Annotated in this window: 40 protein-coding genes and 1 other RNA gene; 19 read left to right on the top strand and 22 right to left on the bottom strand. The window is 68.6% G+C overall.

Annotation, left to right across the window (positions count from 1 at the left end):
• Nucleotides 1–138 precede the first annotated feature (138 nt).
• The 5 genes from QZ294_RS08465 to zapB form a co-directional block, all read right to left on the bottom strand.
• Nucleotides 139–822, bottom strand: coding sequence for a TRIC cation channel family protein (locus tag QZ294_RS08465; protein ID WP_297048949.1), 684 nt, complete (start codon nucleotides 820–822; stop codon nucleotides 139–141).
• Entirely contained in the window at nucleotides 819–2,378 is a 1,560-nt protein-coding gene (gene rny, locus QZ294_RS08460) for a ribonuclease Y (protein ID WP_297048947.1), read from the bottom strand. Before rny ends, QZ294_RS08465 begins: the two co-directional genes overlap by 4 nt.
• Nucleotides 2,379–2,699: 321 nt before the next feature.
• A non-coding RNA gene (ssrS, locus tag QZ294_RS08455) (6S RNA) lies at nucleotides 2,700–2,884 on the bottom strand.
• 55 nt (nucleotides 2,885–2,939) lie between these two features.
• Nucleotides 2,940–3,212 (bottom strand): cell division protein ZapA, encoded by a 273-nt coding sequence (gene zapA, locus QZ294_RS08450; protein WP_297048945.1) that lies wholly within the window; start codon nucleotides 3,210–3,212, stop codon nucleotides 2,940–2,942.
• A 7-nt stretch (nucleotides 3,213–3,219) separates the two neighbouring features.
• A complete protein-coding gene (zapB, locus tag QZ294_RS08445; RefSeq protein ID WP_297048943.1) occupies nucleotides 3,220–3,465 on the bottom strand; it encodes a cell division protein ZapB in 246 nt (81 codons plus the stop codon).
• Nucleotides 3,466–3,715: 250 nt separating this feature from the next.
• Between zapB and QZ294_RS08440 the strand changes: the two genes are divergently transcribed.
• The 6 genes from QZ294_RS08440 (at nucleotide 3,716) to QZ294_RS08415 (ending at nucleotide 12,303) form a co-directional block, all read left to right on the top strand.
• A complete protein-coding gene (locus QZ294_RS08440; protein WP_297048942.1) occupies nucleotides 3,716–4,423 on the top strand; it encodes a Bax inhibitor-1/YccA family protein in 708 nt (235 codons plus the stop codon).
• A 76-nt stretch (nucleotides 4,424–4,499) separates the two neighbouring features.
• Nucleotides 4,500–6,983, top strand: a complete 2,484-nt coding sequence (locus QZ294_RS08435) for a ribonuclease R family protein (protein ID WP_297048940.1) — start codon at nucleotides 4,500–4,502, stop codon at nucleotides 6,981–6,983.
• Nucleotides 6,983–8,596 carry a lipid II flippase MurJ gene (locus tag QZ294_RS08430; RefSeq protein WP_297048938.1) on the top strand — a complete coding sequence of 538 codons (1,614 nt, stop codon included), beginning with the start codon at nucleotides 6,983–6,985 and terminating at the stop codon, nucleotides 8,594–8,596. The genes QZ294_RS08435 and QZ294_RS08430 overlap by 1 nt, the downstream gene beginning before the upstream one ends.
• Nucleotides 8,597–9,156: 560 nt before the next feature.
• Entirely contained in the window at nucleotides 9,157–10,119 is a 963-nt protein-coding gene (locus QZ294_RS08425) for a tripartite tricarboxylate transporter substrate binding protein (RefSeq protein WP_297048935.1), read from the top strand.
• 135 nt (nucleotides 10,120–10,254) lie between these two features.
• Nucleotides 10,255–10,752, top strand: a complete 498-nt coding sequence (locus tag QZ294_RS08420; RefSeq protein ID WP_297048933.1) for a tripartite tricarboxylate transporter TctB family protein — start codon at nucleotides 10,255–10,257, stop codon at nucleotides 10,750–10,752.
• Nucleotides 10,753–10,797: 45 nt separating this feature from the next.
• Entirely contained in the window at nucleotides 10,798–12,303 is a 1,506-nt protein-coding gene (locus QZ294_RS08415) for a tripartite tricarboxylate transporter permease (RefSeq protein ID WP_297048931.1), read from the top strand.
• Between the two features lie 130 nt (nucleotides 12,304–12,433).
• Here the strand turns inward: QZ294_RS08415 and QZ294_RS08410 are convergent, their stop codons facing one another.
• The 12 genes from QZ294_RS08410 to QZ294_RS08355 all read right to left on the bottom strand — a co-directional run bounded on the left by QZ294_RS08410 (nucleotide 12,434) and on the right by QZ294_RS08355 (nucleotide 26,673).
• Nucleotides 12,434–12,943, bottom strand: a complete 510-nt coding sequence (locus tag QZ294_RS08410; protein WP_297048928.1) for a ferritin — start codon at nucleotides 12,941–12,943, stop codon at nucleotides 12,434–12,436.
• Between the two features lie 134 nt (nucleotides 12,944–13,077).
• Nucleotides 13,078–13,719, bottom strand: a complete 642-nt coding sequence (locus QZ294_RS08405) for a flavodoxin family protein (protein WP_297048926.1) — start codon at nucleotides 13,717–13,719, stop codon at nucleotides 13,078–13,080.
• A gap of 23 nt (nucleotides 13,720–13,742) precedes the next feature.
• Nucleotides 13,743–15,026 (bottom strand): aldo/keto reductase, encoded by a 1,284-nt coding sequence (locus QZ294_RS08400; RefSeq protein ID WP_297048924.1) that lies wholly within the window; start codon nucleotides 15,024–15,026, stop codon nucleotides 13,743–13,745.
• A gap of 67 nt (nucleotides 15,027–15,093) precedes the next feature.
• Entirely contained in the window at nucleotides 15,094–15,939 is an 846-nt protein-coding gene (locus QZ294_RS08395; protein ID WP_297048922.1) for a carboxymuconolactone decarboxylase family protein, read from the bottom strand.
• 32 nt (nucleotides 15,940–15,971) lie between these two features.
• The gene (locus QZ294_RS08390; RefSeq protein ID WP_297048920.1) at nucleotides 15,972–16,469 is read right to left on the bottom strand and encodes a flavodoxin; all 498 of its coding nucleotides are present in this window, start codon (nucleotides 16,467–16,469) and stop codon (nucleotides 15,972–15,974) included.
• A 133-nt stretch (nucleotides 16,470–16,602) separates the two neighbouring features.
• Nucleotides 16,603–17,616, bottom strand: coding sequence for an SMP-30/gluconolactonase/LRE family protein (locus QZ294_RS08385; protein WP_297048918.1), 1,014 nt, complete (start codon nucleotides 17,614–17,616; stop codon nucleotides 16,603–16,605).
• 137 nt (nucleotides 17,617–17,753) lie between these two features.
• A complete protein-coding gene (locus tag QZ294_RS08380; RefSeq protein ID WP_297048916.1) occupies nucleotides 17,754–18,248 on the bottom strand; it encodes a FeS-binding protein in 495 nt (164 codons plus the stop codon).
• On the bottom strand, nucleotides 18,245–19,222 hold the full coding sequence (locus QZ294_RS08375; protein WP_297048914.1) for a 4Fe-4S dicluster domain-containing protein: 978 nt from the start codon (nucleotides 19,220–19,222) through the stop codon (nucleotides 18,245–18,247). The genes QZ294_RS08380 and QZ294_RS08375 overlap by 4 nt, the downstream gene beginning before the upstream one ends.
• A 9-nt stretch (nucleotides 19,223–19,231) precedes the next feature.
• Nucleotides 19,232–20,668, bottom strand: coding sequence for an oligosaccharide flippase family protein (locus tag QZ294_RS08370; RefSeq protein ID WP_297048911.1), 1,437 nt, complete (start codon nucleotides 20,666–20,668; stop codon nucleotides 19,232–19,234).
• Entirely contained in the window at nucleotides 20,665–21,606 is a 942-nt protein-coding gene (locus tag QZ294_RS08365; RefSeq protein ID WP_297048910.1) for an efflux RND transporter periplasmic adaptor subunit, read from the bottom strand. Before QZ294_RS08365 ends, QZ294_RS08370 begins: the two co-directional genes overlap by 4 nt.
• Nucleotides 21,606–23,126 carry a TolC family protein gene (locus QZ294_RS08360; protein WP_297048907.1) on the bottom strand — a complete coding sequence of 507 codons (1,521 nt, stop codon included), beginning with the start codon at nucleotides 23,124–23,126 and terminating at the stop codon, nucleotides 21,606–21,608. Before QZ294_RS08360 ends, QZ294_RS08365 begins: the two co-directional genes overlap by 1 nt.
• Before the next feature lie 13 nt (nucleotides 23,127–23,139).
• Complete coding sequence (locus tag QZ294_RS08355) at nucleotides 23,140–26,673, bottom strand: acyltransferase domain-containing protein (RefSeq protein WP_297048905.1); 3,534 nt, start codon at nucleotides 26,671–26,673, stop codon at nucleotides 23,140–23,142.
• A 245-nt stretch (nucleotides 26,674–26,918) separates the two neighbouring features.
• On the opposite strand from QZ294_RS08355, the gene QZ294_RS08350 reads away from it, so the two are divergent.
• The 8 genes from QZ294_RS08350 (at nucleotide 26,919) to QZ294_RS08315 (ending at nucleotide 36,789) form a co-directional block, all read left to right on the top strand.
• Nucleotides 26,919–28,211, top strand: coding sequence for an aminotransferase class I/II-fold pyridoxal phosphate-dependent enzyme (locus QZ294_RS08350; RefSeq protein WP_297048904.1), 1,293 nt, complete (start codon nucleotides 26,919–26,921; stop codon nucleotides 28,209–28,211).
• Nucleotides 28,212–28,453: 242 nt separating this feature from the next.
• Nucleotides 28,454–29,683, top strand: a complete 1,230-nt coding sequence (locus tag QZ294_RS08345) for a glycosyltransferase (RefSeq protein WP_297048951.1) — start codon at nucleotides 28,454–28,456, stop codon at nucleotides 29,681–29,683.
• Nucleotides 29,680–30,843, top strand: coding sequence for a glycosyl transferase family 1 (locus tag QZ294_RS08340; protein WP_297048901.1), 1,164 nt, complete (start codon nucleotides 29,680–29,682; stop codon nucleotides 30,841–30,843). The genes QZ294_RS08345 and QZ294_RS08340 overlap by 4 nt, the downstream gene beginning before the upstream one ends.
• The gene (locus QZ294_RS08335) at nucleotides 30,840–32,219 is read left to right on the top strand and encodes a glycosyltransferase family 4 protein (RefSeq protein WP_297048898.1); all 1,380 of its coding nucleotides are present in this window, start codon (nucleotides 30,840–30,842) and stop codon (nucleotides 32,217–32,219) included. Before QZ294_RS08340 ends, QZ294_RS08335 begins: the two co-directional genes overlap by 4 nt.
• Nucleotides 32,207–34,204, top strand: a complete 1,998-nt coding sequence (gene asnB, locus QZ294_RS08330) for an asparagine synthase (glutamine-hydrolyzing) (protein ID WP_297048896.1) — start codon at nucleotides 32,207–32,209, stop codon at nucleotides 34,202–34,204. The genes QZ294_RS08335 and asnB overlap by 13 nt, the downstream gene beginning before the upstream one ends.
• A gap of 112 nt (nucleotides 34,205–34,316) precedes the next feature.
• On the top strand, nucleotides 34,317–35,174 hold the full coding sequence (locus QZ294_RS08325; protein ID WP_297048894.1) for a M48 family metalloprotease: 858 nt from the start codon (nucleotides 34,317–34,319) through the stop codon (nucleotides 35,172–35,174).
• Nucleotides 35,175–35,179: 5 nt separating this feature from the next.
• Nucleotides 35,180–35,647 carry a DVU_2496 family lipoprotein gene (locus QZ294_RS08320; protein ID WP_297048890.1) on the top strand — a complete coding sequence of 156 codons (468 nt, stop codon included), beginning with the start codon at nucleotides 35,180–35,182 and terminating at the stop codon, nucleotides 35,645–35,647.
• Entirely contained in the window at nucleotides 35,644–36,789 is a 1,146-nt protein-coding gene (locus QZ294_RS08315; RefSeq protein ID WP_297048888.1) for an FkbM family methyltransferase, read from the top strand. Before QZ294_RS08320 ends, QZ294_RS08315 begins: the two co-directional genes overlap by 4 nt.
• 24 nt (nucleotides 36,790–36,813) lie before the next feature.
• Here QZ294_RS08315 and QZ294_RS08310 read toward each other — a convergent pair whose 3' ends face one another.
• On the bottom strand, nucleotides 36,814–37,998 hold the full coding sequence (locus QZ294_RS08310; protein ID WP_297048886.1) for a pyridoxal phosphate-dependent aminotransferase: 1,185 nt from the start codon (nucleotides 37,996–37,998) through the stop codon (nucleotides 36,814–36,816).
• A 108-nt stretch (nucleotides 37,999–38,106) separates the two neighbouring features.
• Between QZ294_RS08310 and sfsA the strand changes: the two genes are divergently transcribed.
• Together sfsA and QZ294_RS08300 are read left to right on the top strand one after the other, a co-directional pair.
• Complete coding sequence (gene sfsA / locus QZ294_RS08305) at nucleotides 38,107–38,904, top strand: DNA/RNA nuclease SfsA (protein ID WP_297048884.1); 798 nt, start codon at nucleotides 38,107–38,109, stop codon at nucleotides 38,902–38,904.
• Nucleotides 38,905–38,996: 92 nt separating this feature from the next.
• Nucleotides 38,997–40,310: a phenylacetate--CoA ligase family protein gene (locus QZ294_RS08300; protein ID WP_297048882.1), complete on the top strand. Its 1,314-nt coding sequence runs from the start codon at nucleotides 38,997–38,999 to the stop codon at nucleotides 40,308–40,310.
• Nucleotides 40,311–40,384: 74 nt separating this feature from the next.
• Here the strand turns inward: QZ294_RS08300 and QZ294_RS08295 are convergent, their stop codons facing one another.
• The 4 genes from QZ294_RS08295 to QZ294_RS08280 form a co-directional block, all read right to left on the bottom strand.
• Nucleotides 40,385–41,464 carry a chemotaxis protein gene (locus QZ294_RS08295; RefSeq protein ID WP_297048879.1) on the bottom strand — a complete coding sequence of 360 codons (1,080 nt, stop codon included), beginning with the start codon at nucleotides 41,462–41,464 and terminating at the stop codon, nucleotides 40,385–40,387.
• A gap of 200 nt (nucleotides 41,465–41,664) precedes the next feature.
• Nucleotides 41,665–42,531: a 4-hydroxy-3-methylbut-2-enyl diphosphate reductase gene (ispH, locus tag QZ294_RS08290; RefSeq protein ID WP_297048876.1), complete on the bottom strand. Its 867-nt coding sequence runs from the start codon at nucleotides 42,529–42,531 to the stop codon at nucleotides 41,665–41,667.
• Between the two features lie 34 nt (nucleotides 42,532–42,565).
• Nucleotides 42,566–43,576 carry a tRNA-dihydrouridine synthase family protein gene (locus tag QZ294_RS08285; protein WP_297048874.1) on the bottom strand — a complete coding sequence of 337 codons (1,011 nt, stop codon included), beginning with the start codon at nucleotides 43,574–43,576 and terminating at the stop codon, nucleotides 42,566–42,568.
• Nucleotides 43,569–44,081, bottom strand: coding sequence for a GNAT family N-acetyltransferase (locus QZ294_RS08280; RefSeq protein WP_297048871.1), 513 nt, complete (start codon nucleotides 44,079–44,081; stop codon nucleotides 43,569–43,571). The genes QZ294_RS08285 and QZ294_RS08280 overlap by 8 nt, the downstream gene beginning before the upstream one ends.
• Nucleotides 44,082–44,429: 348 nt before the next feature.
• Between QZ294_RS08280 and QZ294_RS08275 the strand changes: the two genes are divergently transcribed.
• The 3 genes from QZ294_RS08275 to nifJ all read left to right on the top strand — a co-directional run bounded on the left by QZ294_RS08275 (nucleotide 44,430) and on the right by nifJ (nucleotide 50,940).
• Nucleotides 44,430–45,674: a transglycosylase SLT domain-containing protein gene (locus tag QZ294_RS08275; protein ID WP_297048869.1), complete on the top strand. Its 1,245-nt coding sequence runs from the start codon at nucleotides 44,430–44,432 to the stop codon at nucleotides 45,672–45,674.
• Between the two features lie 59 nt (nucleotides 45,675–45,733).
• Nucleotides 45,734–46,900: an MFS transporter gene (locus QZ294_RS08270; protein ID WP_297048866.1), complete on the top strand. Its 1,167-nt coding sequence runs from the start codon at nucleotides 45,734–45,736 to the stop codon at nucleotides 46,898–46,900.
• Between the two features lie 488 nt (nucleotides 46,901–47,388).
• Nucleotides 47,389–50,940 (top strand): pyruvate:ferredoxin (flavodoxin) oxidoreductase, encoded by a 3,552-nt coding sequence (gene nifJ / locus QZ294_RS08265; protein ID WP_297048864.1) that lies wholly within the window; start codon nucleotides 47,389–47,391, stop codon nucleotides 50,938–50,940.
• Nucleotides 50,941–51,004 lie beyond the last annotated feature (64 nt).

Here is a 51,004-nt window from a genome sequence, read left to right as displayed (position 1 = left end):
CGCCCTGTCAAGACCCGGCGAATTTCTTTTTTTCACCCGGCTTGTTCTTGGCGCGGAGGCAGACAATAGGCATGTCGCTGCCCGCTGTCAAGAAACTTTTTGCAAAAACGCAAAAAAATCTGTCGCGGCGGCCATGGCTCAGTCAACTTCGCGGCCTGCGCGCCACAGCCGCAAGCCCAGGGCCACGGCCACGCCGCCGAGCACGCTGCACCAGGGCCACGCCCAGGCCCATGCCTCCGGCACAGGCCAGGCCGCGCCGAAGCTCGGCGGCAGGATGAGGAGCAGGATGGTGCCCATGGACCCCAGGGCGGCGGCGGTGGCATACCAGGACTGCTCCACCAGACGCGCCGTATCGCCCAGGGCCACATCCCGCACGAAGCCCGGCGCAAGCCCGGCCAGAAGGCCCAGCGCCAGGGACGCCGTGGCCCCGGTTTCGCGCAGGGCGCAAAAAACGCCCAGAGAGGCCGCCAGAAAAAGCCCTAGGCTGTCCAGCCAGAAAAAGAGGCTGCGCCCGGCGACAGCGGGCGCGCCGTTGACCCTCGTGCGCGCCAGGGCCGAAGCGCCCGCGGCCGCCAGCGCCCCGAGGAGCGCCCCCGCCAGCGCCGGCCCGGGGAGCGCGCCCAGGACCAGCCGCGCGCCCGCAGCCCCGTGCAGCAGGCCCTCGCGCACGAGTCCTGCCATGAGTCCGGAAACACAGCCGAGCACCACGGCGCCAGTGAGATGCGCGCCAAAGCCGCGCGCCCGCCAGGCAGCCGCCGCGGCAAGAAGGACGGCGGCCGCCGCGTCCAGCGTCTCCACCAGGACCGCGGCGGATCCTGTCACTTGGCAAGCCCCACGGCCCGGCGCTCGCGGATGACCGTCACGCGGATCTGCCCGGGATAGGTGAGGTTTTTCTCGATCTTTTCGGCAATGTCCTTGCAGAGCAGATAGGTGGCGTCGTCGTCCACGCTCTCCGCATCCACCATGACGCGCACCTCGCGCCCGGCCTGGATGGCATAGGCCTTGGTGACGCCCTCAAAGCTCGTGGCGATGCCCTCGAGATCCTCCAGGCGCTTGACGTAATTTTCCAGCAGCTCCTTGCGCGCGCCGGGCCGCGCCCCGGAGATGGAATCCGCCGCCTGGACGAGGACGGCCAGCGCCGTGGAGGGGCGCTGGTCCTCGTGGTGGGCGGCGATGGCGTGGATAATGTCCGCGCTTTCGTTGTATTTTTTGGCGATATCCGCGCCGATGAGGGCGTGCGGGCCTTCCACCTCATGGTCCACGGCCTTGCCGATGTCATGGAGCAGGCCGGCGCGCTTGGCCTTGCGGACATCCATGCCAAGCTCGGCCGCCAGCATGCCGCAGAGCGCGGAAACCTCCAGCGAATGCTGGAGCACGTTCTGGGTGAAGGAGGTGCGGTAGCGCAGCTGCCCGAGCAGGCGCACGATCTCGGGATGGATGCCGTGCACGCCCGCGTCGAACGTGGCCTGTTCGCCCACTTCGCGCACCTGGACATCCAGCTCCTGCTGGCATTTCTGCACCATGTCCTCGATGCGCGCCGGGTGGATGCGGCCATCCTGGATCAGGCGTTCCAGCGCCATGCGCGCCACCTGGCGCCGCAAGGGGCTGTAGGCCGAAAGGATGACCGTCTCCGGCGTGTCGTCGATAATGAGGTCGACCCCGGTGGCGGCCTCCAGCGCGCGGATATTGCGGCCCTCGCGCCCGATGATGCGCCCTTTCATGTCCTCGCTGGGCAGGGTCACGGCGGTGACGGTCTGCTCGTTGACATAGTCGCCCGCATAGCGCTGGATGACGTTGCACAGGATGTCCTTGGCCTTGCGGTCGGCGGTCTCCCTGGCCTGGGTCTCGATCTGGCGGATCATCCTGGCCGATTCGTGCCGCGTCCGCGCCTCGATGTCCGCCAGAAGGCGGGCCCTGGCCTCGTCCGGGGTGAGTCCCGCGATCTCCGAAAGCCGGCGCTCCTCCTCGCCGATGCGTTCCTGCAGGAAGGCCTCGGATTCGGAAAGCTCGCGCTCCTTGCGCGCAAGCTCCTTTTCCGCCGCGAGCAGGTCCATCTCGCGCGCGGCGGCCTTTTCCAGCTTTTCCTCCAGGCGGCCGCCCATTTCGTCCAGCTTGCGCTCGCGGAGCTTGACGTCGCGTTCGCGCTCGCGGAATTCGGTTTCCAGCTCCCGTTTCTGGTTGAAAAGATCGTCCTGGCCCTGGAGGAGGAGTTCCTTTTTCTGGGCCTGGGCCTCCTTGCGCGCCTCTTCCACGATACGCCGGGCCAGTTCGTCGGCATCGCCGACGCGCTTGGCCGCGAGATGACGCTGTACGAGCATTCCGCCCAAGGCCCCCGCCAGGACGGCCGCGCAAAGCGCCGCGATGATGATAGGATCCATGAAACCAGCCTCGCTTCAGTTCGGCGGCCCGAAACCGCCGAATGGACGGCGCCGCGCGGACGCCGCAAATCATGCCGGGGCGGCAAGCCCTTGCGGCCGGCGGTCGGAACGGACCGGAAGCATGGATGAAGCGAGGCCGAAAGCGGCCCGTCAGAATGATGCCGCGCCCCGCGAAACGGGGCCGGCGCCGCCACCGGCAGGGGCTGCCGGGCGGAACGGCACGAAAACCAGTTGCCGCACGGCATGACGCCGGTGCCCGCTTCTGGTTTCCGGGGTTGCGGACAAGGCCGGCAACCTCGAAAGAAGATCCCGCGAACTTTCAAAAACCCCAGAGAACCGTGTCACGCCTGCGGTGCAGAACCTGGTTTCCCAGGTCGGGCGTCCGTATGCTGCCGTCAGGCTTCCCGCCCAAGGCGGGCTTGCACACGGGCACAGAGACCGACGCCCTTTTGCATGTGCTTGTCAGGTTAGCGCCGAGGCGCGGATCACGGGGACTCCAGGGAAAATGGCCGCTCCTTGTGCGGGCGGGCGGCGACCTCTCGGCCGCCCGCGGCCCGCCACCTATTCGGAATTCTCTATCCGTGCAAGAAGCGCGGCGATGCGCTGCCGCGCGTCATTCTGCATTTTCTTCAACTGCAACAGGTCATCCGCCAGGCCAAGGGCCAGGAAGGCGAGCATCATTTCCCTGCTCTGTCCGCCCCGGAACCTCAACTTCTGGGTCGCAAACCGTTCCTCCACCAGACGGGCGGCATCGCGGGCGCGCTCCATGTCGGCCCCGGCCCGAAAGGCGATGTCAAAGCCAAGAACGGTAAGGTTGATGTTGTCGTCACTCACAAATAGCCTACTCGACGCTGTCATGCTCCTGGATTTTACGCAGCAGGGCGTCGATGCGCTGGAGCGCCTCGGCGCGCCGCCCTTCCTCTCGGGCGAGGGAGTCATGCAGCCTGCGGTTCTCTTCTTCCAGCCCGGACGATTCCACGCCCAGAGCGGAAAGCTCGGCGCGAAGGTGCGCGTTCTCCGCCCGCAGACGATCCAGCCGGGCCAGGAGTTCGGCGACGCGCGCCTCAAGCTGTTCCAGAAGTTCCATGGCTCCACACTACCACCGCGCCGCGGGTCTTGGCAAGGCGCATCTTCCGCGCGCGCCTCTTTCCCCCGGCGTCGGGGGTCCGCCCCTGCGCGGGCCTTGCCTTGTGCCGGGGAAATCCTATATATTGGAAGAACAGTCCGGGACGTTCCGGCGCGGGGCGCGCCGGGCGCCCCCGGCCGCGCGGCCCGCCCCGCCCGTTCTGGCGGCCGCCATGGTCCGCGGCCATTCCCCCTTCACCCGGAGGCTTTCCATGGCACCCTTCCCCAATACCATCGCCCAGAGCGGCGTCGGCAGCGCCGTTTCCGTCTATATGCGCCACGTGTACCAGTGGATGACCGCGGGGCTTGCGCTCACCACGGTGGTGGCCTACGGCGTGGCCGGCACGCCCGCCATCCGCGACGCCATCCTCGGCAACAGCCTGGTACTCATCCTGCTGGTGGTGGCCCAGTTCGGCCTGGTCATCGCGCTTTCGGCGGCCATCCACAAACTTTCCGCCGGGGCGGCCACCGGGCTGTTCCTGCTCTATTCGGCGCTTACCGGGGCCATGCTCTCGTCCATCTTCGTGGTCTATCCCATCGCGTCCATCGGCACGGCCTTTCTCGTGACCACGGGCACCTTCCTCGCCATGACCGTCTATGGCACCGTCACCAGGCGCGACCTCACGGGCCTGGGCAATTTCCTGTTCATGGGGCTTATCGGCATCATCATCGCCATGGTGGTCAACATCTTCCTCCAGAGCAGCATGATGAACTTCATCGTGAGCTGCCTCGGGGTGCTCATCTTCACGGGCCTCACGGCCTATGACACCCAGAAGCTGCGCCGCTTCGGCGAGGCCGCGCCCCTCGAGGACGGCACGGCCATCCGCCGCGGGGCCATCCTCGGCGCGCTGACCCTCTATCTGGACTTCATCAACATCTTCCTCATGCTGCTCCAGCTCTTCGGCGGCAACCGCGACTAGGCAGCGCCACAGACACGCGAGCAAAGACAGGGGCAAAGGGCACGCCTTTTGCCCCTGTCTTTCTTTTTCAGACGCCATGAAAAACTCCGGAAAACAACGCGGCGGCGACCCGCGGAACGCGGTTCCCGCAGGTGAAGAACTGCTGCATATTTTTGACCGCCAGGCGCGCCCCCTGCGCCTGGACGGCCTTCTGCGCGCGGCCCGCATCCCGCGCCAGGGGAAAAAGCGGCTGGAGGCGGAACTGGCCGCCCTTGCCCGCGAAGGGAAGCTCCTGCGGCTTGCCGGCGGACTCTGGACCCGGCCGGAACGCCTGCTGACCGTGACCGGCCGCTACCGCGCCCTGCGCGACGGCGGCGGTTTCGTCAGCCCGCTCCGGGAAGACGGCGGCAGCGGTCCCGAGCTGTTCATCCATCCCGCCCAACGGGGCGGCGCCTGGCACGGGGACCTGGTGCGCGCGGTCCTGGTGCCCGGCACGCGCGGCCACGGCGGCCGCCGCGAACGCCGGCCGGGACGGGACGCGGCCCGGGCGCCCGAGGGGCGCGTGACGGCCATCCTCCAGCGGGCGCACCAGGAAGTGCCGGTTCATCTGGTGCGACGCACAGGCGACACGCTCTTCTGCCGCCCGGCGGACGACCGGATCCCGGTCGATTTCAGCGTCCGGCTGCCGGAAGCGCCCCCGGAAGCGCCCCCGGAAGCGCCCCCGGGAGAGCGCCCGGACGGTCCGGGCATCCCGCGCCTCGAACCGGGAGAGCTTCTGCTGGTGGCGCCGGAGGAAGAACTGGCCTCGGACCTCTGGAGCGCCCGCCTCGTGGGCGCCTACGGCCGCGAGGACGACGTGGCCGTCCAGGAGGAACTGGTCAAGCTCAATCACGAGGCGCCGCGCGAGTTCCCCCCGGCGGCGCTGGCCGAGGCGGCGCGCCTCCCCGCCGCGCCCGGTCCCGCGGATTTCGCCGGACGCGAGGATGTGCGCGACCTGCCCCTGGTGACCATCGACGGCGCGGACGCGCGCGACTTTGACGATGCCGTCCATGTGGAGCGGCGCGACAGCGGGTGGCTGTTGCGCGTAGCCATCGCGGATGTGAGCCACTATGTGCGCCCCGGCCGGGGCGCGGTGGGCGCTCTGGACGCCGAGGCGCTGGCGCGCGGCAACTCCTGGTATTTCCCCCGTTCCGTAGAACCCATGCTGCCGCCCGCCCTTTCCAACGGCCTGTGCAGCCTGCGCCCCGGAGAGGACCGTCTCGCCCTGCTGGTGGAGCTTCCGCTGGACGAAAACGGCCGCCCCGGCGCGCCCCGTTTCGCGTCCGTGGTCATGCGCTCCGCCGCGCGCCTGACCTATGACGAGGTCAGGGCCGCCGTGTCCGACCGCGACGGGGCGGTCCGCGACCGGCTGTGCCGGGCGCCGCGCGGCGCCGAGGTGCTCGCCATGCTGGAGGAGGCATTTGCCCTCTACCGCGTCCTGCGCGCCGCCAGGCTCGCCCGGGGCGGACTGGACTTCGACCTGCCCGAGGCCCGCTACGAGTTTGACGACAGCGGCCGCGTGACCGGCGTGGGCGTGGCCGAACGCCACGACGCGCACCGGCTCATCGAGGAATTCATGATCGCCGCCAACGAGGCCGTGGCCCGCCGGCTCGGCGCCGGGGGGGGACCGGAATTTCTCTACCGCGTCCACCCGGAACCGGACGCCGAACGCCTGGAAGCGCTCTTCGCCACTCTGGAGGCCACGGCCCTGGAGAGCCTGCCGCCGCATCTGCGGCGCGACGGCCGGCCGGACGCCGGCGCCGTGCGCGGCATCCTTGCCCGCGCCCAGGGCAGCCCGCAGGAGTTCGTGGTCGACAGGCTCTGTCTGCGCGCCCTGCCGCAGGCCCGCTACCAGCCGGAAAATATCGGCCATTTCGGGCTTGCCTCGGCCGCGTACTGCCATTTCACCTCGCCCATCCGCCGCTATGCCGACCTGCTCGTCCACCGGGCGCTCAAGGCGGCCCTGGGACGGCCCTGCGGCGAGATCCCCGCCGGGCAACGGCTGGTGCGTATCGGCGACCAGCTCAACCGCCGCGAACGCGCGGCCATGGACTGCGAACGGGAAATGGCGCGCCGCCTCGCCTGCCTGTGCCTTGCCGGGCATGAGGGCGAACACTTTTCCGGCGTCATCAGCGGCGTGACGCCCTTCGGCATTTTTGTGGAGCTGGAGGGCATGCCCGTGGAGGGCATGGTCCGCCTCGAAGACCTGACGGACGACTGGTACCGCTACGATCCCGAACGGCTCAGCCTCACGGGCGAACGCCACGGCCGCGTCTGGACGCTCGGCGTGCCGGTGCGGACACGTCTGGAGAACGTGGACATGGGGCGGCTGGAGATCCGCCTCCTGCCGCTGGACATGCCGCCGCCCGGCGCGGCGGGACAACGGCGCGGAAAACCGCGGAGCGGCAGCCGGAAAAACGCCCCGGGCACGACACGCGGACGGCGCCGCGCGGCAACGCCCGCCCGGGAGGAACGCCGCGGGCGGCGCGCCCCGGCCAGCGAACGGCGAAAACCGGGCGCCCGCGCGGGCAGGGGACGCTGATGGCCCTGCTCACCGCCCGGCAACGCATGGGCGCGGCCGCGCTCATCCTGGCGGCCAGCGCCATCCTGTCACGCCTCATGGGGCTTGTGCGCGACAAGGTCATTTCCTGGCAGTTCGGCGCGGGCGGCGAGGCGGACCTCTATTTCGCGGCCTTTGTGGTGCCGGACATCATCAACTACCTGCTGGCGGGCGGGTTCATGTCCATCACCATCATCCCCCTGCTGGCGGCGCGCCTGCGGGAGGACGAGGACGACGCCTGGCGCTTTTTCTCCTGCGTGTTTTTCTGGATGCTCGCGGCCTCTCTCGCGCTCACGGGCGCGGGCATGCTCTGGGCAGAGCCGCTGGCGCGCCTGACCGCGCCCGGCTTCAGCCCCGAGGCCTCCGCGCGGCTCGCCTTTTTCATGCGCCTCATCCTGCCCGCCCAGGTCTTCTTCCTGTCCGGCGCCTGCTTCACCGCCCTGCTGCTCCTGCGGCGGCAGTTCAGCGTGCCCGCGCTCACGCCCCTCATCTATAACGGCTGCATCATCGCGGCCGGGCTGCTCCTGCCCCTGATCCCCGGCGCGGCAGGCCTGTTCGGCGCGGGCGGGGACATGGGCATGACCGGCTACTGCATGGGCGTCACCCTCGGCGCGGGGCTGGGGGCCTTTCTCCTGCCGCTGCGGGCGGCCGCCGCCGGGGGCCTGCGCCTGGCGCCGGTCTGGCGGCATCCGCTCATGGGCAGGTTCCTGCTCATCGCCCTGCCGCTCATGCTCGGCCAGACGGTCATCATGCTCGACGAGCAGTTCCTCCGCGTCTTCGGCAGCCTGGTGGGCGACGGCGCCGTGAGCCTGCTCAACTACGGGCGGCGCATCGCCCAGGTGCCCGTGGGCCTGGTGGGGCAGGCGGCGGCCGTGGCCTCCTATCCCTTTCTGGTGCGCCTGCTGGCCGAGGGCGAGACCGAACGCTTCGACAAAACCCTGCGCGCGGCCCTTGCCGGGAGCCTGGGCCTGATCATCCCCTGCGCGCTCTGGATGGCGGCGGCCGCGTGGCCCATCCTCGGCATCATCTTCCAGGGCGGCCGCTTCGGCCCGGAAGAGACGCTGGCCGCCCTGCCGCTCACGCGCCTCATGCTTGCGCCCACGCCGTTCTGGATCATCTACATGGTGCTTGTGCGCGCCTACTACGCGCACGGCGACACCCTGACCCCGGCCCTCACGGGCACGGCCGTGACCCTTGTCTGCCTGCCGCTCTATCCCTGCGTCGCCGTGCCGCGCGGCGCCTGGGCCGTGGCCGCCCTTTCCGGCCTGAGCGTCAGCGTCTATGTGGTCTGGCTCCTCTGGATCTGGGCGCGGCGTCACGGCGCGGCGGCCTTCGATGGCCTGGCGGCCCTGGCCGCCCGCTGCCTGGCATGTTCCGCGCCGGCTGCCGGGGCCGCGTGGTTCATGGCGGAACTGTGCCGCGCCCGGGTGCCGCTGCCGCCGTTTCTGGCGGCCTGCGCGGCCCTGGCGGCCAGCGGCGCGGCCTTCGCGCTGGTGGCGCTGCCCCTGGCGCGGCTGTTCGCTCCCGAACTCCTGACCATGGCCCTGCGCCCGCTCCGGGAGCGCCTGCGCCGCAACAGGGGACAGGATGCCTGACGCGGGACGGCGCCCCGCGCGCCTGATGCGGAAAGTTGCGGCTTTCCGCCATGCCGAAGTCATCCGTCAAAAACAGCCCTTTTTGTGCCGTCTGCGTCACTGGACGATTTTTGTCAGTCATGTACATGAGTACACTCCCTCCAAAAATCGCCCACTTCCTTGCCGGCGCAAAAAATTCTTATTTTTTCGGATCCCTCCGACGACAGCCCCGCTCTGCGCTTCGCTTCGAGCGGACAGTGGAAGAGTCGTCTCTCGAGGTTTCGGGAATTTTCAAGAAGAGACAATTGTCCCGTTTCTCACCATCCGTTTCTCTCAATGCCGCGCATTGAGAGAAACGCGACCGGGGGGTCAAGGGCCATCGGCCTCTAACGGTGCGGGGGGAAGGCGGCGCCCCGCGCGCCGCCAGCCGCGCCCGTTTGCCGCCGCACATGTCCGGCGGCCGCCGCCGGGAACGCTTGCCAAAACGGCAAAGATGCAGGAGAATCGACGGAATCGCACCAAGTCGCGCCGGGCACGGCGTCCGGCGTCGGATTCGCCACTTTTTTCCGGGAGGGTCCTCCATGAAAAAATGTCTCGTCCTGCTCGCCCTTGCCCTGCTGCTCAGCCCGGCCCTGGCAACGGCCGCCGCCTGGACCCCGTCCGGCGACGTGACGGTCATCGTGGCCTACAAGGCCGGCTCCGGCACGGACACGGGCGCGCGCCTCCTCGCCTCCGAGGCGGAGAAGCATGTGGGCAAGACCCTGGTGATCAACAACCTGCCCGGCGCGGACGGCAAGATCGGCTGGACGCAGCTTGTCAACGCCAAACCCGACGGCCAGACCATCGGCTTCATCAACCTGCCCACCTTCACCACCCTGGCGACACTGCCCGACTCCACCTTCAGCGTGGCCGACGTCATCCCCATCGCCAACCATCTTTCCGAGACCGGCGTGGTGGTGGTCAAGGCCGACAGCCCGTGGAAGAGCCTCAAGGATCTGGTGGCCGCCTGCAAGGCCAAGCCCACCTACCGCGCCTCCACCAACGGCGTCGAGGCCTCCAACCACACCGCCGCCCAGCTGCTCGCCAAGAGCGCCGGCTTTGACTACAAGGCCATCCCCTACGGCGGCACGGCCGACCAGCTCCTTGCCCTGCGCCAGGGCGAGGTGGATTTCTCCTGCGCCAAGGTGGCCGACGTGGCCCAGCTCATCAAGGGCGACAAGCCCGAGCTGCGCGTGCTCGGCGTTTTTTCCGAAAAGCGCCTGCCCGAGCTGCCGGATGTGCCCACCCTGGGCGAACAGGGCTATTATGACAAGTGGTACGGCGCCGCGCGCGGCCTGGTGGCCCCCAAGGGCACCCCGCCGGAAATCATCGACTTCTATGTGGACGCCTTCCGCAAGACCATGGAAGACCCCGAGAACATCGCCGCGCACAAGAAGGCCGGCCTGAGCATGGACTTCAAGGACAACAAGGCCTACGCCGACCTCATCGCCCAGCAGGAGCTTTTCTGCAAGGACGTGGTCTCCAAGCTGTACGACAAGAAGTAGCCGTTTTCGCCGCCACCCCGGACGGGAGCGGACTCCCGTCCGGGCGGCCGGAAGACGCCCCCGCTCCGGCTGCCGCCCCCGCGGGCGGCAGCGCATGTTGAAACGGCAGACCGCGCCAAACTCCGGGAGCAGCGCATGACACGCTCCGACATCGGCATCGTGGTCATCATCTATGCCACCTGCCTGCTCTTCCTCACCATGACCCTCAAGCTCAAGGCCGCGGCCCAGGTCTATCCGCTCTGCCTCATCGGCGGCCTTGCCCTGCTCAATACGCTCTATCTCGGGACGCGCCTCTGGCGTCTGTTCGGCGGCCGGGCGGCGCAGGACGTTCCCGGAGACGCCAAGGGTCCCGGCGCGCGGCCCGCCCTGGTCAACGACCTGCCCGAGATCTTCGCCAATTTCGTGCCCGGGCAGTTCCTCTTCATCGTCATCGCCTCGGTGGCCTATCTCGCGCTCATGCACTTTGTGGGCTTTTACCCGGCCGGCCTCGTCTATATGCTCGCGGTCATGCGGCGGCTGCGCGTGCCTCCCCTGCACATGGGGGTCACGCTCGCGGTGCTGGGCGCGCTCATCTACGCGGTGTTCACGCTGTTTCTCAAGGTACCCCTGCCGCGCGGCATCCTCTTCGGCTGATCCGCGGTCCCGATTTCCGCAACGCCATACCCCCAAGGACGACGCATGGACACTCTGGCGCTTATGGGCACCGGCTTCCTGCAAGCCTTGAGTCCCCTCAATCTTGCGCTCATGGCCGCGGCAACGGCCGTGGGCGTGACCATCGGCTGCCTGCCGGGCCTTTCCGCCGCCATGGGCGTGGCCCTGCTGTTGCCGGTCACCTTTGGCATGGACCCGGCCACCGGACTCATCATCCTCGGCGGCATCTACTGCGGGGCCATTTTCGGCGGCTCCATCAGCGCCATCCTCATCCACACGCCGGGGACGCCGGCCTCCGCGGCCACGGCCATCGAAGGCTACCAGCTCACCCTGCGCGGCCAGGCGGCCAAGGCGCTCACCGTGGCCTGCTTCGCCTCCTTCTGCGGCGGCCTTCTGAGCTGCATCTCCCTCTATTTCTTCTCCCCGCCGCTGGCCCAGCTCGCCATGAAATTCAAAAGCCCGGAATATTTCTGGCTTTCGCTTTTCGGCCTGACCATCATCGCGGGCGTGTCGTCCAAGTCCATGCTCAAGGGGCTGATGTCCGGCGTGCTCGGGCTGCTCATTTCCACCGTGGGCATGGACCCCATGGAAGGCGTGCCCCGTTTCATGTTCGGCCAGAGCACCCTCTATAACGGCGTGAACGTCACCTGCGCGCTCATCGGGCTGTTTTCCATGTCCCAGGTGCTCATCCTTGCGGAAAAGCGCATCCAGGCCCGGCCCGCCGCCGCAAAATTCAAGGACAGGTTCGGCCTGAGCAGGGCCGAGGTGAAAAAGATCTCGCCCACCATCGTCCGCTCCTGGATCATCGGCAATATCGTCGGCATCCTGCCGGGCGCCGGCGCGTCCATCGCCTGCTTCATCGGCTACAACGAGGCGCGGCGCTTCTCCAAAACCAAGCAGGAGTTCGGCAAGGGTTCCATCGAGGGCGTGGCCGGCTCCGAAGCCGCCAACAACGCGGTCACGGGCGGATCGCTCATCCCCATGCTCACTCTGGGCATTCCCGGCGAATCGGTCACGGCGGTGCTCATGGGCGGACTCATCATCCACGGCCTCCAGCCCGGACCCGAGCTTTTCACCACCTATGCGGGCATGACCTATACCTTTTTCGCGGGTTTTGTGCTGGTCCAGTTCTTCATGCTCGGCATCGGCATGCTCGGCTGCAAGGGCTTTGCCCACATCGCGCGCCTGTCGGACGCCATCCTCATCCCCTCCATCTTCCTGCTCTGCGTGGTCGGCTCCTACGCCATCCACAACAATGTGGTGGAGGTAGCCATCATGCTCATCTTCGGCGGCATCGGCTATCTGGTACGCAAGTTCGACATGAACGCCACCGCCATCGTGCTGGGGCTGATCCTCGGTCCCATCGGCGAGCGGGGGCTGAGGCGTTCGCTCATGCTCAGCGACGGCGATCCGTCCATCCTCTTTTCCACGCCGTTGTGCTGGGCGCTCATCGCGCTGTGCGTGGTGGGCCTGCTCTCGCCCCTCCTCATGAACCGCATGGAGCGGAAGCTGCGCGAAAAGCACGGCGCCTGAACGCGCGCCGTCACCCCACGGATGCGCCAACGCCACAAAAAACGCCGTTGCGGCGGGTCCCCGGAGGATCCCGCCGCAACGGCGTTGTGAGAGAATGCCCCGCGAACGTGCCGTTCGCCGCCGAAGGCCCTTACGCCTCCGCCGTCGCCGAGGTGTCGGCGCGGCCGTTCAGCTCGGCATTGAGCAGATAGAGGCCCTTGGTGTCGGAGCCGAAAAGCTCGAACTTGGCGATGAGGTCGCTGGTATTCTTTTCTTCCTCGCCCTGCTCGGCGATGAACCAGTCAAGGAACTGGCAGGTGCGGAAGTCGTCGCACTGGCGAGCCTCGCGGTATATGGCGTTGATGAGCGAGGTGACGTACTGCTCGTGCTTGAGCGCGGCCGTGAGCGGCGCCTTGTGGTCCGAAAAGTCCACATTGGGCGCGGCAATGGCCTCCAGCGTCACCTTTTCGTTATTGTCCTGGAGATACTTGAGGATCTTCATGGCGTGCTCCTGCTCCTCACGGGCCTGCACCTCAAACCAGTGCCCGAAGCCGTCCAGGCTCACGCCGTAATAGTAGTTGGAAAACGCCAGATACAGATAGGCGGAATAAAATTCCTTGTTGACCTGATCCTTGAGCAGGGCCGCGACCTTTTCATTCATGGAAGTTTCTCCTTTGCTTGCTGCCGGTGCCGCGTCTTTCACGGCACGCTGCGCTCGGAAGATAGGTCCATCGGTCCCGTTTGACAAGGGCCGGACCCGCATCCATCCGCGCCGCCGCAGGGCATGGCGCCCCCCTATCCGCGCAGGCCGGCGCCCAGCCGGTACGCCTGCTCCGGATAGGGCGTGTCCCGCACCGAACCCTCGGGCCAGACGCCGGGCGCGATGACGCGGCCCGCGTCGCGCCAGCCGAGATAGTCCAGCAAAACCTCGTAGTGCGCGGCAATGGGCGCGGCCTGGGAGGGCGCCGTGTTGGCATAGGTCATGAGCAGGGCCGCGCGCTTGGGGACGTGGATCCTGCCGTTGATGGCGTAGAAACGGTCGATGACGGCCTTGAGCTGCGCGGAAATGCCGAAATAATACATGGGCGTGGCAAAAACGACCATGTCCGCGGGGATGATATGCTCGCGCACGGTCTCGAAATCATCCTTGAAAACGCAAGGGCCGTCCATGCCGCAGGAATTGCAGGCAATGCAGGGATGCACCTCGCTGTGGGCCGCGTCAAAGCGCGTCACGCTGTGGCCGGACTCCACGGCGCCCGCCATGAAGCGTTCGGCCAGCAGGTTGGAGTTGCCGTTTTTCCTGGGGCTGCCGGTAAGCACAAGGATCTTCATCGCGTTTCCCTCCCTTCCGGCGGCGTTCACGGGGGCGGCCAATGGCGTCACGGCGCCCCCCAGGGCCGCCAGGGCCGCTGTCTGCAAAAAAGTGCGCCGGTCCATGGTTCCTCCCGCACACGCGCCGGCTACAGTTCCAGCTCGCGCCGGACGCGCTTGAGTTCCTCAGGGATATTAATGCCCTGCGGGCATTTGGGCAGGCACTGGCCGCACTCGTTGCAGGCCCCGGGCCTGTCGCCGCGCTGGACCGGCGACATGGAGTAGTTGACAAGCCTGTGGGCGCGCGCCTTGTCGCCGTCCGCCTTGTACTGGTTGAAGACCATGTTGAACAGGTAGCCGATAGCCACATTCTGCGGGCAGGGGATGCAGTTGTAGCAGCCCGTGCAGGGGATGGTCCCCGGCGCGGAGCGGTAGGCCCGCGCCGCCCGGCCGATGACGGCCCTGTCTTCGGCATCGAGCATGCCCGGCGCCGAGCGGCCGGCATAAGCCAGATTGTCCCGCACGTTCTGCATGGAAGCCATGCCGCTGACCACCACGCTCACTTCCGGCCTGTTCCAGAGATAATCGAACGCCCATTCCACGGGCGGCCGCCGCCGGGGCGCGGCGTCGAGCACGGCCTGCACCATGGCGGGCGGTTTCACGAGAAAGCCGTTACGCAGCGGCTCCATGATGGAAACGCCCATGCCGTTGGCCGCCGCGTAGTTCAGCCCGACCAGGCCGGCCTCGTGCTCGGTATCGAGATAATTCTGCTGGATGAGACAGAAATCCCAGCCAGGATTGGCGTCCACCACGCGTTTGAAAAGCGGCGCCCCGTCATGGAAAGAAAAACCCGCGAAGCGGATCGCGCCCCGGGCCTTAAGCTCCATCATCCTGTCGATGAGCCTGAAGGGCACCACCTTTTCCTTCCAGCCGCGATGCATGATCATGTGGATATGGTAAAAGTCGATGACGTCCGTCTGCAGGCGGCGGCGCGATTCGTCAAAGAACCTTTCAAAGTCCTCCGGCCGCTCCATGATCCACCAGGGCGACTTGGACGTCAGCCAGATCCGGTCACGGTAGCCGCCGGCCAGGGCCTTGCCGGTCACGGCCTCGCTCTGGCCGCCGAGATACACATAGCCTGTGTCCACATAGTTGAGTCCGTGGTCGATGGCGTGGCGGAGCATGGCGATGGTCCGCGCCTCGTCCACGGTCTTGCCGTCGGCCAGCAGGGGCAGGCGCAGCATGCCGAACCCCAGGGCGGACACGGCCACGCCGGTCAGCCCGTGGGGGCGGTAGCGCATTTCCGGATGAAAATTGCGGATGTTGGACGGCTCCTGGGCGGCCGCCCAGGCCGGAGAGATCCGCGCGGCCGCGGCCATGGCCCCGGCCGCCATGAGTCCCGCGCCGCCCTTGAGAAACGCTCGTCTGTCCATAGGTCCTCCTCTCGCGGGTTTCCGGCAGCGGCTGCCGGGGGGGAACGGACGCACCCGGCGGCGCGCGTCACCGCGCGGTTTCGGGCACGGCGGCATTGACGGCGGCAAGGCCGTTGAGCGTGCGCGGAAAGCCGATGATCGGCAGCATGACCGCCAGCGCATCCACGAGGTTCTGCTTGCTGTTGCCCACATTGACATTGGCGGCGGCGTGCGCCCGCGCCTGCGGATCACAGCCGCCCAGGGCCACGATGGCGCTGAAGGTGACCAGCTCGCGCATTTTGAGGTCAAGGACCTTGCGGGTATAGAGGTCACCGAAGCAGAAGGCGCTCAGGTAGTTGGCGATGACCGCCTTCTGCCCTTCGGGGGCGTTGGCCCGCAGGGCGTCGATATGTTCGCCGCCGAAGATTTTTTTCTGCACGGCGATGCCGTCGGCAAGGCGCGTCTTCTCGTCCACCGTGGCCTGCTTTTCCAGCGGCAGCGCGGCGCCGTGCGCTTTCAGCACGGGATTGACCACGGCCAGGGCCGCCTCCACCCGCGGAAAGCCCACATACGGCGCGCACTGATACAGCGTCTCGCGGATGTCCGCCGCGCTTGCACCCACGCGGAGCGCGGACCCGGCCTGCGCCTCCAGGGGCGCGGACATCTGGATCGCCGTCAGGGCGGCCAGCATGACCAGAGCCGACTGGCGGGCGTCCAGCGTGCCCTGATCGAGGATCTCGCCATAGACGAGGCGGTCGCGCATGGCCGCAAGTTCAGGGTCCGTCTCCGCAAGCGGCGACGGAGCCTCTCCCAGCCATTTCGCCCGGTTCGTTTCCGTTGCCTGCACCCTGTCCATGATCGTTCCTCCTGCATCAGTACGGGCGGCCGCCGGCGCGGACGCCGCCACCACAAGCCAGACAAGCGCGACCAGCATGACCGGCGCTTTTCCTTGCCGCGTTTCGCGCATCATCGTTCCTCCCCGGGCGCCATGCCCAGTTCCCGGAGCCAGCCGCGCAGGGCCGCCGCGGAAATGCCCACGTCCAGCCTGCGCCCCGCAAGCCAGCGGCTGCCGGGGCAGAGTTTTTCCAGGATGGCGCCGCTCTCGCCCAGCGGGCTTCCGCCCGAAGTGGCAAAGGGGATGAACGTCTTGCCGCTGAAATCCCGGCTCTGCACAAAGGTCTCGATGATGCGCGGCGCCTGGTACCACCAGAGGGGAAAACCGACAAAGATGGCGGCATAGGCGGCCATGTCCGGCACGGCGTCCGCCAGGGCGGGGCGGCAGGAGGCATCGGCCATTTCGCGGCTGGAACGGCTCTGCCTGTCGTGCCAGTTGAGGTCCGCCGCGCTGTAGGGCCGGGCGGGCCTGATGGCATAAAGGTCGGCGCCCGCGGCTTCGGCCAGTTGATGCGCCACGCGCGCCGTGGTGCCTGTTGCGGAAAAATACGCCACGAGGATCGTGCTCATATCGCCAGCTCCTTTGCAAAAGGCTTTGGTAGAGGCTTTTTGTTCTGCTTTTTGGTCCATGACGCGCCTGCGCTGTGCGGGCACCGACGAAATCCTCCGTCAACCGAACCGTGAGTGCCGCATGACGCATGCCTTACCTGTTGGGCATGATGCCGGGGGCGAAGGCCGGCGCCGTGAAGACCACGGCGTCCGCGCTCCCGCTCTGCGCCGGATTGCTGCTCACGATGCGTACTTCCTTCTTGCGAGGATGTATGGCTAGGCTTGTGGACAGCAGGTTCTCCCCCCTGTCGCGTCCCGGCAGCAGGATCTGCCCGATGGGAAAGCCGTTGGGGTTGAAAATCAGGACGCGCCCCTGCGACATCAGGGCCACATAGACATTGCCGTCCGCATCCACGCGCATGGAATCCGGCCCGCGCCCCACAAAGCGGTAGGGGATATGCGAACGGAAGGGCACAAGCTCCGTGGAGTCGCGCACGGTGGCCTTGTGCAACTGCTCGCGGGCGTATTCGGTGGCCCAGACGACAGAATCGTTCGGGCTGAGGGCCACGCCGTTGGCCTGCCCCATGGCGGGGATGACCGTGGTGAACGTTTTCAGGTCCGGCGCAAGATAGACGATGCCACCACCGGAAACCGTGCTCGACCCCTTGCAGTCGCTGAAATAGATGCCACCCCTGGCATCAAAGACCAGATCATTGGGCAGGAAGCCCCTGTCGGCATCGACGATCACATCCACGGTCTTTTCCGGCCCGGAAACCGCCAGGATGTACCCCTTCGTGCCCGTCAGGTCTTTGGCCGCCACAAAGAGCCTGCCGTCCGGGCCGAAGGCCAGGCCGCTGGGAGCAAACTCCTCGAAGGCCACATGCTCGGCCAGCCTGTTTTCCGGCGTCAGCGTGAGGATCTTCCTGCCGGTGACATCGCAGAAATAGAGGGTGCCCGCACGGTCGAACACCGCCCCCTCCAGGATGTGACGGTCGCTGCTGACCGTCCTGAGCGGCGCGGCCACCACGGTCTGCAGGCCCTGTTCCGCAAGCGGGATGGGCGCGGGGCCAAACGCGGCGGCGTCATGGGTGAAGCCCTCCTCGGCGCGGGCGGCGGAGGCCAGGAGGACAAGGATCAGACAGAAAAGATAGGGGCAAAACTTTTTCATGGTCCCCTCACGATGCGGAGCGTAGTGGAAACACAGCATCTTCTGCGTGTCATGACAAGACGCAAAACTTGCAATCAATAGCACATTTCTCTCAAACGGCGGGGCACGGGCCGCCCCGGAGACGTGCAGCGGAGGGGTCAGGAGCGCGGGGGCGCCGAACGCCCCCGGCGCCCGTCGCGGGGCAGCGGCAGGACGCAGCGGCCGCGCCCCGTCAGGCGCAGACAGCAGCGGATCAGCAGGAAAAGCGTGAAGAGCGCGGCGCACGCCAGATGGCCGAGCTTGCAGGCCGCATAGGCGCCGCCGTAGACGGACGTATCCTCCAGATTGTGGAGGATGAGGATGATGCCGGTCACCGCCAGCAGGATCACCAGGGCGACGCGCAGCCGCCCCCAGACGGCAAGGCGGAAGCGCCGCCCGCTTTCGCCCTGCCAGACCACGCCCGCGTAGCTGCCGAGCAGGAGCAAGGCCGCCGCCCAGTAATGGATCACCGTGGGCGAGGTGTTCCAGGTGTCGATAAGCCCGTAGCGGTAGGCGAGGGGCAGGTGGGCAAAGCCGCTGAACAGCGCCGCCGCCACGGCCAGGTCCCACAGGACAAGAAAAAAGGAGGAAAACAGCGGCCCGCGCTCCCTCATGGACGCCGTCCTTTCTGGCGGTCGCGCCAGAGGCGCAGGCAGGCCAGCCCGGCGCCCGCGAGGGGCGCGGCCAGCACCGGGCCGAGCAGGCCATTCTCCCGGGTCATGCTGGCGCCCGCCGGCCGCAGGCTCGGGCGCCCGGCGCCGATCTGGTCCTGGCGGAGCAGCTCCACCTCGATATCCCGGAACCGCAGCGCCGACACATAGAGGGTGTTGGTGCCGCCATTGACATTGATGCCATAGATGTCGCCGTTGCGTTCCCGCACGAGCCTGTCCGCCAGCGCCAGCATCTCCGCCCGCGGCCCGAAGTGCTGCGCCTTGCGGGGGCAGGCCGTCACGCAGGCCGGCGCCTGCCCCAGGGCGAGCAGATCCTGGCAGTAATCGCACTTGAAGACCCGGCCGTTGCCGAGAAAGCGCGGCGCAAGGTCAAGATAGACCCCCACGCCCGACTGGCGGCGCGGGATCATCCACGGGCAGAAGCGGATGCAGCGGCCGTCCCCCAGGCAGGAATCCCCGTCGATATAGACGGCGCCCGTGGCGCGCTGCCGGGCCGCCCCGGTGGGGCAAAGATTGACGCACGGCGGATTGACGCACTGCATGCAGCGCCGGGGCAAAAAGATCCTGCGTTCGCCGCCGGCCGTGCGGATCGTGCAGGACTGGAGATACAGCCAGTTGTACGGGGTGAGGCAGTCGGTGGCGTCGCGCCGGTCCGACCAGTCCTGAATGCGGACGCCTGGGGGATACGGCTGGGGAATGGGGCGGACGGGCAGCGGCACGCGGGCGAGATTGCGCGCCCGGCAGGCGGTGACGCAGGCGCCGCAGCCATCGCAGGCATCCACGTCGATGACGGTCGCCATGGACCCCGCCGCGTCCGCCGCGCGGGAGGCTTCGGGACCGGGCAGCAGCGCGCTCACGGCAAGTGCCGCCGCGCCCTGGAGGAAACGGCGCCGCAAGGGCCGGGAAAGACGTTCCATGGCCTGAGCCTAGCCGTTGCCGGAATCAGCGTCAATGTCGGCTTCCCGCGCCTTCTCGAAGGGCGGCGGCGGGCGCCAGCGCCAGAACAGCGCGAGCAGAGGGGCCAGGCCGGCCAGTTCCGCCACTTCCCGCGGCAGAAAAAGGCCCACGCTCCACCACAGCCCCACGCTGGCGGCCGCGCACGCGCCCATAAGCGCCCACTGGCCCAGGCTCATGGGCCGCGCCGCCCACTGGAAATAGCTGACCGTGAGGATGGCTACCCATACCTTGGTAATGGTCAGGGACAGGGCCGCGCCCACCAGCGGACTCGCCGGGATGAGCGTGCAGCAGCAGACGATGTTGACGGCCAGGCCGCTGAGATAAAACCCGAACAAAAGCTTGTGGCGGCGCATGCCGATCATGGCGTACGCCGCGAGGTTGTGCAGAAAGGCCGTGGCGAGGCAGGGCGTGAGCAGCTGCTGGGCGGTCACGGCGCGGGCGTAGTCCGGCCCGTAGATGAAGGGCAGGATGCGGTCGCTCTCCACACAGAGGAAAAAGATCACCGGCAGGGATGCGGCCCAGAGCGAACGGGCCGTCTGCCCGGCCAGACGGCGGAAGGCCGTCCGGCTCTCCTGCCAGAGCCGCGCCAGGAGCGGGAAGATGACCTTGCCGAGCAGGGCGCTGGAAACAAGGACGGAAAGCCCCTCCACCGTCTCCCAGGCCACGCCGTAGCCCCCCACGTCCGCGTCGCCGCCGTAACTTTTCAGGAAGATGACGTTGATCTTGTTGTAGAACATGGCGCAGGCGGCCATGCCCGTAAAGATGAGTCCGTGGCGCATCTGGCGGGCCAGATGGAGCATGCCCGCAAACCCCACGCCCGCAAGGGGGTTGCGCCCGAGCGCCATCAGGGAAAGACCGATGGCGAGCACTGCCTCAAGGGGCTTGAACAGGGCGATGGCAAGCGGCGGCGCGCCCGCGAGCACGCAGACGATGCCGTAGCCGATGCCCACCAGGGCGGAGGGCACGCGGATACGCATCTCCACATCCTGGCGGCCGCGCGCCTGACAGAGATTGAAAAAGGAATCGGCCACCGCGTCCAGGCCCAGGCCGGCGGCAATGGCAAGGACCACGAGCCGAAGCTCCGGGCTGTAGTCCTGCCAGCCTGTCACGAGCCAGGTGACGCCGAGGGCCGCGGCCAGAACGGCAAGCTTGAGCCAGCTCACTTCGCCGAGCAGCGCGCGGGGCCGGCCCTCGCGCCGGGCAAACGTGGAAAGGAGAAAGTCGTTGAGTCCCACATCGGCCACGGTCTTGACAAGATAGCCGAAGGTGAGCGCCAGGACGATCTGGCCGAGAATGTCCGGGCTGCGCCGGGCAAGCAGGATGGTGAACGCTGTCCAGGAGAGGTCGCGCGTCCATTGCGCGCCCAGGATGTAGCCGAGGCGGCGCGGTATGCTCTTCAGCTTCATTGGGCCGCCGCTTGCCCGCCCCCGCCGAAGTGCACCACCGCCTTGAAGCCCGGCTTGAGCACCAGATCCGGGTTGGGCACGGTGAGTTCGACCGTATAGTAGGAGGGATTCGCCACATTCATGTCCGTGGAGATCCAGGAGATCTCATTCACGATGCCCGTGAACTTCCGGTTGCCGAGGGAGGGGATCTCCACCACGGCCTTGTCGCCCACCCTGATGGTGTTCACGTCGGCCTCATAGACGGGCACCTGGATGAGGACGGGATCGAGCTGCCCCACCTGGATGGGCGTGGCGCCGGCGCCCACCAGATTGCCGGGGTTGAGATTCGCGTCCAGCGAGAGAACGTAGCCACTGATGGGCGATGTGAGCACCAGGGTGTCGGGAAGTTCCTCGCCCTCGGTGATGGGCTGGCCGTAGTAGCCCCCCAGTTCCTTGAGCCGCGCCGCGAAATTGCTCTCGTTCTTGCGGATGGTGGACTGGAGGAGGCCGATGCGGTCGCGCAGCGAGGTCACGTTGGCCTCCAGCCGCGAAAGCGCCTGTCTGGAGCCAAGGCCCGAGGCCACGAGCTGGCGCGCCTTGTTGCGCTCGGCGCTGGTCTGCGCCAGCTGCCGTTCCAGATCCAGCACCTGGCTCTTGAGGTCCTCGGTGCCGGCGCCGTTGGTCACTTCACGCTGGAGGATCCGCTCCGCCTCGTCCTGAAGGTGGTAGCGCATGAGCGGCGCGCCCGCCTCCACGGCATCGCCGGGCTGGACGAGCACCTTGTCCACCACGGCGTTGAACGGCATGGGCACGGCGCGCGAGACCGTCGTCACCACCTTGCCCGTGAGGATGACGGCTTCCGCGGCGCGCGACTCGGCGGCAAAGAGCAGGAGCGCCGCGCACACGACGGCGGCACACGAACACAGGACCCCACGCGGGGCGCAAGCGGCGCGGAACATCAGAGAATCTCCTTGGCGGGCAGCCCGAGGAACCGCTCCTGAAGCAGGTTGGCGAGATACATCCATTCCAGCTGGGCAAGCCTGTAGTCCAGCTCGGCCTGGATATAGGCAATGCGCGCATTGGTGGCCGCTTCCTGGCGACTGACCATGTCCGGCAGCTCCGCGGTGCCCTCGTCAAAGGAGATGCGCGCCTCCTTGTACTGCATTTCCGCGGTGTCGAGCCGGGTCTTTTCCAGCTTGAGCTGCGTTTCGGCAAGCGCCACACGCTGTTCGGCCTGGAGCCACTTGTTGGAATATTCCGTGCGCTTGCGCGCCATCTCGTGGAACGCCTGCGCCTTACGCATGCGGGCCGTCTGAACGTCGCGGTAGCGACGCCCCCAGTCGATGAGCGGAAAATCAAAGTTCAGGTGCAGAAAGGTGTCTTCCTGGCCGCTGGGGGGCTGGTACTGGCCCGCCGGAGGGTAATTGTTGATCTGGAGCGTCATGTCGGGCACATACTGCGCCCAGGCCACCATGATGTTGAAATCGCCGAGCTTCACCTGGGCGCGCAGGAGGAGGTCGTCCTCGGTGCAGCTCCAGCGGTCTTCCCACTTGAGGGCGTGGCCGTCGAAGCCCGCCAGGATGCCGTTGGCGCTCTCCGCGTCCACAGTGAGGCGCTGCTGCGGCTCCACCCCGGCGATGATCTTGAGCTGGGTGCGCTGCATGACCTCTTCCATATTGGTCTTCTCGACGGTCAGCTCGCGCTCGCGCTGGCGCTGGTTTGCCACGTCAAGGGCCACGCCCTGGCGGCCTTCCACCACCTCCACCTGCTGCCAGTAGGCCACGAGGGTCTTGCCGAGGGGCAGGAGTTCCTTTTCCACGGCGAGGATCCTGCGCTGCGCCTCCAGCTTGAGGTACGACTGGGCGATCTTGTAGATGACCTCGCCCACGGCCTTGCGGTGGGTGGAAATGGCGACATTGACCAGAGCCTTCTGCACCTGATGCTCGAAATAGGTAGCCACCGGATTGGGGAAGGCCGCGTAGAAACCGGCGCGCAGCTTGGTGCGCCCGTAGTCGCCCGGCGTGTCATGGGTATCCATGTTGTAGCGGGTGAGATTGTTGGAGACCGTCAGCGTCATGCGCGGTTCGGGCAGGTACTTCCACACCGCGTTGGTGAGCGCCACGCGCTTGATCTCCAGATCGACCGCGCTGTTCACGAGCAGGGGCGACTGCTGGATGGTCAGAAAAACGCAGTCCTCGAAGGTGAAGCTCTTGGAAGGGTCGTACAGGTTGGGGATCGCGGCCTCAAGCTTGCCCTTGTTCTCCACCGGCACGCCGGGGACCTCGTCCAGCCAGTGCCGCGCGGGCAGTTCCGGCGACTTGAGTCCCGCCTTGTTGGAGGCGCAGGCCCCGGTGAGCAGAACGGCCGCCGCGAGCAGCAGCGGCACAGCGCGGCGCAACGCCCCGGCGGCTCCACGGCAGGGTCCGGCAAGGGCGCCGCGCGTCCTGATGATGCGGAAAAACGAAAAAAGCTGACTCATGGGCGTGTATCCTTCAAACCGCCGGCCGTTCAAATTCCAGATGGTGCAACGTCAGCGCGACAGACCCGTCGGCTCCGGAAATCTGCGCGTCAAAGCGGACACGGTCCCCGTCGTCCCAGGTGCGCCGCACTTCCAGACCGGGGCTTTCGCCGCGGCACGCCCCCGCGCGCCCGTCTTCCCGCGCCGGGGCGCCGTTCCCGGGCACGGAGCCGAAACGGATGAAGCCCGCGCCCCCGCACCGCCATGCCGGGCGCCCCGCCGAAGAAGCCTCCCCATGGCCGGCCGCGGGGGCGCCGCCCTCCTGTTCCAGGATCAGGAGGGCGCTCTCCATGGCCGCGGCCGTCAGGCGCAATGCGTCAGCATAGCCCCAATCCGCCCGCGGAGCAACGGGGCATGCGCCGGGCATCCCGGAGGCGTCCGCCCCGGCGGTCCCCGCCTCGCGCATCCCGGCCCTGAGCGTTCCGGCATGGACAGCCAGCACATCGCCCGCAGCCTCGCACCGCACCGGGCGCAGCCGGGAAATCATCCGCCAGGCCGGCCCGAAGCCCAGGCGGGCATAGAGCGGCTCCAGCGCCAGGTCCGCCCCGGCGGCGCGGCCTCCATCGCCGGGCAGCGGCGGCAGGGGAGCCAGAGGCGGCGCTTCGCGGGGACCGGATGCCAGAAGGGCCATGCCTTCGGCCACCGGCGCGAAGGTGTCCGTGTGCCTGCCGTTGGCCGCCAGCTCCCGGATGGCAAGCGCGACACGGCACATGCGCGTCATGGCGCCGTCATGCATGATCCAGGGCTGGGCGCGCGCCGTGACCCGGCCCTCGCGGGTGATGCCCGGCGGCAGGAGCGGCGGGGCGAAAAAGCGCACGTCGGAAAAGCCCGTGACCGTCAGCCAGGGCAGGAGCAGCCGCGCCCCTTGCAGCAGGGCAAGGAGCGCGCGGGAAAAGGGAAGCCACGCGGCAGCTCCCGAGGGCGCCCGGCCGCCATGTTCGGCAAGCGCCGGGTCCGCGAAACGGGAAAACTGGCAACCGCCCTGAAAAAGGCCGCTTTCCGGCGGCAGGGGAGGCAGGGAGCCGGCCCAGGGTTCGGGATAGACGGGAGCGAACAGTTCGGGCCTGTCGATCAGGGGGGCGGGCCGCCGCTCGGGCGCGGGCCGCGCTGTGGCGGGCGCCCCGGCGGCGGACTCCGCCTCCGCCAGGGTCAGGAGCACGGAACGGCCGCCGCCCAGAAAGAGTTCGGCGGCGCACTGGTCCCCCAGGGCGTCCCTGCCCGGCCGGCGCCCGTCATCCAGCAGAGCCAGGACAGGCGCGGCGCCGGCGGCGCCCATGGCCCGCATCCAGCCGCCCACGGGAGCGAGGATGTCCCCCTCTCCCGCCAGGGCCGCGGCGGTCTGCGCCGGTGTGCCGCGCCAGCGGCGCAGGCAGGCGAACCAGACGCCGTTTTCGGCATGCCGCGCGCGCCACGCGCCGCAGGCCGCCGCCAGCGCGTCCTCCCGGCTCCCCTGCGGGGCGGGGGCGCCGGTCGCCAGCGATGCGGGCGGCGGCACGAGAAAGATGCCATCCAGCCGCCCTTCGGCGGCACGCAGGCCGTCCAGGGCGGCCGTCAGCGCTTCCGGCCCGCTCGCGGCGTCAAGCTCCAGCGGCAGCAGATGGCTGCCCGCGCGGACCAGCGGCGCGCAGGCCGGCGCGCAGGCGCGGGGCACGCCCAGCGTGGCGGAAAACGCGGCAAGCCCGCTCCAGAGTTCCGGCAGGAGCGCCGCATCCAGAACGCACAGGGCATAAACGCCGCCGGGTCCCACCCCCGGGCCGGTGCCGCCAGGGTCCAGCGGCAGGGGCATCGGGCGGCCATGGGGCGCGCCGCCTTCCAGCAGGGCAAAACGGCGCAGGGGCGGAAAAAGGGCTTTCCGCCGGACGGCCCGCCCGCGCTCCCGCGGGGCGCTTGCGGCCCCTCCCCCGGCGCCCAGCAGGACGCGCACCAGATCGCCTACGGTGGTCACCTGGAGCAGGGCCTCAAATTCCACCCGGACGCCGAGACGGCGTTCGGCTTCCTGCAACAGGAGCGGAAAACGGCTGGAGCGCAGGGCGAGATCGTAGCGCAGGTCATGCTCGGGGCGCAGCGCGGCGCGGGGCCTGCCGCAGGACTCGGCCACCAGCTCCAGTATCCGGGAGACCTGCTCCGTATCCCGCCCGAAGAGCGCCTCCGCCGGGACATCCGGCGCGGCGCCCGCCACGGGCGCGACAGGGGCGACAGAGGCATCCGGCGCCGCTGGCGCCGCGTCTTCGGGCGCGGGGTCCGCCGGGCGGCGCGCGGCGGCGAGCCGGCAGATGCGCGGGAAGGAAAGATGCCCCAGGGCATGGAGGCGGGCGCACGCCGCGCGCATGGCCGCCACCTCGTTGCCCTTGCGGCCGGCGGAAAGGCACAGGGCGCGCGGCTCGCAGTCCGCCACCAGGCCGCAGAGCGTGTCCTGCGGACCCAGTTCGAGAAAATGCCGGATGCCGTCGCGCCGCCACATGGCGTCCACGCAGTCCGTCCAGATCACGGTATTTTCGTCAAGGTCCGTGATGTAGCGGCAGATGGAGGGCTGGTCGTGCGGATAGTGGCCCGCGGTGATGCCGCTGAGCATGGGCACGCGCGGCGCGCGCATCTCCAGGGCGCCGAGGCGCCGCTGCGAAAGGTCCCGGAGGATCCGCATGCCGGGATGGTGGAAGGCCAGGCTCACGTTGAGCAGCATGGACGGGATGCGGCGCTTGCGAAGGGCCGCGCGCGCCGCCTGGAGCGACTGGCGCGGTCCGCTGAGGATGAACTGGCGCGGCGTGTTGCGGTTGGAGACGTAAATGTCGGGCCAGTTCGCCAGCGTCTCGTCGATGACGTCGCTCTCCGCGTGGACGGCCATCATGCCCGTATCCCGCGTGGCCCGGGCCTCCAGCTCGGCCATGTGCCCGGCGCGGGTCTCCAGGATGTACCAGGCCTCCTCCAGCCCGTAGATGCCCGCGAGCGAAAGCCCGATAAGCTCGCCGAGACTGTGGCCGCAGAAGAGCGCGGGCGCCAGCCCCAGGGAGGCGAACTGGCTCCACTGGGCATATTCGAGCAGAAAGAGATAGGGGATCTGGCGCCGTGAATGGCTGATGGCTTCCACATCGGTCTCGTCCATGAGGCCGAGCACGTCCCAGTCGGCCAGGGCGGCCACCCGGTCCATGGCCGCGCGCGCGGCGGGAAAATTGTCGTACAGTTCGCGCCCCATGCCGGGCCAGACCGAGCCAAGGCCGCAGCACATGACCGCCAGCGGCGGCGCGGCGGCATCCGGCGCGAGCCAGACGCCACGGGCGGCAAGGGACTCCAGCGCATGGGCGTCGGGCGCAACGCCGAGAGCGGCGGCCTCTTCCCGCCAGAGCGGCGAAAGACTGCCGAGGCGCCAGCCGGCGCCGTCCTGACGCAAAAGCGCATACCGCACGCCGTCCAGCGCCGCCTCAAGGGCCTCCGGCGCGGCGTCTCCGGCGGGAGCGGCCGTTGCGGCGGCGGGCGGCGGGCAAGGCGGTGTTCGGCGTTCGTCCCTTGGCATGCGCGATGTCCTGCGGCGGATTTTCTGTGGCGGGGTATGGTAGGCCGTATCCCGGCCCATGTCCAGCCCGGCCGCCCCGCGGCATCCCATGGCCTTCCGCGCCATTCCGGGCTTGCCTTGCGGCAAGGCTTGCGCTAGACATGACTTAATAGAACGTTGTGGGTATTTCCGCCGCGATTCTCCTGGCGAAGGATATGCGCGGAGCAGCTCCGCGCCGGACATATTTTTCTTTTAAGGGACAAGGCATGAAGAACGACCATTCCGCTCCGGCTGAGGCCGGACAGCAGGCAGACGGCAGGGCCGGCTTCAACCGCATGCGCTCCAAGCTCTCCTTCGAGCGCATGGTGGACCTCGCCGCCGGCATGGGGCTGGAAAATCCGCTGTTCGCCTGCCACGACCAGGCGGCCAAGGCCACGACCCTGATCAATGGCAAGGAATATATCAATTTTTCCACCTACGATTATCTGGATATCAACGCCCATCCCGAAATCACGGCCGCGGTGGCCGAGACGGCGGCGCGCTTCGGCACCTCCGCCGGGGCCAGCCGCCTGGTGGGCGGCGAACGGCCGCCGCACCGCGAGCTGGAGCGCGCCTTCGCCGAACTCTACGATGTGGAGGACGCCATCGTCTATGTGAGCGGCCACGCCACCAACGTCTCCACCCTGGGCTTCATGTACGGCGCCCGCGACGCCATCTTCCACGACGGTCTGGCCCACAATTCCCTGGTGCAGGGCGCGCGGCTTTCCGGCGCCACGCGCTATTCCTACGAGCACAACGACTGCGACGCCCTGGAGGAGATGCTCAAGGCGCACCGCGCCCAGCACAAGTACGCCATCATCGTCACCGAGGGCCTGTTCAGCATGGACGGCAACATCCCGGACCTGCCGCGCATCATCGAGCTGAAGAAAAAGTACGACTGCATGCTCCTGGTGGACGAGGCCCACTCCCTGGGCGTGCTTGGCAAGACCGGACGCGGCGCGCGCGAATATTTCGGCATCGACCCCACGGATGTGGACATGTGGATGAGCACGCTCTCCAAATCCATGTGCGGCTGCGGCGGCTTCATCGCCGGCCGGGCCGACCTGGTCCGCTTCCTCAAATACGGCTCGCCGGGCTTCGTCTTCAGCGTGGGCATGCCCCCGGTCATCGCCACGGCCTGCCACAAGGCCCTGGACATCATGCTCCGCGAGCCGGAACGCGTCCACCGTCTCCAGGCCATCAGCCAGTATTTCCTCCATTACGCCCAGAGCAAGGGGCTGGATACGGGCGCGGCCCAGGGCTATGCCGTGCTGCCGGTCATCGTCGGCGACTCCATGGTTTCCGGCTTCCTGTCCCAGGCGCTCTTCAAGCGCGGCATCTATGTCATGCCCATCTCCTTCCCGGCGGTCAAGGAAGGCACGGCGCGCCTGCGTTTCTTCATTTCCGCCTCGCACACCGAAGAGCATGTGCGTACCGCCGTGGATGCCGTGGTCGAGGAATTGCCCAAGGCCAAGGCCCTGGTGGCCGAGTTCCAGGCGGCCCACGGCGCCGGGAACTGAAAGGGCGCCCGCGCTCCGCTCCTGTGCCGCCCTGCCCGGCCACGCCGCCGGAAGCGGGTCCCCCGCGCCGGCCCGGGCATATGCCCCTGACTGCCGGGGAAAGCCGCCCGCCGGAGAACCCCATGCCCAACGTCGCTTCCCCCGCCACAGCCTCCGCCGGGACCATCCCCGCAGGGAGCGGACCCGCCCCGGAGACTTCCCGGCCGCCGGCCGCCGATGCGCCGGCCGTCGCGCCCCTTGTCATGGCCTATGTGCTGCTCTGGTTTCCGCTCTCCTCCGAAACCTTCATCTTCCGCGAGATCGTCCAGTTGCGCGAGCAGGGGCTGGATATCCACGTCTATACCATGTACGGCGCGGCGTTCAGGGGCTGCTCGCGCGAGATGCGCGCCTATGACGGCCCGGTGCGGCGTTTGGGGATGCGGGCGTTTTTCCGCATCTGGGGGGCCTTTTTCCGCGCGCTCAGACGCCGGCCCGGCCTTGTCTTGCGCCTTCTGCGCGAGGGATTTTTCCGGCGCATGCGGAATCTGGAATCCCTGGGGGAAAATCTCTGGTGCTTCATGGCCGGTTTCCTCCTGGCCGAGTGCTGCCGGCGCGACAAGGTGGAACTCATCCATTCCTCCTGGGCCAACGGGCCGGCCACGGCGGCCTGGGTGGCGTCGCGGCTCACGGGCATCCCCTTTGCCTTCACGGGCCGCGCCGGCGATATTTATCCCGAGGACGGCCTCCTGCGGGAAAAATCCCGCGACGCGCTCTTCATCCGCACCAACAACGCCGCCAATGTGAACTGGCTGCGGCGTTTCTGCCCCAGGGGGGAGGAAGACAAGGTGCGGCTCATCTACAACAGCCTCACCTTCACCGAGCGTGAGCCGTGCGCCATGCCCATGGAGCCGCCCTATCGCCTGCTGGCCGTGGGCCGTTTCGCCAGGACCAAGGGCTTTCCCGAGCTGCTCACGGCCATGGCGCGGCTCAGGCGCGAACGCGTGCCCGCGCGCCTGACCCTCGTGGGCGACGGCGCGTGGCGGCGCAAGCTCACCGGGCTGCGCCGGCGCCTCAGCCTGGAAGACTGCGTGGAGATGCCCGGCTTCGTCCCCCACGACGAGCTGCGCCGCTACATGCAGACCCATGACATCCTGGTGGTGCCGAGCGTGGTGCACGGCAACGGCGACCGCGACGGCATCCCCAATGTCATCATGGAAGCCCTTTCCATGGGCATGCCCGTCATCGCCACGGATGTCTGCGGCATCGCCGAGGTCATCCGCAACGGCGAGACCGGCCTGCTCGTGCCCCAGCGCGACCCGGCGGCCCTGGCCGACGCCGTGCGCTCCATGCTGGCCGACAGGGAGCGCGCCCAGGCCATGGCCCGCGCCGGACGCGCCCTTGTGGAAACCATGTTCGACCGCCAACGCAACATCGCCGCCCTGCGCGACCTTTATGAAACCGCGGTGCGCTCCCGCCCCGTCGCCGGAAAATGATGTCCCTGCCGGTCACGCCCCATCCCGCGCCGGAACCGCGGCCTTCGGCAAAGCGCCCCCTCACGGTGGTCCTGAGCCTCGATGTGGAGGAGGAGGGGCTGTTCGGCGGCCGCTACGCCTGCCGCGCGCCCGGCGTGCGGAACACGGCCGCGCTGACGCGCCTTGCCCCGCTTCTGGAACGCGGCGTCCGTCCCACGCTCTTCTGCGCGCACAGCGTCTTTGCGGATGCGGATTCCCGGCGCGTGCTCGCCCGCCTCAGGGATGTCCACGGCGCGGAGATCGGCGCCCACCTCCACCACTGGAACACGCCCCCCCTGACGCCGGAAGCCGCCGCCGCGCCCGGCGGCATGCTCGCGCGGGTGCCCGCCGCCGCCGTGCCGGACGGATGCATGGCCGCCAAGCTGGCGACCCTCTTCCGGGCGGGCGCCGATTTTCAGGGGGCGCCCCTCACCTCCTTCCGCATGGGCCGCTGGGACCTGCATGCGCCGCTCTGGCCCCTGCTGGAGGAACAGGGCGTGCGCTGCGATGCCTCGGTGCGCCCGCTCCACTGCGGAAAACCCGCGTCCGCCAACGCCGATCCCGACCATTTCGACGCGCCCGCCGATCCCTACTGGGTGGGCGAAGGGACCACACGCCTGCTGGAACTGCCGCTGACCGTGACCCCGCTCTTCCCCTGGCTGCCGCGCCTTGCGCGGGCGCTTCCCGGCGGGGCGGGCGCCGCCCTGCGCGCGAGCCTGCGCCACTGGGGCGCGCTGGCGCTTTTGCCCGTCCAGCATCCGCTCCCGCTCCTGCGGCTCACCACCCTGCTCCATGCCGCGCGCGGCGGGCGCGTCCTTTCCCTGACCTGGCACTCTTCCGAACTCTTTCCGGGCGGGGCGCCGCATATGCCGGATGAGGCGTCCGTGCGCCGCTTCATGGAAAAAATGCTCGCCTATCTGGACTGGCTGGACGCAACGTTCGCCGTCCGCTTCCTCACCCTGGAAGAGCTGCGCCGCGCGGCGGAACACGGAGATTTCCGGCCCGGAAGCGCTCCGGCCGGCGCCGGCGACTGGACAAGGCCGCCAAAAACGGTAGAAAGGAAAGGCATGGACAGCCGGATGCCATCTACGGACACTTCCGCGCGCTTCTGGAGACATCCCTCCCCGGAGGCCCGCTCATGAACGCCCCGACACGCGGGCGCCGGCACGCCGGGAATGCTCCGGCCGCCCAACCGCCCCTGCCGCCACTTCCCCCCGGCCTGCCCCATGTGGCCTATGTGCTGCTCTGGTATCCGCTCTTCACCCAGCCGTTCATTTTCCGCGAGGTGGAAGCCCTGCGCCAGCGCCTGCCCCTGACCGTCCACACCCTCTACGGCCGCAATCTGCGCCACTGCTCCGAGGAAATGCGCGCAAAGGCCGGCCATGCCCGCGTCTCCGGCATGCGGGCCGCGCCGCGCTTCTGCCTGGAGATCCTGCGGCAGCTCTGCACCCATCCCGTGCGGCTCTGGCGCCTGTTCCGCCGCAGTTGCTGCCGCCGCTGGCAAAGCTGGGAGATCCTCGGCGAAAACCTCTGGGCCTTCTGCGCGGGCGTTTCCCTGGCGCGCCGCTTCCGCGAGGATGGCATGGACATGGTCTATGCCCCATGGCCGCGCGGCGCCGCCACCGCCGCCTGGGTGGCCGCCACCCTGGCGGGCCTGCCCTTTGCCACGGCCGCGCGCGGCGACAATCTGGAACCCGCCGACCCGGACCTTGCCGACAAGTTCGCCGCCGCGATCCTGGTGCGGGCCAACAACGCGGCGGATCAGGCCCGCATCGAATCCTTCGGCCGGGGCGAGGCCGGCGGCAAGACCGCGCTCGTCTATAACGGGCTGACCCTGCCCGCGCCCGGCCGGGACGTGACGGACGGGACGGCGCGCTTTGTGCCCGGACCCTTGCGCCTGCTCGCCGTGGGCCGCTTTGACGTGACCAAGGGCTTTGACGTGCTGTTGCGCGCCTGCGCCCTGCTCAAGCAGCGCGGACTCGACTTCCGGCTCACGCTCGCCGGGGGCGGCGGCAAGGTCATGGGCCTGGGCGGCATGGAAGACAAGTTGCGCCACCTGCGCGCGGAGCTGGGCCTCAGCCGGGACGTGGACATGCCGGGCCTGGTCTCGCACAACGAACTGCCCGCCCTGCTGGCCGAACATGACATTTTTCTCGCGCCCTGCGTGGTGCATGCCTCGGGCCGGCGCGACGGCATCCCCAACACCGTCATCGAGGCCATGGCCTATGGCCTGCCCGTGGTGGGAACCACGGTCAATGCCCTGCCCGAAGTGGTGCGTCATGGCGAGACCGGACTCACGGTGGCGCCGGGCGATGCCGAGGCCCTGGCCGAAGCGGTGCTGCGCCTGGCCGCCGATCCCGCCGCGGCGCGCCGCATGGGCCAGGCGGGCGCGCGGCTGGCAAAGGAAATGTTTGACCCCGACGCCAATGCGGACCGCCTGGGCGCCTTCCTCGCGGAAGGGCATGCCCGCTGGCGCGCCGGGCATCCGCGCCAGGGAGCGGACCCATGTGCGGCATAGCCGGCATCCTGCGCCTGGACGGCAGCCCCCTGCCCCCGGGCGTCGGGCGCGCGCTCAGGACCATGACCGACAGCATGGCCTGCCGCGGGCCGGACGGCGAGGGCTTCTGGCGCCATGGCCCGGTGGCCCTGGGTCACCGGCGGCTCTCGATCATCGACCTTGCGGGCGGCAGCCAGCCCATGCTCAGCGCGGACGGCAGGCTCTGCGTGGTGCACAACGGCGAGATCTACAATTTCCGGGAGCTGCGGCGCGAGCTGGGCGCCCGGGGCGTCACGTTCCGCACGGAATCGGACACGGAGCTTGTGCTCGCGGCCTATGCCGCCTGGGGCGAGTCCTGCCTGGACCGTTTCGAGGGCATGTTCGCCTTTGCCCTCTGGGACGGGCCGCGCCGCCGCCTCTTCTGCGCCCGCGACCGCTTCGGCAAGAAGCCCTTTTTCTATACCCTGCAGAACGGCGTCTTCTGCTTCGCTTCCGAGCTTTCCGCCCTGGCCCTGCTGGGGCGGCCCGAACCGGCGGCCGCCGCGCCGGACGGGCAGGAGGGCGCGTGGCCGGACTTTCTGCCCCTTGGCCTCCACCTCGACGCCACGGCCCTCATGCGCTACCTTGCCTATGAATATGTGCCCACGCCGCAGACCATGTACCGCGAGGTCCGCAGCCTGGAACCCGCGCATTTCCTGCTCCTGGAGGCCGGGAACGCGGCGGCGCCCCGGCCCGCGCGCTACTGGGACCTGCCCATGCCCGCGGCCGCGGCGCCCGGAGACGAGACTGAACTCTGCCTCGAGCTGGAACGGCTGCTGGCGACCGCCGTGCGCCGCCGCCTGGTGAGCGATGTGCCCCTGGGCGTTTTCCTTTCCGGCGGCATCGACTCCTCCATCGTGGCCGGACTCATGGCCCGCGAATCCTCCTCCCCGGTCATGAGCTTCTCCATTGGCTTCGAGGAGGCGAGCTACGATGAATCGCGCTATGCGCGCCTCGCGGCCTCGGCCTTTGGCACGGATCACCATGAGCGCATCCTTTCGGCGGCGGAATGCGCGGAGGAACTTCCCGGCATCGTGAGCCGGATGGACGTGCCCATGGCCGACGCCTCCTGCGCGCCCACCTGGCTGCTCTCCGGCGTGGCGCGCGAGCGCGTGACCGTGGCCCTGGGCGGCGACGGCGCGGACGAGCTGTGGGCCGGCTACGAACACTACATCGGCTACAGGATCGCCCAACGCTACAATGCCCTGCCCGGCTGGCTGCGGCGGGGCGTCATCGAGCCGCTGGTCCGCCGGCTGCCGGCGTCCGCGGGCTACATCAACCCGCGCCTGGCGTGCGAGACCTTTCTGCGCGGGGCCGCCGCGCCGGACTGGCTGCGCGTCCAGACCCTGCTCACCGCTCTCGGGCCGGAGCTTCAGGCCACACTTCTGGACCCGGCGTGGCTGGGCCGCCATGGCGGCAACGACGCCCTGCGGCCGGAAGCGCTGTTCGCGCCCACCCGCCGCCAGTACGAACACTGGCTGCCCCGGGACGCGGCAACGCCGCTGGCCCGCGCCTTCCATGTCTATGTGCGCCAGTTCATGCTGGATGACATCCTCGTCAAGGTGGACCGCTGCTCCATGCTCCACTCGCTGGAAGTGCGCGCGCCCTTTCTGGACAGGGATGTGGCCGAATTCGCGGCGCGCCTGCCCGTGGGCCTGCGCCTGCATGGCTTCAGGCGCAAGTACCTGCTCAAAAAGGCCTTTGCCGGGCTGTTGCCGCCCGAGATCCTGCACCGCAACAAGCGCGGCTTCCAGATCCCGGTGGCGGAATGGCTCAGGGGCAAGCTGCGGCCGCTCATGGAAGACCTGCTCGGCGAGCGGGCGCTGGCGGCCCAGGGCCTGTTCGCCCCGGCCGCCGTGCGCGCCCTTGTGGACGCCCACTGCTCGGGCCGCGCGGACCTGCGTAAGCCCCTGTGGACGCTCATGGTGCTCCAGCTCTGGCTCCGCGCCAATCCGGCGGATTTCTGAACGGACCGCCGCCCGGCGCATCTTGCCTCCCGGCGCGGCGTGCCTATATTTCCCGGTGGCGGTCCGCGGCCGGCATCCGCGCGGCGCCTGATACAGCCCCAAGGAGGTTCGCATGACCAGCCAGATCAAGACCCTCTTCCTGCTGGCCCTGCTTTCCGGCATCATCATCGTCCTCGGCGGCCTGCTCGGCGGCCGCGGCGGCGTCATCATCGCCTTTGGCCTCGCCCTGGTGATGAATGTCGGCAGTTACTGGTATTCGGACAAGATCGTGCTTTCCATGTACCACGCGCGGGAACTGGCGCCCGAAGAGGCGCCCTACCTGCACGACATCGTGGCCGAACTCGCCCGCAACGCCGGCGTGCCCAAGCCCCGCGTCTGCGTCATCCCCGAGGAGGCGCCCAATGCCTTCGCCACCGGGCGCGACCCGGAACACGCCGTGGTGGCCGTCACCGAGGGCATCCTCCGCCTGCTCCCGCCCGAGGAGCTGCGCGGCGTGGTGGCCCACGAAATGGGCCATGTGGTCAACCGGGACATCCTCATCCAGACCGTGGCCGGCGTCATGGCTTCGGCCATCGTGACCCTGGCGAACATTTTCCAGTTCACGGCCATTTTCGGCGGCGGCCGTGACGGCGAGGGCGGCGGCAACCCCATCGGCGCCCTGGCGCTGGCCCTGCTCGCGCCCATGGCCGCGGGGCTTATCCAGATGGCTATCTCCCGTTCGCGCGAGTTTCTTGCCGACGAGACCGGCGCGCGCCTCTGCGGCCAGCCGCTGGCCCTGGCGGGCGCCCTCGCAAAGCTCGGCGCGGCCAGCGGGCGCACGCCCCTGCGTTCCGGCAATCCGAGCACGGCCGAGATGTTCATCGTGGCCCCGCTCTTCGGGCGCGACGGCAGCGTGGCGAAGCTCTTCAGCACGCACCCGCCGCTGGAGGAACGCATCGAACGCCTGCGCGCCATGGCCGCCCGGGGATGAGCGCCATGATGCCCACGCCCGCCGCCCGCCGCCTCCCGGCATTTCCCGCGGCCCTTGCGCTTGCCGCGGGCCTCGCGCTCGCGGCCTGCGCGGGGAGCGGCCCGGCGGACCCGCAGCCGGCACAGCCCCCCGTGCCGCCAGAGGACTGCGCCACGCTCCATGTGGTCGCGCCCGGGAATTTCATCATCGACCTCGCGAGCGGGGCGGATGTGGTGCTGGACCCCTCGGTGCGGGAGTTTCCGCTCTTTTGCGGGCCGGACACGGCCGCCATGGCCCTGGAGGCGGCGCTCGCCTCCGGGCGCCTCCCCGCCGGAGACTGGCGCGTCTATCGCCTTGACGGCGGCTTCGACGATCTTGTCCAGGCGGCGGAACCCGGCGGTCCCAGCCCGTACGCGCTCGCCCGTCAGGCGCGCCTGGCCGACTGGGTGGACGAAAACGACGCGTCCACGCCGAAAAAGGGAGGACGCAAATGAGCCGCAGCACCAGTGCCGCGCCGCTGCTGGAACGGATCAACGGACTGCCGCTCCTGCGGCCATGGGGCGTGCCGCGCTCGCTGCGCCAGGCCTGCTGCATCGTCTGCCATGAACACCTCGGGCTTCTGCCGCGATTCTGCGCCGCCTATCCCGACCTGGACATCCGCATGCTCATGGTCCCCGACCTGCCGGAGGACGCGCCGCGCAGCTTCTCCCTGCCCGGGGCGGAGCATGCCCGGGAGATCCCCGTGCGCGGCGTGGAGCGGCTCGGCACCACCCCCCAATGGGCCAAGATATTCCTCGTTCCCGATACGGTCATGCTGACGGCGGTGTGCCGCCTCATGGCCGTTTACGGCGGCGGCATGCTCTATCTGGACGGCCTTCGGGATCCGCCCTTCGGCAGGCGTCCGCCGCTGCCGGACTTTTTCGCCCGCCACGCGCCCCGGTTGCAGACCGTCTTCGACCTGCTGGCGGACGAAGCCAGCCGCACGACCTATGCGGCGCGCATCAAGGCCCTCATGACCGGCGACGCGGGCTATCTCCCCCTTGCGCCGCACGGGGAATACGAGCATCCGCGCATCCGCCCGCGGGCCGGCGACATCATGATCGACGGCGGCGTTTCGGACATGGTGGGCGCGCAGAGAGCCTTTGCCGGCCAGGTCGGTCCCGGCGGGCGCATCCACGGCTTCGAGCCGATCCCCTGGATGGCGGACGCGGCGCGCGAGGCATTGGCGCCCTGGCCCTGGTACCGGCTGCATACCGCGGGGCTGGCCGAACGGCGCGGGCAGGCGGCGTTCGCCTCCCTGCGCGACTCTTCGCACATCTGCGCCGCCGACGGCGACGGCACCGTGCGCTGCGACCTGGTGAGCATCGACGATGTGGTGCGGGAGGAAGGGCTTGAACGGGTGGACTGCATCAAGCTGGACGTGGAAGGGGCGGAACTCGACGCCCTGCGCGGCGCCGGGGACACCATCCGCCGCTTCCGGCCCAGGCTCGTCATCTGCCTCTACCACACGCCGGAAGACCTGATGACGCTGCCGCTCTTCGTCAAAAGCCTGGTGCCGGACTATCGCCTTGAGGTGGCGCACGCCTCCTGCGGCTTCACGGACACCATCCTCTATGCCGAGGTTCCGGCAGCCTGAGGCGCACGCGGCCCCCGGGGCGGCTCATTTCCGCGCCAGGGCGGCGAGCGCCTCGCCCACGCGGCGCAGGGCGTCCGCCAGCACATCGTCGGCCACGGCATAGGAAAGGCGGATGCACCTGTCGTCGCCAAAGGCCGCGCCGGGCACCAGGGCCACATGCGCCGTGTCCAGCAGGTAGGAGCAGAGGGCCGTGGAGTCGCCGATCTCCCCGCCGTAGAGCGCGCTCACGTCCACAAAGAGATAGAAGGCGCCGTCCGGCCGGGGGCAGACCACGCCCGGCCACGCGCTCACGATGTCCATGGCGAGATCGCGGCGGCGATGGAAGGCGCGGCGCATCTCGATCAGGCAGTCGTCCGGCCCTTCCAGCGCGGCCAGCGCGGCCTTTTGCGCCACGGAGCAGACATTGGAGAGGCTGTGCCCCTGCAGGGCGGTCATTTTTTTGATGATTTCCGGGTGCGCGGCCAGAAAGCCCACGCGCCAGCCGGTCATGGCATAGCTCTTGGAAAGGCCGTTGACCACGGCCACCAGTTCCGGGCAGTGCGCGAACCAGGTGATGGCGCTCGTCATCTGCGCCGGCTCGAACACGAGCTGGTCATAGATCTCGTCGGAAAGGACAAAGATATTGCGCGCCAAGGCCCAGCGCATGATATGCATGAATTCCCGGTCGGCATAGACCGCGCCGGAGGGGTTGCCGGGCGAATTGAGGATGAGCAGCCGCGTCCTGTCCGAGACCCGGTTTTCCAGCATGAGCGGCGTCACCTTGAAGCCGAGTTCGGCGCCCGCGGGCACGGTCACGGGCACGCCCCCGGCCAGGCGCACCATGTCGGGATAGCTCACCCAGTAGGGCGACGGGATGAGCACCTCGTCCCCGGGGTCGATGACGGTCTGGAGAAACGTGTAGAGACACTGCTTGCCGCCCGCGCCGATGATGATGGATTCCGGCGCCACGGGCGTGGCGTAGTGGCGCCCGAAATAGTCGCCCGCGGCGCGCCGCAGCTCCGGGATGCCCGCCACGGCCGTATAGCGGGTGAAATTGGCGTCAATGGCGGCCTTGGCCGCCTCGCGGATATGGGCGGGCGTGGGAAAATCCGGCTCGCCCACGGCCAGGCTCGTCACCTGGACGCCCTGCGCCCGCAGTTCCTGCGCCCGGGCATTGATGGCAAGGGTCACGGAAGGCCGGATCTGGCTCAGGCGGTCGGCGATCTGCATGGCTGGCTCCTGTGGGCATGCGCGCAGGACGGCGCGCGGGGGATGACGGACGCGCCGCGCCCGACGGCGATGTGCCAGTATTTTTATCAGGTTCGCACGGGGGTGTAAATGCGGGATGACGCCACCAGCAACCGCGCACGGGCGGACAACGCCCCGCTCCTGCCGCTGCCGCCGGGCTGCCGCGTGGGCGCCCTCGTGCGCCGGGTCAAGCGCTTCAGCGTGGAACTGCGAACGCAGGACGGTCCGCTCTGGGCGCACAGCAACAATTCCGGCAGCATGCTCGGCCTCACGCGGCCGGGGACGCCGGTGCTGGTGTCTCCGGCGGCCAATCCGGCGCGCAGGCTCCGCTATACGCAGGAATGCGTCTGGCTGGCGGAGCGCACCGCGCCGAAGGCCGGCGCCGGCTTCTGGGTGGGCGTGAACACCTCCGTGCCCAACCGCCTGCTCGAGGCGGCCTTTCGCGCGGGCCGGCTCCCCTTCGCCGCCGGATACACGGAGCTTCGGCGCGAGGCGCGGCGCGGCCAAAGCCGCCTGGACGGCCTGTTCACCGGCCCGGGGCTGCCGCCCTTCTGGGTGGAATGCAAGAACGTGACGCTCGTGGAGGACGACGCGGCCTGTTTTCCCGATGCGGCCAGCGAACGCGGCTGCAAGCATTTGCGCGAACTCATGGACATTGTGGCCGGCGGCGAACGCGCGGCCATGTTCTACCTCGTCCAGCGGCCGGACGGCCACTGCTTCGCGCCCGCGGACTGCATCGACCCCGCCTATGCGCGCCTGTTCTGGCAGGCGCTGGACGCGGGCGTGGCAATCCATCCCTTCCGCGCCCTGGTGGGTCCGGCGGGCATCGACCTTGGGCCGCCGCTGCCCCTGGCGCCGCGTCCGCCCGCAGCCGGTCACGCATTTTGACTTTCAAAATGCCGCAAAGCGGGATAGCCTGCGCTGTCCACAGGCCGGCCCGGCACCCGCCGGGCCGCCCCCACCCTTGCCCGGAAACTGCCATGTCCTCCTCATCCCGCGCCCAACACCGCTTCATCCCCGACCTCTCCCCGGAGCGCCTCCGGGAGATCCAGCTCGACGGCCTGCGCCGGACCGTGGCCCAGGCGCGCAACTCGCCGCAGTACCGCGCCCTGCTCGACGCCTGCGGCGTGGGACCCGGCGACATCCGCAGCCTGGACGACCTGCGCCGCCTCCCGCTCACGGATGTGGAAGACCTGCGCCGGGGCTATCCGCTGCCCCTGCTCTGCGTGCCCGAGGAGGAGATCACGCGCATCCACGCCTCCAGCGGCACCACCGGCAAGCGCAAGATCCTCGCCTATACCCGGCGCGACATCGAGACCTTCTGCCTCCAGATGGCGCGCTGCTATGAACTGGCCGGACTTACCCCGGCCGACCGCATGCAGGTGGCCGTGGGCTACGGACTCTGGACAGCGGGGGCGGGCTTCCAGCTCGGCAGCGAGCTTTTCGGCATGCTCACCATCCCGGTGGGACCGGGCAATCTGGAAATGCACCTCCAGCTCCTGGCCGACATGGGCGCTACCTGCTTCGGCGCCACGGCCTCCATGGCCCTGCTCCTCGCCGAAGAGGCGGAACGCGCGGGACTCACCGGGAAGCTCCGGCTGCGCAAGGTCATCTGCGGCGCCGAGACCCGCAGCGAAAAGATGCGCCTTGCCATCGAGAGCAAGCTCGGCCTGGAGGGGAGCTACGACATCGCGGGCATGACGGAGATGTACGGACCCGGCACGGCCATGGACTGCGACGCCCACAGCGGACTCCACTACTGGGCGGACCTCTTCATCATCGAGGTGCTGGACCCGGAGACCCTTGAACCCGTGCCCGATGGCGAGGTGGGGGAAATGGTGGTGACATCCCTCCGCAAGGAGGCCGTGCCGCTGCTGCGCTACCGCACCCACGACCTCACGCGGATCATCCCCGGCGCCTGCGCCTGCGGGCTTGCCATGCCGCGGCACGACCGCATCCTCGGCCGCTCGGATGACATGATCATCTACCGGGGGGTGAACATCTATCCCGGCCAGATCATGGACGTCATCGGGGAATTTCCGGAACTCGGCGGCGAATATCAGGTGGAGCTGACCCGCGACGCCCGCGGGCTGGACCATCTCACGCTCACCGTGGAACGCGCGGGCGGGGCCACGGCCGGCGGGGACGCGGCGCTGGCCGGGACCCTGGCCGGGCGCCTGCGTTCGCGCATCCTCGCGCGCATGGACGTGAAGGTGGCGGACTATGGCAGCCTGCCGCGCACTTTCAGCAAATCGAAGCGCGTTCTGGACAAGCGCTACGCGGACGCCAACTGAGGGGAAAGAGCCGCCGCCCCGCGCGGGCCGCAGGCTCCGGCATCGCTTCGTCAGGGAACGCCGCGCGCTTCGCGTCAGGCTGTTTCGCCCTCCGGCACCGGCGCGGCTCCCTGCGCCTCGGGCGCTCCGGCCGCCGCGGCCTCGCCCGCAAGGCCGCGCTCCCTGATGAGGGCCGCGGCGCGCTTGGCGAGGGTGCCCACCTCCGGCTTGGAGATCTGGCCGTCCGCGCCCACGCTGGCGCCCTTGTGGCGCAGCTTTTCCGTGATCAGCGACGAGAAGAGCAGGACCGGCAACTGCTTGAGGATGGCGTCGTTCTTGATGCGGCTCGTGAGATTGAGTCCGTCCATCACGGGCATCTCGATATCCGAGACGACCACCTGGACAAAGTCGCTCAGGGGGCGCCCCTCCTCCTCCACGCGGCGGCGGAAGGCCGTGAGGCATTCCCAGGCTTCGCGGCCGTTGGTGGTGATGATGACCTTGAAACCCGCCTTTTCCAGCAGGTCGCGCTGCATTTCGCGCACCAGGGCCGAATCGTCGGCCACCAGGGCGCGATAGCCGGTGGTGCCGTCCCAGTCCTCGCCCAGGTCGTCGAGGCGCAGGCTGAGCCGGGGGTTGAGATTCGCCACCACCTTTTCAAGGTCGAGCAGGAAGATGATGCGCCCCTCCAGCTTGACCACGCCCACGATGGTGTTGCTCGACACCGCGGCCATGTAGGGATTGGGCGCCTCCACCTGTTCCCAGCTGATGCGGTGGATGCGGTTGACCCCGGACACCATGAAGGCCGTGGTGACGTTGTTGAACTCGGTCACGATGGTCTTGGGTTCTTCCGTGCGGCCGGCCGGCTTTTTGCCGAGCCAGAGGGTGAGATCCACCAGCGGGATGATCCGCGAGCGAAGGTTGAACGCGCCCAGCACGCTTTCGTGCTGCACCTCGGGCAGCTCCGTGACCTTGGGCATGCGGATGATCTCCAGCACCTTGGCTACATTCACGCCATAATAGCCGCGGTAGCCGGCTGCCTCGTCAGGACCCGCGGCCTGCGCCGTCAGTCCCTCCAGCAGGGCATCGCCCGGAAGGAGCGTCTCGTCCAGGTAAAATTCCACCATTTCCAGCTCATTGGTGCCGGATTCAAGCAGAATATTGGTGAGTTCGGCCATGATGCCTCCGTACCTGGTGAATCCCGGCCGCCCGTCCTGTGGCGGGGGGACCGGAAACCCCGGCCATTCCCCGCGCGTGCCGGGCGCTTGCGTTTTCGGACCGGAAAATGCCGGAGCCTGTCTCCGCTGGCTTTTGCGGCGTCACAAGGGAAAAGACGCCCGCCCCCGCCGTCGGCAGAGCATTTTGGACGCCGGGATGTTCAGAGCGATGCCAGCCATTGCTCGGTGGCGTCAATAAGGCTTTTCGGCGTAGATGCGCCGGCCGTTAGGCCTGCGCGGGATTTTCCCGCAAATCTTCCGGCATCCAGCTCTTCCGGCCGTTCCACATGGAAGGTCTCCACCCCGGCCTGGGCCGCCAGGGCGGCCAGACGCCGCGTATTGCCGCTTTCCCGGCCGCCCACCACCACCATGACATCCACCGTGCCCGCGATGCGGCGCGCCTCTTCCTGACGCTCGCGCGTGGCGCCGCAAATGGTGTTCAGCACCGTGAGCGTCGGCAGGCGCTCCGCCAGCCACGTCTCGATGGCGGCAAAGGCGTCGCGGTCCTGCGTGGTCTGCGAGGCCAGCACATGGGGCTTTCCGGGTTCCAGCGGCAGGCGCTCAAGCTCCGCGAGGCTCCCGAACACCTGCGCCGCGCCTGTGGCGTAGGAAAGCAGGCCCCGCACCTCGGGATGCTCGGCCTCGCCGAAAAGCAGGAGCGCGGCGCCCTCGCGGGTGGCGCGGGCAATGGACAGCTGCGCCCCCTTGACGCGCGGGCAGGTGGCGTCCTCCACGCTGGCGCCGCTGGCGCGCACGCGGGCTTCCTCCCCGCGCGGGAGGCCATGGGCGCGGATCAGCGCATGGTCGCCCGGACCCAGGTCGGCGGCGTCCGCCACGCAGACCACGCCGCGTCCGGCAAAATGCTCCAGCACCTGCGGATTGTGGATGATGGGTCCCAGCGTGCAGATCCGCCGCGCCCGCGCCGGGGCGCCGACCGCCCCCTGGTTCATGAGCGCCGTTTCCAGGGTCCGCAGGGCCAGGCTCACCCCCATGCAGAACCCGGCGGTCTTTGCGCGAAGAACGTCCATGATGGCTCCAGACCGTGAGATGGTCCCCAAAGGTTCAGTGCGCGCCGGCGCCGCCGAAAAATTCGTCCAGCGCCGCCTCCAGCTCCTGCCAATCAGTACAGCGGCACAACCGTTGACGCAAGACCCGCACGCCGGGCAGGAAGCGCACATAGCGCGGCACCAGGGAGCGCATCTTCCAGAGCGCGCCGTCACCCGCGGCATGCTCCCGCGCAAGCCGCACATGGCGCCCGATCATGGCCCTGAGCGATGCCGCGTCCGCCGCCGGGGTCCGCTCCCCCCGGCACAGGGCGCCATGCGCCGCGAAAACGGCCGGATCATGCAGGGCGCCGCGCGCATACATGACGGCCGACGCGCCGGTCTGCTCCAGACAGCGCACCCCGTCCTCGGCGTTCAGGAGGTCGCCGCTCGCCAGAAGCGGGATGGAAAGCCGCTCCGCGAGCCGCGCGATGGCCTCCCAGTCGGCGCTGCCGCCAAAACCCTGCCGGGCCGTGCGCGGATGCAGGGTCAGCCAGCCGGCGCCCAGGTCTTCCAGACGCAGGGCCAGATCCGGCAGGACGATATGCTCCCTGTCCGGGCCGAGCCGGAGCTTGAAGCCCACGCGGCCGGGCGCGGCCGCCGCTATCATGGCCCGGGCGCAGGCCAGCGCCCGCGCCTCGTCCCCCAGGAGGGCCGCGCCCGCGCCCTGACGCATGACCTTGGGTACCGAACAGCCCATATTGCAGTCGAACCAGGCATAGCCCGCGGCGCGCAGGCTCGTCACGGCCGCGCCCAGGGCCTCCGGCTCGCCCCCGAACAGCTGGACCACCAGGGGCTGATCCCCGGGCAGGCTTTGGAGCAGTTCGCCGGTGCCGGGGCTGCGATAGACGAGTCCCTTGGCGCTGACCATTTCCGTCACGCAGACCGCGGCCCCGTAGTGCCGGCAGAGCAGCCGGAAGGGCAGGTCGCTGTAGCCCGCCAGCGGGGCAAGCCACGGGGCATCCCGGGCGAAACGGAGCGGCGCGCCGGCGCCGGGGGGCGCCGTCGGCAGAAAAAAGCGCCTACGCATGGCCGTCCGCCGTCGTGGCGCGCATGGCAACGCGATGCTCCAGGCCCCGTTTCCGCTCATCCTCCAGGATCTTCCTGAGAAATCCCGGCTGTTCAGCGGCAGCGATGCACACAAAGCCAAGTTTCCGATACAACGGCATGTTCCAGGCAACCGTGGAAAATGTTGTGAGATAGACATGGGGCAGCCCGGCCTGTCCGGCCTGGCCCAGGATGTGCCTGACCAGGGAGGTCCCGATGCCCCTGCGGCCATATGCGGGCAGGACGTCGATTTGCGCCAGCAGGGCAGCACCGTCGATCCGCTCCCAGAACGCATATCCGGTTATCCGCCGGCAGGCGTCCCTGTCCACCCACAGCCGCCCCTCCGCCACCGCCCGCGCGAGGACGGCGGCGGGCACGCACTCCCGCAGCACGGCGTCCGGGAGCATCCCGGGAGGGAAAAGGGCGGCCGCGGCCAGCTCGATGGCATTCAGCGCCGGAATATCCCCGTATCCTGCCGCATGGATCATGACGCACCCTGCATCTCCGCAGTCTTGCCGCCGCGCGGGCGGCCGCCGGGTCCGGCGCCGGGCCGGTACGCACAGGCGGTTGCTTGCGCCAGCATACCAGTTCCCGCCCCTGCATGCTATGCCTTTTTGCCGCCGTGCAGGGGCGCTCGGCAGGAAGGAAGACACGGCGTCCATTTTTTGACCTCGCGGACAACGGGGGGAAAGATGAATGACAACATCTTGCCATTACAGGAATTTTCCATGGTGGCAAGAAATTTGCTTGACACTGGGCGCAGCCGGTACAGCCGTGCCGGGGATCACGATTTCCGGCGGTGACGTTTCGCCGCAACCTGTGATAAGGAATATGCCATGCCATGCCGCAAGACCCTTGTCCTCTGTTCGCTCTGCCTCGCGGGCGCGGGGAGCGCCCTGCTCCTCGGACTGCTCGCGGGTTTCGCGCCACGGGGAGAAGGCATCGAGATCCGGCGCCGGGCCAGCGCCCATGTGCTCAGCCTGGAAGCGGCGGACCTTCCCCAGCCTATCCTCCAGAACGGCAACGGTGATCGCGTCTGGGCCATCCGGCGCCCCGCGCGCGTGCAGGCCGTTCCCCCGGAGGACATGGCCGCGGGCGCGCCCACCCTTGCGGCGGCGCGTGCCGTGCGGGAGCTGCTGGAACTGCGGCGCGACGGGGAATTCGTCAGCTTCGAGCCAGACGGCATCCGCCTCAGCATGGCCGGCACAGCGCCCCTGTTCGGCTTTGAGGGTCCGCAGGCTCCCGCCGCCCTGGCCGCCGACGCGCCCGGCGGCGCCGGGCTTGCGCCGCTGGTGACGCTGGACGGCGCCTCCACGCCTTCCCTTCTGGCGGTGGAACCCTTCCGCGCCAGTGACGCCCTTGACATGGAGGGCCGCCCCCTGCGCTGGCAGGACGTGGGCACGCTCATGGCGGCCTACCGCCCCCTGCCCCAGGACGGCCCGCGCGGGAACGACGGCCAGGAGGCCCTTCGCGGCGCCGATGGTTCGCCGGCGCCGCTGCCGCTCCGCGGTTTCGCCGCCGGCGACGCGGCGGCCAAGGCGCGCCGCTATCAGGCGCTGGTGGAGAGCTTTGCGCGCCGCTACGATCTCAGCGAGGCGCTCGTCTATGCCATCATCCACAGCGAAAGCGATTTTTCGCCCACGCTCGTCAGCGACAAGTCGGCCATGGGTCTCATGCAGCTTCTGCCCAGCACGGCCAGCGGGGAGGTGCACCGTTTCCTGTACGGACGCCGCGGCGATGTGGGCTTTGACGACCTGCGGGTCCCCGAGATCAATATCCGCTACGGCACGGCCTACCTCCACATCCTCCTCAACCGCTACTTTCAGGACGTGGCCGACCCGCTGGCGCGCGAATACTGCGCCGTGGCGGCCTACAACATGGGACCGAACCGCTTCCTGCGCCTCTATGGACCCACCAACGACGCGGCCGTGGCGCGCATCAACACCATGACCTCCGACGAACTTTATGACGACCTCACGCGGCGCCTGCCCGTCCGCGAGACCCGCTCCTACGTCGCCAAGGTGCGGCGCATGAAGCAGCACTATGCGGCCATGATGGACCCGGCAAACGCCGTCAACTAAGCCCCCGGTCCGCCCGGCGCGCCGGGGGGGCCAGGCGGGACGGAGGGAGACGCCCCGGCATGATCAGCAAGGGACTTCTGGCGCTGGCCTGCGGCACCTTTGCCCTCGGCATCGCGGAATTTTCCCTGATGGGCATCCTGTCCACGCTTGCCCGTGACCTCCATGTCACCATTCCGCAGGCCGGAGACTTCATCTCCGCCTATGCCCTGGGCGTGAGCGCGGGCGCGCCGCTCCCCCTCTTTTTCCGCAGGCATCCGCTGAAGCGCATCCTCCTTGGGCTGTGCGGACTCATCGTTCTGGGCAACGGCCTTGCCGCCCTTTCCACGGGCTATGCCGGTCTGCTCTGCGCGCGCTTCCTCTCCGGGCTGCCGCACGGCGCCTATTTCGGCGTGGCCGCCATCGTGGCCGTGGCCCTGGTCGCGCCCGGGCGCAAGGCAACGGCGGTGGCCATCATGGTGGCGGGCATGACAGTCGCCAATGTGCTCGGCGTGCCCGCCGTCACCTGGCTCACCTACCGCGTCAGCTGGCGGCTCACCTTCCTGCTCGCGGCCCTCTGGGGCGTCATCGCCTTTGCGGGGATCCTGGGCTGCGTCCCCGGAACACCCGCACCCGGGAAGCGGAGCATCCGGCGGGAATTCCGCTTTTTGAAAGGTCCCGCGCCCTGGCTCATCTTTCTCGCCACCTTTCTCGGCCAGGGCAGCGTCTACTGCTGGTACAGCTATATGGAACCCATTTTGCTGGAGATCACGCGCATCCCCGCGCCCTGGATGAAATGGGTCATGACGCTGGCGGGCCTGGGCATGTTCTGCGGCGGCCTCCTTTGCGGCCGGCTGGCCGACCGCTTCCGTCCGGCGCTGGTCTCGGCGTGGACGGCCCTTGCCATCGTGCCCATCCTGCTGGGGATATACCATTTCAGCGCCTGCGCGCCCGTGGCCGTGCCGCTGGTCTTTCTGGGCGCGGCGGCGCTGTTCGGCCTGGGAGGACCCATGCAGTACCTCATCGTGCGCTATTCCAGGGGCGGCGAGATCCTGGGCGGCGCGGGGATCCAGATCGCCTTCAACATGTCCAACGCCTGCTCGGCATACCTCGGCGGCATCGCCATCCGCAACGGCCTGGGGCTGGTCTCGCCCGCGCTTCTGGGCATCCCCATGGCCCTGGTCTGCGCCGGGACGCTGTTCTGGCTTAACCGGCGGTATTCAGCCGATGACAACAGCCGGCGCGGCTAGCCAGCGGGGACAAGGCACTCGCCCCGCCTTTTGCCCGGCATCGGCGCAGAAGCACATCTCTGGACGGCGGCCCGCCGCCGGAAGAAGCTTCCCGGGAAGCGCCGCGTTGCGCCGGCGGGTTCTGGCCCGGAATCAGCCCCTTCCGCCGGGCGCCGGTGCGCTGCCACGGAAATGCGGCGCGCGCCGCAAATTTGACTGTTCAATCAATCAATATTGTGCTATGCACCCCCCGTTGCCCGGCAAGGGCCGCCCGGCCTGCCGTGCTGGACGATGGCGGGCAAATGGGCTAGACTTTCGCAAAGTCGTGAGCAAGGGCCGGGCATGCGCCCGGCGCGGAAAACGCGGACCCTGCCGGGGTCCGCGGCCGGAAAGGCGGGCGCATGCCCGCGGGAAGGGCGCCCCATGGACACCGCGATGCGCTCCGCCGCGGAGCCACGGGGAAGGATTCGGAAAACCAGAGCGCGCCAGGCGCGCCAAGGAGGAATGAGATGGCGAAAATGAAAACCATGGACGGCAATAACGCCACCGCGCATATTGCCTATGCGCTGTCGGAAACGGCGGCCATCTATCCCATCACGCCTTCCTCGGTCATGGGCGAGGTCATGGACGAGCTGGCCGCCCGCGGCCAGACCAACGTCCTTGGCGAGAAGGTGACGGTGCGGGAGATGCAGTCCGAAGCGGGCGCCGCGGGCGCCGTGCACGGCATGCTCTCCGGCGGCAGCCTGACCTCCACCTATACGGCCTCGCAGGGCCTTCTGCTCATGATCCCGAACATGTACAAGATCGCCGGCGAGCTTCTGCCCGGCGTCTTCCATGTGTCGGCGCGCGCCCTGGCGAGCCACGCGCTCTCCATTTTCGGCGACCATCAGGACGTCATGGCCTGTCGCCAGACCGGCTTCAACTTCCTCTGCTCCGCCTCGGTGCAGGAATGCATGGACCTCGCCCTGGTGGCCCATCTGTCGGCCATCGACGCGAGCCTGCCCTTCTGCCACTTCTTTGACGGCTTCCGCACCTCGCATGAAGTGCAGAAAATCGAGGTCATCGACTACAAGGACATCAAGGGCCTGGTGAACTGGGACAAGGTGGCGGAATTCCGCGCCACGGCCATGAACCCCGAGCATCCGCACATCCGCGGCACCGCCCAGAACCCGGACATCTACTTCCAGAACTGCGAGGCCGCCAACCTCTATTACGAGGCCGTGCCCGGCATCGTGGCCGAAAACATGAAGAAGGTGGCGTCCATCACCGGGCGCAAGTACCACCTCTTCGACTATGTGGGCCATCCCGAGGCCGACCGCGTCATCATCAGCATGGGTTCGTCCTGCGAGGTCATCGAGGAGACGGTCAACTACCTCAACGAAAAACTGGGCGAGCGCACGGGCCTTGTGAAGGTGCGCCTGTTCCGGCCCTTCTCCACCGAGCATCTGCTGCGCGCCATCCCGGCCAGCGTCACCTGCCTGACCGTGCTGGACCGCACCAAGGAACGCGGCAGCCTGGGCGAACCGCTCTATCAGGACGTCTGCACCGCCTTCCTCGAAAAGGGCGAGGCCCCGACCATCGTGGGCGGCCGCTACGGACTCGGCTCCAAGGACTTCACGCCCGGCATGGCGAAGGCCGTGTTCGACAACATGAAGGCCCTGCAGCCCAAGAACCACTTCACCGTGGGCATCACCGACGACGTGACCCATCTTTCGCTCGATGTGGAAGAGGAGATCGACACCGTGCCCGCCGGCACCGTGCAGTGCAAGTTCTTCGGACTCGGCGCGGACGGCACCGTGGGCGCCAACAAGCAGGCCGTCAAGATCATCGGCGACAATACCGACATGTACGCCCAGGCCTACTTCGCCTACGACTCCAAGAAGTCCGGCGGCTTCACGGTTTCGCACCTGCGCTTCGGCAAGCAGCCCATCACCTCGTCCTACCTGATCACCCAGGCCGACTACATCGCCTGCCACAAGGCCGCCTATGTGACCATGTACGACATCCTGGAGGGCGTCAAGGAAGGCGGCACCTTTGTGCTGAACTCCAACTGGTCCCTGGCAGACATGGAAAAGCACCTGCCCGCGGCCATGAAACGCAAGATCGCCCGCAAGAAGCTCAAGTTCTACAATATCGACGCGGTCAAGCTGGCGCAGGAAGTGGGCCTTGGCGGCAGGATCAACATGATCATGCAGACGGCCTTCTTCAAGCTCGCCAACGTCATTCCCTTCGAGCAGGCCGTGGACTTCCTCAAGGCCTCCATCAAGAAGACCTACGGACTCAAGGGCGACAAGGTCGTCAACATGAACATCGCCGCCGTGGAAAAGGCCGCCCCGGCCCTGGAGGAGATCAAGTACCCCGCCTCCTGGATCGACACCACCGAAGGCGCGGTGGTCACGCACTGCTGCGACGACGAGTACATCCGCGAAATCGTGCGGCCCATCCTGGCCCAGCAGGGCGACAAGCTGCCCGTGTCCTCCATGGATCCCGCCGGCTTCATGCCCGTGGGCACGGCGGCCTGCGAAAAGCGCGGCGTCGCCATCAAGATCCCCGAATGGCAGGTGGGCAACTGCATCCAGTGCTTCCAGTGCTCCTTCGTCTGCCCGCACGCGGCCATCCGCCCCGTGCTCGCCACCGAGGAGGAGCTGGCCGGCGCGCCCGAGGGCTTTGTGACCAAGGACGCCATCGGCAAGGACCTCAAGGGACTCAAGCTGCGTATCCAGGTCTATCCCGAGGACTGCCTGGGCTGCGGCTCCTGCGCCAATGTCTGCCCGGCCAAGGAAAAGGCGCTCGTCATGGTGCCGCTGGAAGACCGCCTGGCCGTGGAAAAGGCCAACCTGGCCTTTGCCGAGGAGCATGTCGCCCTCAAGGACGACATCATGCCGCGCGACACGGTCAAGGGTTCGCAGCTCCAGCAGCCCCTGCACGAGTTCTCCGGCGCCTGCGGCGGCTGCGGCGAGACCCCGTATGTCAAGGTGCTGACCCAGCTCTTCGGCGAACGCATGCTCATCGCCAACGCCACGGGCTGCTCCTCCATCTGGGGCGCGTCCTCGCCCACCACGCCGTACTGCGCCAACCGCAAGGACGGCTTCGGCCCGGCCTGGGGCAACTCCCTCTTTGAAGACGCGGCCGAATACGGCTACGGCATCGAGGAAGCCTACCATGCGCGCCGCAACCGTCTGGCGACCCTCGTGGGTCAGGCCCTCAAGGACGAGGCGGCCACGCCCGAACTGAAGGAAGCCCTCCAGGGCTGGCTCGACAACAAGGAAGACGCCGAAGGCTCCCGCAAGTACGGCGAGCAGATCATCGCCCACCTTGACGGCTTTGAAAGCCCGCTGGCCGCCGACCTGTGGGATATGGACGACCTCTACACCAAGAAGAGCGTCTGGATCTTCGGCGGCGACGGCTGGGGCTATGACATCGGCTACGGCGGCCTGGACCATGTGCTCGCCAGCGGCGCGGACATCAACGTCCTGCTCATGGACACCGAGGTCTACTCCAACACCGGCGGCCAGTCCTCCAAGGCCACGCCGCTGGGCGCGGTGGCGCAGTTCGCCGCCTCGGGCAAGCGCACCGGCAAGAAGGACCTGGGCCGCATGGCTATGACCTACGGCTACGTCTATGTGGCCTCCATCGCCATGGGCGCCGACATGCAGCAGACCCTCAAGGCCTTCCGCGAGGCCGAAGCCTACAAGGGCCCCTCGCTCATCATCGCCTATGCCCCCTGCATCAACCAGGGACTCAAGAAGGGCATGGGCATGAGCATGATGGAAGCCAAGACGGCCGTCCAGATCGGCTACTGGCCGCTCTATCGCTACAACCCCGAGCTGGCGCTGGAAAAGAAGAATCCCTTCCAGCTGGACAGCAAGGCGCCCAGCGGCGACTTCACGGCCTTCCTGGAAGGCGAGAACCGCTACGCCTCGCTGGACAAGACCCAGCCCGAAGTCTCCAAGGTGCTCAAGCAGGACCTGGCCGAGGCCTATGCCCAGCGCTATGCCCTGTACAAGCAGCTTGCGGATCTGCCCTTCCCCGGCACCTACCCCGGCAAGGAAGAGGCGTAACCAGCCCCCTCGTCCGGGCGCCCCGCGGGGCGCCCGGACGGAGAACACAGCATGCCCGGGGGCG

Source organism: uncultured Desulfovibrio sp. (genome assembly GCF_910584445.1).
Classification (GTDB): domain Bacteria; phylum Desulfobacterota; class Desulfovibrionia; order Desulfovibrionales; family Desulfovibrionaceae; genus Desulfovibrio.
Note: the sequence above shows the minus strand (reverse complement) of the source record. Positions and strands in the feature narration are given on the sequence as shown.

Excerpts from the sequence above, each read along its gene's own strand:
- rny (WP_297048947.1), bottom strand. The coding sequence starts at position 2,378 with ATGGATCCTATCATCATCGCGGCGCTTTGCGCGGCCGTCCTGGCGGGG.
- zapB (WP_297048943.1), bottom strand. The coding sequence starts at position 3,465 with ATGGAACTTCTGGAACAGCTTGAGGCGCGCGTCGCCGAACTCCTGGCC.
- QZ294_RS08440 (WP_297048942.1), top strand. The coding sequence starts at position 3,716 with ATGGCACCCTTCCCCAATACCATCGCCCAGAGCGGCGTCGGCAGCGCC.
- QZ294_RS08435 (WP_297048940.1), top strand. The coding sequence starts at position 4,500 with ATGAAAAACTCCGGAAAACAACGCGGCGGCGACCCGCGGAACGCGGTT.
- QZ294_RS08430 (WP_297048938.1), top strand. The coding sequence starts at position 6,983 with ATGGCCCTGCTCACCGCCCGGCAACGCATGGGCGCGGCCGCGCTCATC.
- QZ294_RS08425 (WP_297048935.1), top strand. The coding sequence starts at position 9,157 with ATGAAAAAATGTCTCGTCCTGCTCGCCCTTGCCCTGCTGCTCAGCCCG.
- QZ294_RS08420 (WP_297048933.1), top strand. The coding sequence starts at position 10,255 with ATGACACGCTCCGACATCGGCATCGTGGTCATCATCTATGCCACCTGC.
- QZ294_RS08415 (WP_297048931.1), top strand. The coding sequence starts at position 10,798 with ATGGACACTCTGGCGCTTATGGGCACCGGCTTCCTGCAAGCCTTGAGT.
- QZ294_RS08410 (WP_297048928.1), bottom strand. The coding sequence starts at position 12,943 with ATGAATGAAAAGGTCGCGGCCCTGCTCAAGGATCAGGTCAACAAGGAA.
- QZ294_RS08405 (WP_297048926.1), bottom strand. The coding sequence starts at position 13,719 with ATGGACCGGCGCACTTTTTTGCAGACAGCGGCCCTGGCGGCCCTGGGG.
- QZ294_RS08400 (WP_297048924.1), bottom strand. The coding sequence starts at position 15,026 with ATGGACAGACGAGCGTTTCTCAAGGGCGGCGCGGGACTCATGGCGGCC.
- QZ294_RS08395 (WP_297048922.1), bottom strand. The coding sequence starts at position 15,939 with ATGCTGGTCGCGCTTGTCTGGCTTGTGGTGGCGGCGTCCGCGCCGGCG.
- QZ294_RS08390 (WP_297048920.1), bottom strand. The coding sequence starts at position 16,469 with ATGAGCACGATCCTCGTGGCGTATTTTTCCGCAACAGGCACCACGGCG.
- QZ294_RS08385 (WP_297048918.1), bottom strand. The coding sequence starts at position 17,616 with ATGAAAAAGTTTTGCCCCTATCTTTTCTGTCTGATCCTTGTCCTCCTG.
- QZ294_RS08380 (WP_297048916.1), bottom strand. The coding sequence starts at position 18,248 with ATGAGGGAGCGCGGGCCGCTGTTTTCCTCCTTTTTTCTTGTCCTGTGG.
- QZ294_RS08375 (WP_297048914.1), bottom strand. The coding sequence starts at position 19,222 with ATGGAACGTCTTTCCCGGCCCTTGCGGCGCCGTTTCCTCCAGGGCGCG.
- QZ294_RS08370 (WP_297048911.1), bottom strand. The coding sequence starts at position 20,668 with ATGAAGCTGAAGAGCATACCGCGCCGCCTCGGCTACATCCTGGGCGCG.
- QZ294_RS08365 (WP_297048910.1), bottom strand. The coding sequence starts at position 21,606 with ATGTTCCGCGCCGCTTGCGCCCCGCGTGGGGTCCTGTGTTCGTGTGCC.
- QZ294_RS08360 (WP_297048907.1), bottom strand. The coding sequence starts at position 23,126 with ATGAGTCAGCTTTTTTCGTTTTTCCGCATCATCAGGACGCGCGGCGCC.
- QZ294_RS08355 (WP_297048905.1), bottom strand. The coding sequence starts at position 26,673 with ATGCCAAGGGACGAACGCCGAACACCGCCTTGCCCGCCGCCCGCCGCC.
- QZ294_RS08350 (WP_297048904.1), top strand. The coding sequence starts at position 26,919 with ATGAAGAACGACCATTCCGCTCCGGCTGAGGCCGGACAGCAGGCAGAC.
- QZ294_RS08345 (WP_297048951.1), top strand. The coding sequence starts at position 28,454 with ATGGCCTATGTGCTGCTCTGGTTTCCGCTCTCCTCCGAAACCTTCATC.
- QZ294_RS08340 (WP_297048901.1), top strand. The coding sequence starts at position 29,680 with ATGATGTCCCTGCCGGTCACGCCCCATCCCGCGCCGGAACCGCGGCCT.
- QZ294_RS08335 (WP_297048898.1), top strand. The coding sequence starts at position 30,840 with ATGAACGCCCCGACACGCGGGCGCCGGCACGCCGGGAATGCTCCGGCC.
- asnB (WP_297048896.1), top strand. The coding sequence starts at position 32,207 with ATGTGCGGCATAGCCGGCATCCTGCGCCTGGACGGCAGCCCCCTGCCC.
- QZ294_RS08325 (WP_297048894.1), top strand. The coding sequence starts at position 34,317 with ATGACCAGCCAGATCAAGACCCTCTTCCTGCTGGCCCTGCTTTCCGGC.
- QZ294_RS08320 (WP_297048890.1), top strand. The coding sequence starts at position 35,180 with ATGATGCCCACGCCCGCCGCCCGCCGCCTCCCGGCATTTCCCGCGGCC.
- QZ294_RS08315 (WP_297048888.1), top strand. The coding sequence starts at position 35,644 with ATGAGCCGCAGCACCAGTGCCGCGCCGCTGCTGGAACGGATCAACGGA.
- QZ294_RS08310 (WP_297048886.1), bottom strand. The coding sequence starts at position 37,998 with ATGCAGATCGCCGACCGCCTGAGCCAGATCCGGCCTTCCGTGACCCTT.
- sfsA (WP_297048884.1), top strand. The coding sequence starts at position 38,107 with ATGCGGGATGACGCCACCAGCAACCGCGCACGGGCGGACAACGCCCCG.
- QZ294_RS08300 (WP_297048882.1), top strand. The coding sequence starts at position 38,997 with ATGTCCTCCTCATCCCGCGCCCAACACCGCTTCATCCCCGACCTCTCC.
- QZ294_RS08295 (WP_297048879.1), bottom strand. The coding sequence starts at position 41,464 with ATGGCCGAACTCACCAATATTCTGCTTGAATCCGGCACCAATGAGCTG.
- ispH (WP_297048876.1), bottom strand. The coding sequence starts at position 42,531 with ATGGACGTTCTTCGCGCAAAGACCGCCGGGTTCTGCATGGGGGTGAGC.
- QZ294_RS08285 (WP_297048874.1), bottom strand. The coding sequence starts at position 43,576 with ATGCGTAGGCGCTTTTTTCTGCCGACGGCGCCCCCCGGCGCCGGCGCG.
- QZ294_RS08280 (WP_297048871.1), bottom strand. The coding sequence starts at position 44,081 with ATGATCCATGCGGCAGGATACGGGGATATTCCGGCGCTGAATGCCATC.
- QZ294_RS08275 (WP_297048869.1), top strand. The coding sequence starts at position 44,430 with ATGCCATGCCGCAAGACCCTTGTCCTCTGTTCGCTCTGCCTCGCGGGC.
- QZ294_RS08270 (WP_297048866.1), top strand. The coding sequence starts at position 45,734 with ATGATCAGCAAGGGACTTCTGGCGCTGGCCTGCGGCACCTTTGCCCTC.
- nifJ (WP_297048864.1), top strand. The coding sequence starts at position 47,389 with ATGGCGAAAATGAAAACCATGGACGGCAATAACGCCACCGCGCATATT.